This window comes from Desmonostoc vinosum (assembly GCF_059505385.1).
This window is the reverse complement of record NZ_JCACKM010000039.1, coordinates 1-51,967: the sequence shown is the minus strand read 5'-3', so window position 1 is coordinate 51,967 and position 51,967 is coordinate 1. Positions and strand designations below refer to the sequence as shown.

Below are 51,967 nucleotides of genomic sequence, written 5' to 3'. Positions count from 1 at the left end.
GCGTAGCGGGGCGTAGCGGGGCGTAGCGGGGCGTAGCGGGGCGTAGCGGGGCGTAGCCCGATAAATCATCCCGCAATTATGCAACGCCCCCTGTGGGCTGAGCGAAGTCGTACCCCTACGCTTTAAGCAAGCTACGCGCATCGTCTCCGACAGGAAAAGCCCAATTCCCCCCATTTACACAGGTTAATAAAGGATAAAAATTGGATTAAAAGTTTACGAGTTATTAATAATATCTTAAATAAAATATTAGATGTTACGTTATTTTAATGATTTTTTGGAAGTTATAAGAGTTATTATTTATTACGAAGGATGAAATTAAACAACTTGCAAAAACCGAACAAATGTAGTGAACTACTCCAGAGTTTACACTTCGGGACAAGGCTGTCTCATTAACTTAGTTGGTAAAACGGGACAAGCGGCTCAAATTTCAATTCATGCCCCCAGCCAATATATCTGTACCAACCGCGAACGGATATTACCAGATTGGAAACAGCAACCATTTTTTTGGGTGGTGATTGTTTTACAGCAATCACGATATCAGTTAGTGGAAAGTACTTTAGAAATAGAGACAGAAAAAGAGCGCTTACGAGAGATTTTTATGCGATTTGGGTGCGATTTGGCGTTTAGTCTACGCGATCGCGGTTATTTAACAGACCTAATTGATCCTCGTACTGGCTATCCTTTACTTTCCCACCCTGGAGTAATTCCTCACGATGATACAGCTGTTGTTAAAGCTTTACTCAATTATCCAGTAATTAAAAATAAATGCTGTGTATTGGTGCATCCCAAATGGGGTACAGCAGTTTACCCCAGTGTTATCATCTCAACAGCTCCGTCAATCATGATTGAAAGCTCTGCTAAAGATATAGCGTTAGCATATGGATGGCAACAAATGAGCCAACAATCGGAATTTAATCAGCGAATAGCACTAGGTTAGCTTAAACAGCCATGTTGCTTCACACCTACTTGATAGGGAGTGTCGAGACGGCAGTCGCTACAAGTCGGGAAACCCGCCCAAATGTCAAGAGTTTTCTTGTGCTGATGTCCGCATTTAGGACAAGTTTGACTAGGCTTTACTTTTTTGGTTGGGACTTCTACAAACACACCACCAATCTGATCTATTTTGTATTTGATGGTGTTGCGAAGCATACCAAAACCAACATCAAGTATTGACTTATTTAGTCCAGCCTTCTGTTTCTTACAAACTTTGGCGAAGAGAAGTTGCCGGGGAGATGTTCTTTCCGGCAAACTTCGGGGACGGAAACCGACACCGCCAAGTTTGCGCTTTCTGCGCTTACCAATCTTCGCTTTAGCGGTCATGTTCTTGACTTCTAGTTTTTCAGTTGCAACGAAGCTATTACTGCTTACAATATCTGCTGCAATTTGATGTAGCCAATTTTGTCTTTGGTTAGCAACTCGTGCGATTAGCTTACTAACCTTTGCTTGGGCTTTTGGCAACTCCTCGGACATCCTCCGCTCTGTTAAACCGTAGGTTTGATTTGATTGAGGATGCCCTCGTCATTGCCCGCTATCCTTACCTACCATTAGAGTACTTTGAAGGTGGGGACTGCCGCGTTTTGTTCAACTCACAGACGATAATTGATAACTTGCTTGCTCTTTGTGTTGTGTCTGCTGTTGCTGTAAAACTACCAATTGTTTTTCTAATAACGCCTTCACCTCATGACGGAAAGTGAAAAAGTGTTCGCCAAAACTCAAAGCCACAAAGTAATCATAAAATAAATGGGGCTTTTGGAGAGCGATCGCCACCAATTGCCACCAAAAACGCCAACGAGTCGAACGCACTACACCCTGTCGCCAACAAATTGCCGGAAATAAGCGCACCTCATGCCAAGTCAGCTGCCGCTTGATTGCAGGACGCCGACCTGCCATCAAGGTAAAATGGCGATAAGTCCGCTTGAGATAAGATAGCGGTTCATACAAATTCCAAAAACAATTAATAAATTCCGTGACAATTTCTTCTAAAGGCCGAGTTGGCTGAAAGTTCATCAGCGTACCTTGATAGCCTGTTGCTAAACCATCTAATAATCGACCCTCTTGTTGCAGACGAGTCCACATCGATGTATTATGGAACGCCTGAAGCAAACTTAAATGGGCTTGCGGAATACCTGTATCTTCGATAAACTGTTGAATGCGATCGCCTGCACCAGTCCGTTCATTATCAAAGCCTAAAATAAAGCCAGCCATAATTTGTAACCCGGCGCGTGTAATCTTATGGCACGACTCCACAAGCGACAAGCGGGTATTTTGTTCTTTGTGAACTCCCATTAAACTATCTACATCAGGTGTTTCAATACCCATAAACACCATAGAAAAGCCAGCTTTCACCATCAGCTCTATCAATTCATCATCTTCTGCTAGATTTAGTGAAGCTTCCGTGAGTAGAGGGAAAGGATAGTTGCGTTCTTCCATCCAAGGAATCAATTCCCTTAGCAAAAGTTTAGCGTTGCGTTTGTTGCCAATAAAGTTATCATCAACGATAAACACATAGCGATACCAGCCCATTTGATAGAGTGCTTCTAATTCAGCTAGCATCTGTTCTGGTGTTTTCGTGCGCGGCTTGCGACCAAACAAAGTGATGATATCGCAAAATTCACACTGGAATGGACAGCCTCGTGAAAATTGCACAGTTACAGCCATGTAGGCGTCTAAGTTTAATAAATCGAAGCGGGGTATGGGAGTTTGAGTCACATCAGGTTTTTCTGTAGCGCGAAAAATACCGCGTTCTTCCCCCCGCGCCAAAGCCTCTAAAAACATGGGAATAGTGCATTCACCCTCATCTAAAATGAGATAATTGGCTCCTGCCTCCAAAGCGAACTCTGGTACTGAAGTGGCGAAAGGCCCACCCACAGCCACCTTTTTACCTAACGTCACCCCCTTTTGAATTAATTCACGGAAATCCTCTTTTTGGATAATCATTGCAGAGATGATTGCCAAATCACACCAATTCCAATCTTCATCTGTCTCTAGGCAGATATTACGATCAATTAATTTGATTTCCCAATCACTTGGCAGCATAGCTGCGACTGTAATTAAACCTAACGGCGGATTAGTGGAGCGTAAACCTGCCAAATCGAGTGTTTCCTGGTAAGACCAGAAAGAATTAGGCATTATCGGCCAGAGTAGTAAAGCTTTCATCAGCACACACCCCGGAGTACAAAAAATTATTAATTTTAACGTTACTGCTAATTTATCTAATCAAAACTTAAAATTTTGTCGCGTTTTGTAAACTATGAGGTATATGTATTCTTGTTGAGAAGAGATGCACTTCGACTTCGCTCAGTGATCGGGGGATGAGGGAGATGAGGGGGATGAGGGAGATGAGGGAGAAGTAACCAACACCAATTCCCAATTCCCAATTCCCCATTCCCCAATCCCCAATCCCCAATCCCCAATCCCCAGTCCCCAGTCCCCAGTCCCCAGTCCCCAATACCCATTCCCAATTCCCAAGAAAATGTCAAAATTAAATGAGTTTTTGACCGCTACTTTACATAGCGCAGATTTGAGATCACTGAGTTAAAATTTATGGGCAAACAGCGCGTTCTTTCTGGAGTTCAACCAACAGGCAATTACCATCTGGGCAATTATTTAGGAGCTATTCGTAACTGGGTAGAGGGTCAAAGCGAGTATGACAATTACCTCTTTGTGGCTGATTTGCACGCGATCACACTACCACATGATCCAAAACAATTAGCAAATAATACCTATACCCTCGTTGGTCTTTATCTAGCTTGTGGTCTTGATTTGAATCACTCCACTATTTTTGTGCAATCTCACGTTTCGGCGCATAGTGAACTAACTTGGTTGTTCAACTGCATTACACCCTTAAACTGGTTAGAAGATATGATCCAGTTTAAAGAGAAAGCTGTTAAGCAGGGAGAAAATGTAAATGTAGGTTTATTAGACTACCCCGTGCTGATGGCGGCTGATATCTTACTGTATCAAGCCGATAAAGTACCTGTGGGTGAAGACCAAAAGCAACACTTGGAATTGACACGGGATATTGCCGCCAGGTTAAATCATCAATTTGGCAAACCAGATCAGCCTGTGTTGAAGTTACCAGACCCCTTAATTCGCAAGGAAGGCGCGAGGGTAATGAGTTTGGCTGATGGCACACGCAAAATGTCGAAGTCTGATCCGTCGGAACTCAGCCGGATCAATTTACTAGATTCACCAGACCAAATTCAGTATAAAATAAAACGTTGTAAAACCGATCCCATTCGTGGTTTAACTTTCGATGATCCAGAACGTCCAGAATGTAACAACTTGTTAGCACTGTACATGCTGCTTTCTGGCAAACCAAAACAAGCAGTTGCCGCAGAGTGCCAAGACATGGGCTGGGGACAATTTAAGCCGTTATTGACAGAAACAACAATTCATGCACTAAAACCAATCCAAGAAAAATATCAAGAAGTCATGGAGGACAAAGGATATCTAGAGTCTGTGTTGCGTGATGGCAGAGAAAAAGCACAAGCGATCGCCAACCAAACCCTTACACAAGTCAAAGCCGCTTTAGGCTTCTCTATACTCTAAATTAGGGAGTAGGGGCAGGTTATACATAGATTTCCTCTTGTTCTCTGCCTCTAATCAAGGCAAAAGGCACTAATTTCCTCACACTGATAACTGATAAATCTTGAGGTGCCTTATGCTAAAGCTATACTCAGAGTGAAAAAGACTCAATGTTATGCTTGATACGCAAAGCCAGACTTGTTTGACTTCATTCCGAACATGTGCTAGAGAAGGAAAATTCTTGATTACCGCTGAAGTGGCACCGCCTAAAGGTGGTAATCCAGCACACATGCTTGCAATGGCGGCGACTCTTAAGGGAAGGGTTCATGCCGTCAATATTACTGATGGTAGCCGCGCAGTATTACGGATGTCTTCGCTAGTAGCGTCGATTATTTTATTACAACATGGTATCGAACCGATTTGTCAAGTTGCTTGTCGCGATCGCAACCGCATTGGTTTACAAGCCGACCTCATGGGCGCTCATGCCTTGGGTGTGCGTAATATCTTAGCCCTGACTGGCGACCCAGTAAAAGCAGGCGATCATCCTGATGCTAAAGGTGTATTTGACTTAGAAGCTGTGCGATTGCTGCAACTAATTAGAAAAATGAATCAAGGCGTTGATTGCAACGATAAACCCTTGACAGACGGGGCGACAGATTTATTTGTTGGCGCAGCAGTAGATCCGCAATGCGCCAGTTGGTCGGGTTTGCAGAGTCGATTTGAACGCAAAATCGAAGCCGGAGCGCAATTTTTTCAAAGTCAATTAATCACTGATTTTGAGCGCCTAGAAAAATTTATGGACACAATTGCTGCTGGTTATAAAAAACCAATTTTGGCAGGAATTTTTCTGTTGAAATCGGCAAAAAATGCCCAGTTTATTAATAGGTGCGTTCCGGGTGTCAATATTCCCCAGCACATTATTGATAGATTAGCGAAAACTAAAGACCCGCTGGAAGAAGGCATGAAAATTGCCGCCGAACAAGTACAGATTGCCAAACAATTATGTCAAGGCGTCCATATGATGGCGGTAAAACGAGAAGATTTGATTGCCCCAATTTTAGATTTAGCTGGAGTTGCGCCAGTGAATCAGATGGTAACAATCTAGACCAAAAGGGCGATCGCATTTTTGATTAAAGCAGCTGGCACAAATCAGCTGCTTTGTTTATTGAGAATTTCTGATTAATTGCAGCAATATTGCTTCAAGGCTTTGCAAAGCTGCATTAGTTGTTCGCTGATGTTCTTCAAAGTTGCGCTGATGTTGTTCATGGCTATCGCGTAACTCTAGCAGTACATCATTTAGAATCGCATCTCTAGCAAATATGCTGTTGGCGGTTGATGCAAGGTCATCAAGTTGCTGCTGGGTATTTGCTTGTCTGGCACTTAAATCATCAAGCCTCACAGTAACGCGCTCTAGCAATGCTTCTATTGTGTCTAGTCTGTTTGGTTGGTGGGAAGTCATAAGTGAGGAACAGGGACTGGGAATTCGTAACTATTTATATGGTAAATAATGGGGTATTTTTGCATAAAATGGCACAAGTTGACACATGTCACCATTGCCCCAAAAATACCCCAGCTAGGGCTTTTTGCTTGCATTCCTTTAAAGGCGGCACCCGGATTTGAACCGGGGGATGATGGTTTTGCAGACCAGTGCCTTACCACTTGGCTATGCCGCCACACCCACAATTATCTATTATATCAGTATTTTTCATAAATTCGCATCCTCGTAGATGAGAAATTTTCTTGCGTTTCCTGAAGCTAAAACGCTTTCAAATTGCACATGAGCTTGGAATTACAACTGATTACCCTTCTGAATCAGAATGTCGTAAAATACTGCAAATCATAATTTATATCTTAAGATAGATGAAAAAATAACTTTATCTAAAAAAATGATTTTAGTGTAATTCTTAGCTTTATAATTGCGTAAAAACTAGGTTAACATTAGTCATTCAAAGCCTCAAACAAACGCAAATTGTCTAATCAATACCGTAAACATCAATTTACGAACAAGCTAATTTTGCTACTTGAGGTGCAATAGGCTACTTTACTGAGAGACAAATGAGAGATTAAGACGCATACACCCCGATTAGCAAAGATGAATCAAGTGTCACCCGTATCAATTGCTCAGGTAACAGATATACATCTGTTTGCTTCAGAAAATGACAAACTACTGGGAATGCCTACCGCAGAATCTTTTCAAGCAGTGATAGAACACTTAAAAACTCTGCAAACTGAAATTGATTTACTACTGCTGACGGGAGATTTATCTGGCGATAGTACGCCTGCATCCTATGAAAATTTACAAAACCTGCTGAGTTCACTCAAAATATCTACTTACTGGCTACCAGGAAATCATGACTGTGCGATCGCCATGGATAAAATTTTAAATCTAGGCATGGTTTCCCGACGTAAATCTTTTCAGCGTGGCAGTTGGAATTTTATTTTACTCAACTCTTCTGTACCTGGATATGTGCATGGTCATCTTTCAGAACCAACTCTAGATTGGCTAGATTGGGAATTAAAAATGATGGGTGAGAATCCCACTCTCGTGGCGCTACATCATCCGCCTTTTCTAGTCAATTCTGAGTGGTTGGATGCTAGCAGTCTCAAAAATTCTGAGGAACTGTTTGCTGTTCTAGATCGCCACCCACAAGTCAAGATAGTTTTATTTGGTCACATTCATCAAGAATGGGAGCATCAACGTCATCATGTACACTACTTTGGTAGTCCCTCAACTTCTATTCAGTTCTTGTCAGAGAGTCAATCTTTTGCCATTGACCGACAACCTCCCGGTTTTCGGATGCTAGAACTCTATCCCGATGGCACTTGGAAAACTTGGGTTGAGCGAGTTCGTTATTTTCATTCTCTAGAGTTAGCAGCGACAGGATATTAATACCAATTCGTAATTCGTAATGACGCGACGCTCCTGTGTCGCTCTAAGCGAAGCTATGCCGTAGGCTTTACGCTGACCCTATCGATGACTCGCTACCGCTACGCTAACGTAATTCGTAATACTTCGACTTCGCTCAGTACAAGTTCGTAATGACGCTCGAGGACTCGCTAACGCTGCGCTAACGTAATTAAGAAACTCTTATTTAGTAGGAGTTTCGGAGTTTGAATGTGTAGCCGAATTTTGGAGAATTGGTATTATATCATGTCCGGCTAATCACTTATCATAAAAATTTCTCCGCGTCCCCGCGTCTCCCTATCTCCGTGTCAGCCAAATCATAAGTCTTTAAACGGACATGGTATTACTCAGTGACTGGAAGCAGGGGGGAGAAATTTCGGTGTTTTTTAGAGCAAAATGGGGTGCGCTAGCTTTTGGCTAACACACCCCGTAAAAATATTTCACCTCAAGAGCATTTGCAGCTAAAGATAGACTCAGCTAGCTACTGCCTCAACTGGTGTTGCTTCAACTGCGGTAGCAGCTGCGTAAACGCTAACTTTTTTACGGGTTTTGCCTTTTCTTTCAAATGTGACAACGCCGTCAATTAAGGCAAACAAAGTATCATCGCTGCCAATACCGACATTATTACCTGGGTGAAATTTAGTGCCGCGCTGACGCACGAGAATGTTTCCTGCACGTACAGTTTGACCACCGTAACGTTTGACACCCAAACGTTGAGCATTAGAATCGCGACCGTTACGTGTACTACCTGTTCCTTTCTTATGAGCCATAATTTCCTCTTATATGTTTATTTCTCTTTATTCTTCGGTGGCGGGTTCAGTTTCTTGGGCAGCGAGATCATCAGCGACAGGTGTTGCACTTGTCTCAGTTTCAGCTGCTAAGACTGCACCATTGAGGATAATCGAATCAATCATCAATCTGGTAACTTCCTGACGATGCCCCCGCTTTTTACGGGTTTTCTTTTTCGGCTTCATCTTATATACCAGGACTTTTCGATCTCTAAAGTGTCGTAATACAGTCCCTTCTACAGTCGCACCTGCCACAAGGGGCTGCCCAATAGAGAGTTCGCCATCGTGATGCACAAGTAATACTGCTTCTATTGTAACTTTTTCGTCTGGTTCGGCAGTTAACAGTTCAATGTCGTAGAATCGGCCTGGCTCTACTCTTAATTGTTTGCCACCAGTTTCAATAATCGCGTAGGTCATGGAATTGTCCTTAAGTTTGCCGTACAGGTAGCTGGCTTTGATTCTGTCAGCTTTTGCAATATGTCTACCTGATCCGAGCGAGAATTAGACAGACAATCTCAAATCGTATCCTATTAAAAAGCGCTAAGTCAACCTATAATACTAAATTCCTAATTTCAGACAAAGAAGCGGAATGTTACTTGCTGGTTGTGTAGTTAACCAAGACACAGAACAGCAATAATCTGAGTAATGGTATTCGTTACTCAGATTTTCCCTGCTTTAATTATCTTGTCGTTTCCAATCCCTTTAACTTGTGAGTTAGGATGGCAATATTTTAAGCAGGTGTTATGAAAAGAATAGAAGTTGAACAAAGAGCGATTTTGATTGGGTTGGCAGGTAGCCACGGCTATGGTTTAAATCGTCCCGAATCTGACTTTGATTATCGGGGAGTGTTTATTGCACCTAAAAGGTATTACTTAGGATTTGACCATATAGAACAAAAAGATGCTGGTTGGGATGAACCAGGAAAATTTTCATTTTTAGATGGTAATAAAGACACAGTTATATATGAGTTAAAGAAAATTCTCCAGTTATTGGCGGGGGCAAATCCTAATATTTTAGAATTACTGTGGTTGAATAATTATCCTGTCTTAACTTCTGTGGGACAGCACTTGATTAGCCACAAAAAGATATTTCTAACTAAAAAAGTTAAGCATACTTATTCTGGTTATGCTTTTGCTCAAATTAAAAAGATGGAAACTCATCGTAAGTGGTTGTTAAATCCTCCGCAAAAGAAACCATTGCCTTTTGATTTTGCGATAGAAGACGAAACACCACTGACCAAAGATGAGCTTAACGCTTTTCTAGAATATCTTTATAACTTAATTAGAGGACGGATTGAGTTTTTAGAAGAAGCCGAACAATTGTACAAATTACTGACGGCAGATATTGACTTTAAAGGAGTGTTAAAACAATATACTTTATCTGATGAGACTTTAGATTATACTCAAAAGTTAACAAATAGTCGTAAAGACTTTATTCGCTTGCTGCAAAAAAGCCAAAATTATCAAATAGCTTTAAGAGAATGGCAGGCTTATTTAGCTTGGCAAAAAAATAGAAATCCAGCAAGAGCGGAGATGGAAAGAAAGTCAGGTTATGACCTCAAGCATGGAATGCATTGTATTCGATTATTACGCAGTGGTTTGGAAATATTGCGGCAAGGAGCAGTAATTGTTGATAGGAGAATAGCTGGAGACGTTGAAGATTTAAAAGCTATTTTAAAGGGTGAGTATTCATATGAACAATTGATGAAAATGGCAGAGGATTTAGTTGCAGAAATGGAAATTGTTTATGGGCAATCTACCTTACCTGCTAGACCAGATTTGGAACAAATTAATGAATTGTGTATGGAATTAGTAGAAATGCAAGGATGGTAATTAGGGAATGGGCGATTAGTAAACTGTATTCTTGCTGCCAATTTTTTACTTATATCGAGTTTAGTTAAAGAGTGTACATTAAGTCTGCGAAGCCGTATAGACTGATCAAAAGTAAAAGTAATGCTGTGAATTGGGTGATGCGTGTTTGGGGTGATGGGGCGATCGCTTCTCGTACTAAGATAGAGATAGATGCCCCAACTACTAAGCTCAAGCCCAGGATTAAATATGGTCTGTCTGGTAAAAAACTCGCTATTGCTAGCATAGCGATCGCTAGCACAAGCATCAATAATTCTATAAACCGGGGCGGGTTGTATTGGCTAGATAAAATACAAGTGTTAAACCAAAATTGCCAAAATCTCATAATTGGTAATGAGTTGAATTTTTTTGTTAGTTGTCATTTGTCCTCTCTTACAAAGTTCTGTTCGCCGGAAGCCGACGCTCAGACTTTGCGCTTCGTCATTTGTGAATAACCAATGACCAATGACAAACTTTAAATTAACGAACACTGGTTTTAACTTGACCTATGCCGTTTTTTTGGGCATTACCTTCTTCTGGTAGTTCTATACCGAAGACGCGACTAAAAGCTTTTGCAACTTTATAGCCAGAGTCAATCGATTCTAGAGGGTCTTTTCGCAGTCTGTGACGTAGGCATAGAGTCATGACACGACGGATATCATCAACTGTAACTTCGGTGCGTCCTTCAAATGCTGTTAATGCTTTAGCGGCACGGTTGGTAACGATGTCACCACGCAAGCCGTCTACGTCTAGTTCTGAACAAACTTCAGAAATTTTAACCCGTAGGTCATAATCAATTTTAACTGCTGGTAAAAGCTGCTGAGCATTAACGATTTGCTGTTGCAATGCTTCTTGCTGCGATTTGTGCTTTTCGAGGAATTCTAGGGGATTTTGGTCAAATTCGGCGCGCTGCTCTACGATTTCCACCCTTAAAGTAGGTTCTTTAACTGTGTGAATTTCGGCGTGCATTCCAAAGCGGTCGAGTAATTGGGGGCGAAGTTCGCCTTCTTCTGGGTTGCCAGAACCGACAAGTACGAAACGCGCCGGGTGACGGATAGAAATACCTTCCCGTTCTACGGTGTTCCAGCCGCTAGCGGCAGAGTCGAGTAGCACGTCTACGAGGTGATCATCTAGAAGGTTGACTTCATCTACGTAGAGGATACCTCGGTTAGCTTTGGCAAGTAGTCCTGGTTCAAAGGCTTTGACACCCTCAGACAAAGCTTTCTCAATGTCGATAGTGCCACAAACTCGGTCTTCTGTAGCTCCTAAAGGCAAGTCTACCATTTGGACTTTTTTGTAGACTACAGGAATTTCTGCTCCTTGTTCTAATTGTTTGCGGACTTCATCACTCATCAAATCTGAGTCTGTGGAGTCGCTGTTGAAAGGATCGTTGGCAACCACAGAAATTTCTGGTAGGAGATCTGCTAAAGCCCGGATAGTTGTAGTTTTGCCGGTGCCGCGATCGCCCATAATCATTACACCACCTATTTTGGGATCAATCACGTTTAACAGTAATGCCAGTTTCATCTCTTCCTGACCTACAATTGCTGTGAAAGGAAACACTACACGGCGCGTACTGGCTGGAGATTGAGCAGTTGGACTCACTATATTACCTTAACTATATTTTTCTTATTACAGTTTTTTATTGTGACACAGCAGGGGGACTGGAGGGTTTTTGCAGCTATTACTCATCTATAAACTGTTGAGAAACTTTCTGAGCAAGCAGTAAGTAAAGCTATTTAGTGTTGTACCCTGACATTAATATAAAGAAGTCAGTCTTAAGGGTAATGAAATTGCAAACCCCCAAAAATTTCGAGCAATCCTGGACTGTACGCTGTTTTGCCGCAGTGTTGCTTTTCGGTCAAGTTTGGCTGCATTTACTTCAAGGGAAAACGTACTACCGTAAAATTTTACAACATATGGTAACTGCTGGGCCAGCTTCTATTTCTCCAGTGCTGCTGGTGAGTGGTTTTGCAGGTATGATTTTTACTATTCAAACAGCTAGAGAATTAATACGATTTAATGCTGTGAATACTGTAGGAGGTGCTTTTGCCCTAGCTTTTTGTAGAGAATTAGCTCCAATTTTGACCGCCAGTATTTTAGCAGGTCAAGTTGGTTCGGCTTTTGCAGCCGAATTAGGTGCAATGCGCGTCACAGAGCAAATAGATGCTCTTTATATGCTTAAAACTGATCCAATTGATTATTTAGTACTTCCTAGAGTAATTGCTTGCTGTTTAATGTTGCCCTTCATGACTGTTTTTGCTTTAGTTACGGGCATTAGTGGTGGAGTTTTTGCCGCAGCCCAGTTTTATCAAATTGAGCCAGAAACATTTTTAGAGTCTGTCAGAGATTTTTTAGAGCCGGCAGATATGTATATTATTTTGCTCAAAGGATTTCTTTTTGGGCTACTAGTTGCTGTCATTGGTTGTAGTTGGGGATTAACTACTAAAGGAGGAGCAAAAGAAGTAGGAGAATCAGCAACAAAAGCAGTTGTGACCACTTGGGTATCAATTTTTATGATGGATTTTTTTCTATCTTTACTGCTGTTTCAAAAACCAACATTTTGAATCAGTTTTCAAAATTTAAAATTCAAAATAATGCTCGCGGACTCGCTACCGCTAAGCTAACAAAAAGAAATATTTTTTCCCTACTCCCCATTAAATAATTCGTAATGACGCTCGAGGACTCGCTAACGCTGCGCTAACGTAATTTGTAATGACGCGACGCTCCTGTGTCGCTCTAAGCGAAGCTATGCCGTAGGCTTTACGCTGACGCTATCGAGGACTCGCTACCGCTTCGCTAACGCTAACGTAATTAAGTTTTGTAATGGGGATTGAACCCCAATACAAAACTTGCCGATTATAGAACCGGGGGACTTAAACCCACGGAACTAGTTAAGAATTAGAAATATGTGCGTGTACTTCGCAAACTCGCTCATCACGCCACAATTGATATAGTCTAGTAGCGGGCATAGTCATATATAAGATATCACCGGCACTGAGTCTATTTTCTAGCAGTTCCCAGCCGTGAAGGGTTTGATAATCTGTTTCTAAGTATAAGGGTACAAAATCAGCAGACATTGCTACATCTTTTACCCACTGACCGCAAAAGGGATGTGTAGCTGTGATGACGGTTGCAAAAGCTACCCAAAGACTGTCTGCTGTAATGCCATTGCCCAGAATGCGTCCTCCAAGGGCGGCAGCAGCGAAAGCTGGGGCTGCTAGTTCAGCGGGACTGAGTACAGCCTCGAAGTCAAATACCTGTTGTGCCATGCCAGCAAAATCGGGATCGGCATAATTGACAATCACAGGGATTCTGGGTGATAGTCCTTTGGCTTTGAGGGCAATCTCTAAGTTGATGGCGTCGTTGTTAGTGACAGCCAGAACTGCGGCAGCGGTGTCTACATTACTAGCTTTGAGTGTAGCGCGGAAACTGGCATCACCTTGAATTACGGGAATACCAAGACCTCTGGCGGTGTTGACATATTTATTGTTAGAGTCAGTTTCAATGACTACTACTTCTTGACCGTTGGCATGGAGTTGCTGAATAATTCTCAGACCGATGCCACTCAAGCCACAAACAATATAATGATTGCGTTGGGGAATACGCGCCGCATCCCAAAATTGCTTGAAGCGGCTTCCTAAGACAAAATCGGTGAGCATTGCATACCAAATACCAATCACCACTGCTCCAACTAGCATCATGACGACGGTAAATATTTTAATGCTGTCAGGGGCATTTTCTACAACTTTGTCATTACCGCCTGCTCCAGTAATCATGCCTACGGAAAAGTATAGAGCATCGACAACAGACAAACTCAGCTTGGCTGACATGTAGGTAAGCGTGGCAATGACAATTATTGCTAGTAAGACGATCGCACCAACCAATACAGATCGCCCATGTTGCTGAAACTGCCGGAGATTTGTCACAACTTTCAGCAGTTTTCTAATCAACGATCGCCGCTGGGGACGAATTTGGGGTTGAGTACCAATAATTAAGCGATCGCCTACTTTAATCTCTTGTCCCGATATTACCGCCGATACTAAGTCTATTTCACCTTTCTCAGGTAAGTAATAAATTAGCATCCGCGATCGGTCTTCCCACAACTCACTCAGCTTGCGACCTCTCCACGGGTGGTGTTCATGAATGTATTCTTCATGAATTGGCCAAGTTTGCTGAAATAACTTGATTTGCCCAATGGCTTGGTTTCCTAAAGCTGCAAATGTAAAGACTGGTGCTGCCAAACCGACAACACTCATACTTAGATGATCTACCAAAGTTTGATCCAAGCGATCGCCCAGATTTGTATTATAGAAACGGTTAATAATCCGAATCTGGGGATTTAATACCCGCGCTTGCATCATAATCGACAAATTCAGCGCATCATCAGAGGTAGCAATTACTATAGTCTGCGCCTGTTCAATTCCGGCTGCTGTCAGGGTAGCAGCGACATGTAACTCACCAACAATTACATCTCCTGCGGTTTCACCAGGGATGATTTGCTGATGAATGCCAATCACAAATGCCCCCTGCTGTCTCAGCAAACGAAAGATTTTGTATCCGGTACGTCCTAAGCCACAAACGATAATTCGAGGTTTCATGAAACAGCAGCGTATTTTGAAGAGCTGCATTTCTAGTTATTTTTCTTATTGTTGCTCACTTTACTCAGGCATAACTGTAGCTGAAAACACGATTATTTTAAATTAAATGACATTTTTCAGTTGAGAATGAAAATTTGTCTTTTGTGCAAAATCATATACATAATGCTTTAGTTTACACTCAATAACTTGACTGTCTTTACAACAAAATTGCCCTATTTGATTACACTTTCAGTTTTTTTTAATTAATGAGTGACTTATCATGGCGAAATGTAAAGAACAACTTAAGAAACCTCAATTTGTTACAAAAAAAATTAAAAATTAACATTAATTCAAATTAAGCGTTATACAGAGCAATGCTGCATCAGAGGAGGACAGCACTACTAGTTTGATTTCTTTCTAATTAGACAGAAGTCGAATTTAATTATGATGAATTATGGAAAAAGAACAGTTTCAGACATTACTGAGATTTTTTAAAGCTTTGGCGGATGAAAGCCGATTAAAAATTGTAGGTATTCTAGCGAATCAGGAATGCAGCGTCGAAGAATTGGCGGTGTTACTGCAACTTAAGGAACCAACAGTATCTCATCATCTAGCGAAACTCAAGGAACTGAACTTAGTAACTATGCGCCCAGAGGGTAATAGCCGTCTGTACCAGTTAGATAGCGAAGCTTTACAAAGCATTAGCAAAGAAATTTTCACACCTGAGCAAATTGCATCTTTGATTGAGGATGTAGATACTGAAGCATGGGAGAGCAAAATATTGAAAAACTATTTTGAGGGTGATGTCTTTGACAGAGAATCTATTCAACGCCTTAAGGAAATTCCTGCTAGCCGCAAAAAACGCTTGGTAGTTCTCAAGTGGTTAGCAAGTCAATTTGAAGCAGGAATTCAGTATCCAGAACGCACAGTGAACGAAATTCTCAAGCGCTACCATCCTGACTGCGCTACTCTGCGGCGTGAATTGGTTGGTTATCAGTTAATGCAGCGAGAAAATGGGGTTTATTGGCGTGTAGGACAGATTTGAGTGGGGAATGGGGAGTGGGGAATGGGGAATGGGGAATGGGGACTTGTTAACCACCTCATATCATGTCTGGCTAATCACTTATCATAAAAATTTCTCCCTTGTCCCTGCGTCTCCCTATCTCCGCGTCAGCCAAATCATAAGTCTTTAAACGGACATGATATCACTCATAAGGGGATGGGTTTTTGCGTGCTATTCGTAAATAAATTTAGATATACTTCTAATTAGATGGATATCTAATTAGGATTAGTTATGCAAAAAGAGCAATTTAATGTCTTGCTGAGCTTTTTCAAGGCGTTAGCGGATGAGAGTCGATTAAAGATTGTGGGTATCTTGGCTAACCAAGAGTGCAGCGTTGAGGAATTGGCGATGCTACTGCGACTCAAAGAACCGACTGTTTCCCACCATTTGGCGAGATTGAAAAACATGAATTTGGTGAGTATGCGTCCTGAAGGTAATAGCCACCTCTACAGGCTAGATAGCGAGACGTTGCAAAGCATGAGCAAGGAAATTTTCACACCTGAGCAAATGGCATCTTTGATTGAGGATTTGGAAACTGAAGTGTGGTCTAGCAAAGTTCTGAAAAACTATATAGAAGGTAATGCTTTTGACAAGAATTCTGTGCAACGTCTCAAGGAAATTCCTGCTAGTCGCAAAAAGCGCTTAGTGATTTTAGAGTGGCTGGCAAGTCAGTTTGAGATGGGAGTCAACTATCCAGAACCCATGGTAAATGAAATTCTCAAGCGCTATCATCCTGATTGCGCTACACTACGACGAGAGTTGATTGGCTGCAAGTTAATGCAGCGAGAGAATGGGGTTTATTGGCGTTTATGACCAAGTTTTAACTAATCATTATCCCTTGCTTGGCAAAAAGCAAATCGTAGATTAACCCTGTTTTGTCAGTTTGGGAGAAGCCTATCGCTGAAAGCCTTTTGGAGCTTTAGTTTTAAGCTTTTGGTTATAAATTTTAGTTACTGTTAGAAAATAAAGGCTCAAAGCTAGATTGGATGAAAGTTTCAGAATCTTGCTTTGATTATTACTTTCCGAGAGTGACATAAAAGGGTTAAGCTAAAAAACATCTAAATTACATAATCAAATTAAATAAAACTCTTGTGGGGTGGGCATCTTGCCCGCCCTAATTATGTAAGTTATATATGGAACAGCTTAGCAAGCAGATAATAACCAAAATTAAAGCAATAAACCCAGCTAAGCCACTAATACCAACTGTCAAGTCATTTCCGCCTTTGACTAATATAATTGGTAGAGTTGCGATCGCATTCAATATTTTAGTATTAATGGTCTTACTTTCCAGTCTCAACCAATTTAATTCACATTAGGCATAACTCATAAAACTAATAGTCTGGGGCTTAAATTTGGCTCGACTATCCCAGTAATCAGCTTTACTGATATTTACTTTGAGTAAAGTAATATCGGGTTCATCTAATCCCTTCGGAAACCAAGTTTGCAGTTCTGGTTTCCATAATTCCCGCATTTTGTCGCGGTCTTTTATCTGTTGTGCTGTGCCTGATATAGAAATGTATCGTTCGCAATCAGGTGACGAGAAACTGACGTTTACCTGTTGATAGTGTTCAACCTCTTTCACTTTATGGGAACTGGCATAGATAAAAAACCAAAGTGTACCATCAGAATTAATCTCACTACTAATCGACATAGGACAACTATGTAAGCTTCCATCTTCATCGACTGTCGTAAACATACCATAATCAATACCTTGAAGTAGCTCACGCAGCTTGTGAATTTGTTGGTCGTAGTTTTTAGCAGTAGTCATTTCTATCACTCTTGGCCCTATTTCGTGTTCTTGACTGGAAATTGTTAATTACACCCAGTTTTATGAGTTAAAAAAGCTTATCTTTAGTGTTAACGTTTTTTTGCTGGCAATGACGTGAGCCTAGAGATGTAATTATCATTAAATTATTTTTCTTATTTATGCCTATAGAGATATTGATAAGAGGCCGGGAGTAGCTGACAGGTGTAGGTTTTTAATATTTTGCGTTTTAATCGACGCAAAGACGCGAGGACGCACAGAAAGATTTCGCAACGGAAAAATAGGCTTTTTCGGATTGAATGTGAAAAACCTACACTTGTGAGGGGGCAGGGGGTAGGGAAAAAGCACAAACTTTTAAGGCCCCATCTGTAAGTGGCAATGATAAGTTTTTAGCCGAACACCATATTATTTGTCTTTGTCTTTTGTAAATACAAATGACAAATAGACTTCTTGCAAAAATACTTGAACCGTCAGAGACTCAAGTCTCTGCCTAATAGCAAAAGTCCGTTGAAACGGACTAAAAATACTGTTATTAGTCGGTTGAAACCGACTTGAGTTATCAGCCAGAAAATTTATTTTCTGGCGAGTATCCGACTTTTGCAAGAGGTCTAATGACTAATGACAGTCTCAACCACAAAATATGTTACTTGAACACACGTTAGCTGAACAACTGAAAAGTATTAATTTTTATCACTCAATTGATTTAGAATGCTGATATTATGTTTTGGATTCCAGATCAAGTTTTAATCATCTCCCCAATATTCGTGATCGAGCAAATCAATAATTCTATCTCTGAGCAGAAACTCATTTTTTTCTAATTCAAGTTCAAAATAAACCCAGTCGCGGTCTGGGATATATTTACAGAGGACGTAAATTGGTTGCTGACGGTTAACAAGTCCCCTTTTTACAAGTTGACATGCTTCTGCTTTAATCAGCTCAATATCATATGTAACAGCAGCATCCATAGCTCGTTCCTTTGTTCGTATTTAAGGAATTAAGAGTCAATACAATAGCTGCTTTGGCTCTAATTTAAACTTATCAGAAAAATTGGAGTAAATTGTGAAGAATAAAAACATGGGTCTTTACAGTCGAACACATCATTTATATACTCTTTTGGTTTCTAAATATACTTGTTTTACAAGTAATTTTGCTGAGTAAATTATTAATTTATAATTTAGATGCATTCAAAAATACTTGCTCTTAGTATTTGCCGATACATTTTTTTAAAGAATGCATTATTAACCAATCTGTTATGATCAATGTTTACTGCTTTAACTTTTATAGGAAACTTTTACTATGCTCTTAAATATTGATAAAGTACGCCAATCTTTCCCGGCATTAGCAGGTCAATGGACTTTTTTTGATAATGCTGGCGGTTCTCAAACTCTCAAGAAAGTAGTAGACAGAATTAGTGAATTTCTTCTAACTTCTGATGTTCAGTTAGGAGCCTCTTATGCAGTTTCTCAACTTGCAGGAGAACGCTTAGCATTGGCAACAAAAGGAATGACTACTTTGATTAATGCCAAGTTTCCCCAAGAGGTAGTCATGGGCCCATCTACAACAATGATGTTAAAAGTTCTCTCAATTTGCTTAAGTCAAACTTTCGCCTCTGGTGATGAAATTATTGTGACTAATTGCGACCATGAAGCCAATATTGGTGCTTGGGTTGCTTTAGAAAAGCAAGGCATGAAGATTAAAGTTTGGAAAATTCGTTCAGATACTTTAGAACTGCATTTAGAAGATTTAGAGCCATTGATGAGTCAGCGTACAAAATTAGTAGCCTTGACTCATGCTTCTAATATACTGGGCACTATCAACCCTATCAAAGAAATTTCTGCATTTGTACATGCACGTGGAGCGATGATTTGTGTAGATGGCGTAGCTTATGCACCGCATAGATTAGTTGATGTTCAAGATTTAGATGTAGATTTCTATGCATTGAGCTTTTATAAAGTTTATGGGCCACACCATGCTTTACTTTATGGAAAAAAAGAGCATTTATTAAGATTACCTGGACTTAATCATTATTTTATTGAGCAAACAGATATTCCTTATAAATTCCAACTAGGAAATGTCAATTTTGAATTAAGTTATGGAATGCTAGGTTTGTGTGATTATCTGAGCGAACTAGCACAACTACATTATGGTAATCAAACTATATCTGATTTGCGAAGTCAAATGGTGCAGGCATTTGACCTAATTAGCATGTATGAAGAAAAAATTAGCGATCGCTTACTAAATTACCTTAACAGCAAGCCGCGTGTGCGAGTAATTGGGCACACAAAAGCTAATTGTGAACTCCGTGTGCCAACAATATCTTTTGTCGTAAATGGAATTGATAGCTCAACTATTCCCATCAAAATTGACCAACATCACATTGGGATTCGTTATGGAGATTTTTACGCCAAACGACTAATTGAATACTTAGGATTAGCTTCGCAAGCTGGGGTAGTGCGAGTAAGTATGGTACACTACAACACGTTTGCAGAAGTTGACAGACTCATTCAGGCTTTTGAGCAGGTATTTTAAGTGAGCTACTCCGCAATTGGGACATAGAAAAATACAGAAATCTGAGCGTAGGTTTCCTACGCTCAGAACTTCAAAGCAAAATCCCATAACAACAGCTTAGGGGAAGAAACTAGCTGTTGGGTTGGTTGCATACGTGTCTATCAGAGTCACCTTCGGCTTACCATTCACAATGGTTACTACATACACAGAACCGGCTTTTCTTGCACGTAAAGTCAGAGGGCCGAGTTTATAATCAATCGTGACTTTAATATCACGGTCTTCGCCCACATTTGCCCAAGCAGTAACTAGCCATCGGTCTTCACCACGAATTTTGCGCGCCAAAACCCGTGCCGTCGGGATAGTGATGGGGCCAAATGCGCCAGGTTGTTGTGCTGTTTCCCCCTCTACAGGAAACTCCATCGCCGGCAATGCTTTAGTACCATCTTTGCCTGAATAGGGATGTTGGTTAGGCCCAGGAAGCAGATCACCATTACGCAGATATTCTTCAAGGTGTGAGAAGAGGGCATGTATTCTGCCAGCGACCGCTAGGTGATTGATTAGTATGGGTGTTGTAGTACCTACTTGTTTGTTGATTTTCAGTGCTTCCCATAGAGGGCCACTACATACGAAATATCCAGTTGTAGAACCAATAGCCCCAGCAGTGTAGTACATCTTCAACATCCCGAAATATCTGTGAATGTCGGTGATAGGCTGACCATCCCATCCTTCCCAACCGCCACTAATCCAAGGATAAACAAGCGGTTGTCCCAGACTAATAGTTCCAGAGATATTGTTGAGTGCTTGAGTTAACGCATCCCACGGTACCATACTTCCCCAATGCACTCCAGACCAGCCGGAGTTGTGGAAGTTGTAGTACATTTCTGGTGCAGGGTAATCAGAGACTATTGGTTTACCAGAAGAGTTGAGAAAGTACTCATACAAAAACATCCATCCCTTCCAGTTGAACCATCGACCACGTTCAGTACCATATTGCTCTTGATACCAAGAATACGCCGGACGAGTGTTTAAGTACTTATACATGGTCTCTTTTAGTACTCCCTCCTGCCGGGCTTTGTTGCGCGAGACATAGGCGTACCAGTCTGTCAGACCAGATTTATTGAAATCGGCTACCACCGTGGGGTCTTTCTGCAAGTAAGCAGGGCCCCCATCACCAATGAGCCACAGCCCATATTCCCCACCGTTGAGAAATATTTTGATTGGCTGTCCAGCGAGTTTTTCTAGAGGGCCTAACGACTGACCAATAAAATTACCGATAATCTCGAATGTTTCATTGGGAGCCGCAGGACTGACTGTTGGCCGCCCATCGCTGAGAATAATTTTCCCTGATGAATCACGTAGCCAGGTCGTTGCGGGTAGTTTTGGCAGGTCGGGATGGCGTCCATCGTAGTTATCGAAGTAGGAATACATAGAACCCAATCCGACTGCAAGGCTGTATTTTCCCGGATTAGCCTTGATGAGTTTGACAAAGTTGTTTTGGTCAAAGCCGTAGTTAGGCCCATAGTCCAAATACCTTGCATCTGCGGCCCCTACCTGTAGTGCAAAACCCCAATTTTTAGCAAGTTCTACAGAGATATTCTCAGATAACCCACAACTGGAATGGGTCAAAGGTAGGAGAGTACTTCCTTGCTTATATACAGGTAGAATTTTAACTTTGAGATGATCAAGCGGTGTGGATGTTCCACTAATCACCACAGGGTTTGGATTCACCGTGATAGTGACTTCGTCAGTTTTTTTTGCCCCACCACTGGAAAGAGCCGTGAGCCGCATTACATACGTACCTGCCCTATCGAATTTGAACACGGTTGTTGCAGAAGCGGAGTTTTTAATTAATGCTTTTTTGGGGCCGCTGACTTGCGCCCATTGAGCTGTTCCACCTTGTACAACACCACTTACAGTAACAAACGTGTAGGGAAGTGTGACACTCTTATCTGGGCCTGCCTGTGCTGATAGTGTGGTACTCGTTTGAGCTAACAACGTACCTGAGGACATAGTGTAGGTGCTATGACCTAAATTTCCTTGCGCTTGCAGTGGGATGGCGAGAGAGGAAAAAGGCACGATACTCAAAACAGTTGTGAGCAACGGTCGATAGTACTTACCAAAAGACATAACGTGATCTGCACCTTTTCCTAATGAAAATTCCACTCTGCGTTTCTAGAAAGATTTTGATTTTTCTCAGAGATTCAGGTGGGTGGTTTTATCCATGGAAGACTCGCATCACCATCCAAATTATGCCTGAGTAGATATACTTAAATTCTTAACTGTTTACAGATGGTTCTGTTCCAATCAGAATTGTTGTATGGTTCCTCAAACTTTCTCATAGTCAACGTTTCACGCCTTCTACAATCTACGGATAGTGTTCTAGACTTCTTAAGAACGATTTTCAGATGGACATAACAAACTCAATTTCAAGGAGTCAGAGGTCAGAACATTGAAAACTCTTGTACAGAGAGGTTTAGCGAGACATAGCGTGTACGCTCACAAAATAGATTGGCTCAATCAGCTCTAACTCAAACCAATTGGAGTATGAATAGTATTATCTGTCAGGTTTAAATCAGCAAAATACGCTGGTTAAACAATTCAAACTCTAAAATTTCTACTCCAAAAGAGGCATGACTCCTCAAGCCAAGAGCGTATCATAGAAGGTAGAAAAGTGCCAGATTGTTGCGTTTATTGATGCCGTTGCCGTTTTTGGGAGATTTGCTGACCAAAAAACAACCCATTGACTCGCTTTATGTCTGCCATAGTTTGGGCAGAGTTTTCTCTGTTCAGCGCTAATTCAGAGCATAGTTCCCAGATCAGATTTTCCTTACCAGTCAAGGCATTGGGGAGATGCGATCGCAACTTCAAAAGCGATCTTCATATTGGCTAGCCCAACTGTTACCATGCTGATCAGAGATCTTAAAAAAGACAGCAAAGTTCATTGAAACGTTATAAAGTTATATGCGAATATACGAAAACGGAGTATACTTTGCAACGCCCACTCTGCAAGCTTCAAGAGAAAAATGTTAAGAATTGTAAAGTAAATATTAAGAATTATTAAGTTCGTCTTCCTGCTCTAGGATATATTTCGCCTGTAAAAGTTGCTGCCTATGCTCTTCACGAACTATGGGGTACTGCAAGTTAAGTTCTTGTAATTTTGTGCAGATAATGTCAGCAACTACTAAGCGTGTAAACCATTTGCGATCGGCAGGGATAATGTACCACGGTGCCCATTCAGTACTAGTGTGGTTAAAAACTGCTTCATAAGCATTTATGTAATCATCCCAAAAAGCTCGTTCGCGGACATCACTGACTGAAAACTTCCAATGCTTTTCGGATGATTCAATCCGCTCTAAAAAGCGTTTTTTTTGCTCTGATTTAGATACATTCAAAAAAAATTTGAGAACAATAATACCATTGTTAACTAAATATTTTTCTAAATTATTAATTTCTTCAAAGCGTTGTTTCCAGATTTGATTTCCTGGAGGAATTTGGGGTAATTGTTGGTTTTGCAGAATTTCTGGATGAACACGAGTCACTAAAACTTCTTCATAATATGAGCGGTTAAATATGCCAATTCGACCCCGTTCTGGCAAAGCCTTCATTGTACGCCATAGGTAGTCATGGTCTAATTCTTCCGTACTTGGGGCTTTGAAACTAAATACCTGGCATCCTTGCGGGTTTACACCAGACATCACATGTTTGATTGTGCTGTCTTTGCCAGCAGCATCCATTGCTTGAAAGATAATCAGTAAAGCATAGGTATTTTGAGCATAAAGAATATTTTGATAAATTGCTAATCGCTTAATATCTGTTTGCAATTTGACAGGTGCGTCAGTTTTTTCATGAAAGTTAGCTTTATAGGCTGAATCATAGTTTTTTCGCAAAGAAATTTTGGAACCAGGTGGAACAATAAAAGTATCATGATTCATCTTAAATACCTCGACAGTCAGGTTGCATAAAGACACGGGGATGCAGTTTAAATGATTGTTAGCTTACTGATACGCCTGCGTAAATCTACACAAAACGTCAAAGTTGAAGCCGAACTTCGTTCCGCTACGTACCGTTCGGGATCTTGCTTTGATAGGAGAAGATTGCCCCTTGTGGGCAGCATAGTATTCCCTGTTCCCTGTTTCCTGTTCTTTTTCATCGTCTCAATGACTTTTGCTGTTTTGGTATGGGGCGCATTGCTTCACGACCCAAGATAAACATCCCCGTGACACCTAAACTCACAAACCAGACATACAGATACCAGTATTGCCGAGTCTGTTGAACAGTACTGAGGTCAGGATGCAAAGTACTTAAGTAGAGTACCAGTACTAGTATCATTAGTGCCCCAAAACCGACACAGCTTAGACCAACACGAATTCGCACTGGTCGCAGTTCCAAATCACTGATATTGTCTAAATCAATTTCTGCCAGTTCTTTTAAAGAGTCATCTGCTAAAGATGAAGCCACCTGAAATCCATAACTCAGTTTTGGCGGCAAAACTGGTAGTAATGCCGCCACAGTCGGCCGCCTTAACAAAGCCTCAGTATCTCGTAGTAATTCTAGTGGCTTACGGGTAGTAATTGGTTGAGCAAATTCTATCTTGTCTGTCGCAGTTGGGGTGGTGGCTTCACCTTCAAAATCCATGGCACACCTTTAAGTAACCAAAGTATTAATAGCCTAGCGAATCAGTTAGCGGCTATGCAATGAGGAAGCATGGGGGCAGCGTTTTGATTGACGCGGGGACGGGGGGACGCGGTGAGACAGCGAGTAAAGGAGGGTTTCCCTCCGCAGGCGACTGCGTTAGCGCAGCGTTAGCGAGCTTGCGAGCGTCACCCGAAGGGGGACGCGGGGAAAGATTTCGGAACAGAAAAATAGGCTTTTTCAGACTGAATGTAAAATACCTACACTTGTCAGCAGGGGAGCAGGGGGAGAAATAACAAACACCAATTCCCCATTCCCCATTCCCCATTCCCCATCAATCATTCATTTCCTTCATTGTCGCCAATGCTGATGGAGATAAACGACTGAGATAGCGGAATATCCAGTATTTAAAGATAGTATCTAGAATTACAGGAAACGTAGCGATGAATAGAAATATTGCGTTTCTATTGGCTGGTAAACCTAAATGTTCTGTCAACCCCTCAAGAATTACCTCCCATCCATGTGGTGAATGAAATCCTACAAAAATGTCTGTGAATAAAATAATCAAAAAAGCCTTGGCGCTGTCACTAAGTCCATAAACAACATTGTCTATAAACGATTTGATTATGACAATTTCTTTTTTACTTAGAGCAACTACTATACTGAAAGCAATTAAAGATATGAAATCAGCAAAAACGTTACTAATAGCTGTAGAACTTTTAATGCGAAAATTTTCAGCTATTTCTATAGCTTTTTGTTTAATCTTGTCTCGCTCTAATTCTGAGGAAATTGATGGGGCTGGATTAAGTAAATATTCTAATCTTAATTTTCTTTCAAAAGTTTTTAGCTCATTAAGTGCTGCTTTCTCCATATCCGAATTGATAAATATTTCAATTGCGTTCTCACTTCTAATTCGCTCTACTATGGGGAATAACAAAATTTGTTTAGATAAATTTTGCACTAAAAGCGGTATAATAATTAAAATAATTAAAAACCTAATAGCAGTTATTGTTCGCTTGCGAGAAATACGATAGTTTTTGACGAACTCTTCTTCGGCTTGTGGCGAAAAATCTGCTTTGATTTTTTTTAATGTTATACCAATAGATCTGGGGAATACTCCTGTTTTTTGAAATATAGATGTAATTTTATTACCATTATTATGAGATATTTCTGGCTGTTTTTTAGGTTGATTAGGGTTGACTTGTAGCGGCTGAGAAGTTTGCAATAATTCAGCGTTATTATTTAGTTCAATTTTGATATTATATTTTTCAACAACTTCATCAATGAATTTTAATTTTTCTAACAAAATTGGATGAGAAATGTTGATAATTTCACGACTAAGTAGAAATTCTGCAAGCCTCACTTTGATAATAGTCAAGTTTTTATTAAGGCAAACTTGCCAATAAGACATGACACTTTCAGTATAAATTATTGATTGTGAAGATATTTTTTTGCTACCAAAATATTCAATTTCAATATCTCTAATTTTTTGAGCTGCGTGATAGGCTTCTAATAGCGCTCTTTCTGGCGTATCTGAGAACCACTGATTGAGCGATCGCAAGTATTTTTTCAGCTTATGCCGGAATAATCTAGTGTTTTTTTGGAAAAATGAAGCCTTCATCGCAGACATAACTGTTTTTGATGATTAACTAGACATTAAAAATGGGTAATAATTAATCAACATAATTAAATTACCCACTACTTATAATATAAATCTACTTCTATTTGACTGGAATTGTCTAACTTTGTGGTTGTACATTAGATCTGGCATGAGTTTTAAAGTTTACATTTGTCGCATTCTTTTTTCAAATTGGTAATAGTTATTAGTCATCGAAGAAGGAGAAGGGATGACTAATGACAACTCATTCTCGCCAAAAATCAGTGACATCGTATCCTAGTTCAGCTAGCATCTGTCGCAGTAAGGGTAAGCTGAGTCCAATGACGTTGCTGTGACATCCGGCAATTTTTTCTACGAAGAGACTACCAAAACCCTCAAGGGCAAAGGCTCCAGCACACTTGAGGGGTTCACCTGTAGCGACATAGGCACTGATGGCGCTATCGCTCATTTGTGCAAAGTAAACTCTCGTTACCTGGCACCTTACCAAAGTACGGTTTTGACAGAGGTCTATTAAGGCATGACCTGTGTACAGGTCGCCAAAATTACCTTGCATTATTTGCCAACGAGCGATCGCTTCAAAAGCGTCTGCTGGTTTGCCATAAATCTCACCATTCAATGCTAACACCGAATCACAACCCATAACCAAAGCCGATTCAAACTGTGGAGATACAGTCTCTGCCTTGCATCGAGCAAGAGTTTGCACTAGTTGTGCAGGCTCACTTAATTGGATTTGCGACTCATCAAAATCACTGACTCTAACTATCGGTTCAATCCCAACAGTTTGCAGCAAGCGACGCCGCGCCGGGGAAGCTGAAGCAAGTACAAAAGGTGGAATGCCCATAAATAGGGAGATGAGGGGGATGAGGGGGATGAGGGAGATGAGGAAGTAAAAAAGCTGGGGAAGCTCAGGGAGAAAGATAATTCCCAATTCTCAATTCCCTAGTCCCCATTCCAAATGACAAATGACTAGTACACAGAAAAAGAATTTATAACTTCATCGATAGTTCTTTTGAGTTTTGGCCAACGCTTTTCAGGTACTGATGCATTGAAGGTAAAAAGCTTACCACGGCTAACTGCGACACTGGCTATATTGTGACGTTGTTGTTGATTGGGAAGCTTAACTGCATACTCTAGTAGGTAATATGTTTTACCGTCAACTTCTTGCTGTGCAGCGTTAACTAATTCGGCTGAACGACCGGAATCAGGAGGAGCCAGTGCAGCTTTACCTAACTTATATCCTACTTCTGTCGGTGTTCCTAGTTCAGCTAAAGTTTTACCATCTGGAACAGGGCTAATCACTACAGAGACGTTTTCAGATACCTCTATCAAATCATGAAATACCACATCTGGGCCGTTAGCAACTTTAACCTGCAACCAGCCGTTAGGATATAAAAACTGATAGCCATCAGCAGTGTCCACAAAGCTTTTGAGTCCAGACGCAGCCGCTAAACCAGGATTACTCACGCTAAAGCTCAACACCAATAGCAAAATTAATACAATACGTTTCCACATTTCTAAATATTCCTTTGGGCTGGAGGCAACACAATGTAAGTGTTATTTCTCGTTTTTTATTCTCCCATTATCAGGGCCGCTTCGGCTAAATGAGGAGAACGCAGTGAGGCAGTCGCAGACAAGCGCAGTTTCTGTTGGTTGCGTTAGCGCTAGCGACGTACTCCTACAAAGAAGGAGCGTCAGCGTCACCCGTTCGCGCAGCGTCTCCGACAGAAGAAGGGGGACGCGGAGATACAAAGAAATGACCAATAACCAATGACAAATGACTACTAACGAATTACGCTGGTTTTACCCTGGTGCGATACCGGAAAATGTTCAAGTCTGGTTTGAACAAAATTGTTTGATTGACAAAAAGCAAGCTCCACAGGAACGGGAAGATTGGTATCTCTACAGCCCAGAGTGTGATTATTTGGGGATCAAATTGCGGCAAGGACGGCTGGAAGTTAAATGGCGTAAGGCAGAATTTGGTACGGTGCGTTTTGGGGAATTAGTAGAGGGTAAGGTTGAAAAATGGCACAAATGGCTATGCGAAGACTCCACAGGAGAAAGTTTTCAGCCTGCAATGGTTTTGGAAAATTCGGTTTGGGTAAATGTTCAAAAAGTTCGCCACTCGCAACTTTATCAAGTTTTACCTGATTTTTCTGCACAACCTGTTATAAGCAATGAGCAAATTGATAACGGTTGTAGTGTGGAAATTACTGAGCTAAGAGTTGAGAATCAAGCTTGGTGGAGTCTTGCTTTTGAAGCGTTTGGCGAAGATGCCCGTCTGCTGGAAAATCTACGCTTAACAACTAGCCGAGTATTTAATACTTATCGCTGGTCAAAATTACTAGCTGCGGATTCTTATGCTTATCCACATTGGCTGAAGGTAATTCGTAATTCGTAATGACGCGACGCTCCTGCGTCGCTAACGCTTCGCTATCGAGGACTCGCTAACGCTGCGCTAACGTAATTCGTAATTAATAGAACAAGAACGCCGTTTTTCCTCGCTCCACGCGTCTGGTAAAAACATCCTTTTGTTAGTTCGGTGGGCTTTTCGTCCTGCACCACAAGAAAATTTATTAGTGAGAACGAGTAAATTCTAAGTGATAGCGATAAAGAGCAACTGGGCGATCGCCAGCCTGAAAATAATCTGGATCTTGTGGTGAAAGATAGACAGCAGTAACTTGATCTGCCTCAATCGTAGGCTTTGATGTAGAAAGTTTTTGGTAAGCAGTAGTAGATTCAACAGAGTTTAAATAAGGGCGTGAACCACCTTTAAATAATTGTTGAAATACTTCTGAAGTAATAAATCTCCCATCAGGTGTAGTTTCTGTAGCGCGTGCAGTAACGATAGAAACTAGTTGGCGTTCTCCTCTTAAAAATGTAATTTGACGATTAGGTGAATCTGGGTCTAATTTCACTCCTAAAACAGCTTCATCTCCTAAATAAGCTCGTGCCAAATTCAAACTATTAAATGCTCTATCAGCTACTAATATTGATGATTTATCATCTCTAGTCGGGAAAAATTTTAACAGAGAAACAGGCGGTTTACCTTGAACAAATCTTACTAAAAAACTTACAGGCTGATTGAGTTGTCGGCGATTACCTTCAAACCCTGGTGTAACTATATATGGTGCTAAAGGTGCAGCCAAATCCACCAATTTACTTGTTATTTGCCAATAACCAGCCATCCACTCAGGGTAAACCAAATCCCCTGAAGCTGGTTGCACGGAAGTTAATTTTTCCCACTGCGGGAAATTTGCTAAGCGTTCAGATAATTCATTGGCAACAGCTTCTCCATGCCATAGTAGACACAGAACCATTAAACAAAAACTCCAAATCACCTTCATTACAGGCATCTGTTTGTTCATTGAAAAAATTAAATAGCAGCAGAATATACACCATCAACCTTAATAGTCGTGCCAGTAATAAACTTAGCATCATCAGAAATCAGAAAAGCAACTATCAGCAGCCTATTATTTAAACCTCTGTTGGTAAAGGTTGCCAAACATCCCCATACTGTTCTTTGAGAGTTTGCCAAGCTTCCACTTGCCCTGGTTCATATTCTCCCGGCTTACCCCATTGCAAAAATATACTCAAAGCCGCTTCCTGTTTTTCATCCAAAAACCGGATAGCATAAGTTGTAAAATTACCCCTTTTCGCTTCACCAGTCTCAAACTTCACCTGAGTAATCTTATCCATATTCAAGTGAAACTCAAACCCTTCAGTATGCATATTCGCATACTTTCCTTTCGGCAACTCTGCATAAAAAAGCTTTTCAATTTTGCCCCGTGCTTCTAAAACAGCAGCGCTACTAGTAACAATTAAACGCAAAGTTCCTAAAGTTTCACAAGCTTCCAAAAACTCTTTTAATGTTGTGGTCATTTGTCATTTGTCCTTTGTGAATTATTAATTATGTTTTTTACCATTAACCACTAAACTCATTGCAAAAATTCCACTCTTCAACTCTTTCTCTGTGTCTCTGCGCCTCTGCGTGAGAAAAATAAATACTTTATACAAGTCTACCGACTAACAATTAATCATTACTTCTCATATCTTTCGTAAGCAGCAACAATACGCTGCACTAGAGGATGGCGGACGACATCTTTTTGAGAAAACTCGCAAAAAGTAATCCCTTCAACATGTCTTAGAACTTGTATCGCCACTCCTAAACCTGATTGTTGATTGAGTGGTAAATCGGTTTGTGTCATATCACCCGTTATCACCATCCGCGAACGGAAACCCAAACGAGTTAAAACCATTTTCATTTGAGCAGGTGTAGTATTTTGCGCTTCATCCACAATCACAAAAGCATTGTTAAGGGTGCGTCCTCGCATATAAGCAAGGGGTGCAACTTCAATTACACCACGTTCCATTAAATTAGGAACTTTTTCCGGGTCGATGAATTCGTTGATAGCATCGTAAAGCGGACGGAGATAAGGATTAATTTTCTGCTGCAAATCTCCAGGTAAAAAGCCCAGTTTTTCACCAGCTTCGACGGCTGGACGAGTGAGAATTAATTTTTCAAATTGGTTAGCCAGGAGTGCTTGCACAGCCACAACAACGGCAAGGTAAGTTTTGCCAGTACCAGCCGGGCCTACACAAAATGTCAGGTCGCGTTTACGTATAGCGTCTACGTATTGACGCTGGCGAAAAGTTTTAGCACGGACTTCATCACCCCGGCGAGTTCTGGCGAGGACATCTCGCTGTAACTCTTGTAATTCTTCTTGCCGATCGCTATCTAAGGCTTGACGAGCTGTTAAAATGTCTGCACTGGAGATGTTGTTGCCTTTGATCCAGAGATATTCAAGCGATCGCACTATTTTAGCAGCCTGGTCAATTTGTTTCTCTGTGCCAGTAATGTATAATTCCTGTCCACGTAACACCAAACTGGCCCCTGTTTGCCGAGATAGAATTTTGAGATTTTCTTCTCCATCCCCCGCTAAAGCGATCGCACTAGCAACGTTAGGCAGCTGAATTGTTAAGGCATCTGCCATCATATTTTACAATTTGTGAAGGGCAAGTTTCGACAAAGGTCTTAGTGTTGGCTTTGCAGGGTAATTTTTCTTTAAATTTAATCTTAAATTTTTCAAAGACCACTAGTAGTTTGTTTCATTAATTTTCAGAGGCTGCAAGATTCCCGACTTTTTCCGAAAGTCGGGAATCTAACCATCGCTAACCACTCAAAATTCAGTGGGACAGACCACTTGTTGTTATCACTGAGATTTACCCCTTGATTAAATCTAGTGATAGCGGGGTTTGGCGACAGGTCGTGAGGGGCCGTTTCCACGTTTTTCTTTCGATTTAGGCAGCGGTAATCGTTGTTCTTGGTCTTCATCAAAAGACATACCTTCTCGATTAGAGGAGGTACTACCATAGATATCCAAGTATACCGATTGTCCAGCAGCTGAGGCTGCTGCTGCAATTACCGTCCGCATCGCTTGAATATTGCGTCCTCCCCGACCAAATACTTTGCCTTTATCTGCGCTTTCAAAGGCGATACGAATCCAGACCCGGTTTAGGGTATGAGAAATTTCACAATCAATGCTCAAAGACTCTGGAGATTCTAAAAATGGCTGCATCAAAAAGTTTACCAACCCAACATAGTTGGGTCTGGCTAGTGGGGACTGTGTTCCGACTTTAGGATACGGTTGTTGCACTGACCTGTTCAAAAACATTAGCTTTTACCAGGATGCGACGGACGGTGTCAGTGGGTTGAGCGCCTTGTTGTAGTCGCTTGACGATGCCGGGAATATTGAGCCGCACTTCATCGGTTCTAGGGTTGTAAAATCCCAATTCTTCTAGAGGGCGACCATCACGGCGAGCCAGGTTGTTTATAGCGACAATGCGGTAACTTGCTTCCCGCTTTTTTCCATATCGCTTCAAGCGCAGTTTGATCATAATTGAGGAACCATTCTCCTAAATTTGCATATACATATACCAGTTTGCAGCCAATTGATAGTGCTGAGATGATAATTTTAGCACTTGCTCGGCATTAACGGCTATTGGTCATTTGTTATTTGTCTAGTTGTCCTGATGTTAACCCTCTTTTGTCACTCTAGGCAGAGGAAAAGTGGAAATACGGGAGATTGCAGTTTTGAAAAATTGAAGAAGTGAGATTATTGACAAGCATTTTAAGTTTCAAAAAAACCTCAGAGAATTTAGTAACTGTAAAGACTTGTAGCCAAGATTTAATTAGGTTAAATAGTACAAATGGTTGAAGTATCAAACGTGCGATCGCCCTTAATTATACTTTACCCAGAGTAATAAAAGAGGGTTAAGAAACGGCTTCAAAATCAAGGCTGTCAATCGTTTGTAGTCAAGGTTTTCAGCCGCCACAGCTTAGCAACTTCCTTGTGCGGTCGAAGTAGGGGTGATCGGCTCAAAAAGCTCAAGAGTCTAAAAACCAATTATTAAGTATTTATTAAATATTTGCTTAACTGTCTTAACTGTCTTAACTGTCCTTGCATTTTCATTCAAATTTTGAAACATTGAAAACGCTCAAGTTTGCTGAGCTAAACTTTATCCATTTTTTGGCAACGCTCAAGCTGATGCTAAAAGCTTTTAAAATAACCTCTCACATGCATTTAAAGCTGATTTCAATCGCCAAGCGTTACTTTTTAAAAAATAACTAAAACAAGGATGAATTTGATGACATTTAAAGTTACTGGACGAATTTACGAAGCTGAAAGCGGTTTAGGAATTCCTAACTTAATAGTTGAAGCATTTGATAAAGATATTGCCAATAAAGATAAGTTAGGACAAGTTAAAACCAATAGTAATGGCGCTTTTGAAATTAATTATACTGAAGCTGATTTTAAAGGTAAATTGGAGAAATTTGAAGGTAATCCCGATTTATTTATTGTTGTCAAAACAGCAAACAGTTCAAAAATCTTGTTTTCCACAGAGAATAATATTCGTCCTGATGCCACTACAAATGAGCATTTTGAAGTACCAATTCCTCAAGCTGAAATAGTACATAAACCATCAAAAAATGCTAAAGATTTGTTAAAAATTCTCGTTGGTATTGCTTGGATTGATGGAGTACTAGAACCTGAAGAAAAAGAATTTTTACAGCGAGTTGCACAACAAAAAGGATTGACTGAAGATCCAGAAATTAAAACTCTATTGTCAAACAATCAACCTATCAAGCCAGAAGAGTGTCATAGCTGGCTTCAAGCCTATTTAGGAAATTATCCTGACGAAAAAGATTTTCAGGAGTTATACGAAGCTCTCAACTCGCTGATGTATATCGAGGGTGTGTTAAATGCAAAAGAAAAGGAACTCATACAAACCCTCGCGACTGCCACAGCAGCCCCAGCTGGTACTCGCCCTAGTACTTTGCAGCGGCGATTTATGACCACTTTGATGGATAGCAAATTCTTAGCTAATGTCTTACAGATGGAGCGGTCATCAGTAGTCAATAAAGGGCCTTCGGTCACTGGCTACTATGCACGTGTACCTTACCAAATTTTGAGCCGCCTCAGCACTACTGCCAGAGTTAATATCCTGGCAGAAGATATGGCAGATTTTTATTTGACTGATAATTTTGCCCCAGTCAAACAAGAAGTAACTGCTGATAACCTCACCGTCATCGGTGAACTACCCGAAGGACTCAATGGCATATTTCTCCGCAACGGCCCTAACCCCCAATTCGGCCCTATCGGACTCCATCACTGGTTAGATGGGGATGGAATGCTCCATGCAGTAAATATTAGCAATCGCAAAGCCAGCTATCGCAACCGCTACATTCGCACAGAGGGGTTTGAGATTGAGCGAAAACAAGGTAAGGCAATTTGGCCAGGTTTGCTGAACCTGCCTCGGTTTGATGCTCCTTATGGCTTGATGATGAAGAATACTGGTAACACCTCAACTATATGGCACGCGGGTAAACTGCTGGCACTATGGGAAGCTGGCGCACCTTATGAAATTCGTCTTCCCGACTTAGAAACTGTTGGCGTACATACCTTTAACAGTAAGCTTGCTTCTACCTTTACAGCTCACCCAAAAGTCGATGCCGAAACAGGTGAAATGATTGTGATTGGCTTTGCACCTATCGCTCCCCCTTATCTCGAATACAGCGTGGTATCCGCAGAGGGCGAAATGTTGCGAACCGTTCCTATCGATATACCTTCGCCAGTGATGATGCATGATTTTGCCATCACTCAACACTACACCCTGATTCTGGATATGCCGCTAGTCTTCAGTCCTATGCGGATTATGCAGGATCAATTACCTATTAAGTTTGAGAAGCAAAACCCCAGCCGTATCGGGGTTCTACCTCGCCACGGGGATAACCGAACTATCCGCTGGTTCAATATCTCGACCTGTATGCTCTACCATGTTGCTAACGCTTGGGAGGAAGGCAACGAAGTAGTACTTATCGCCACCAGGGCACCTGATACCTATCTGTTTATTCCTCAAAAAGACAATGGTGAGGGCGGAGATACTGAATTTGAACACTTCCGGCTGTATCTCTATCGGATCAACTTAGCAACGGGTGTTGTGAAAGAAGAATTGCTCAATAACTATGATACCGCCACGGAATTTCCTCGGATTAACGATAACCTAACTGGGCGAAAGACACGTTACGTCTACGCATCCCGACAGGCTACTTACATGAGACCTAGACTTTTGTTGGATGGTCTGCTCAAGTATGACTTGCAGACTGGTAGCACTCAAGTACATGAATTTGGTCGGGGACGCTTTGGTGGTGATAGTGTCTTTGCACCTCGTCCTGGTGCTACTTCTGAAGATGATGGCTGGTTGCTGACTATGGTTTGGGATGCACTAACGAAAAAGTCTGAGCTATTAGTCGTTGATGCTCGAAATATCACAGCTTTGCCTGTAGCGCGGATAATCATCCCACAGCGCGTTCCTTACGGCTTCCACGCTAATTGGGTTTCTGAGGCACAGATGGCAACTCGATAAGGTTAATAGTAGGTTTATTTAAGTAGTGTAGAGGGCATGGCATTATTTGTGCGATCGCCCTCTACACTTCTGTCGGCTCAAAATGACTAATAACTAAAGATTCCCAAAGCCTTTCTTCTTTTTATCTTTGTTCTTTTTCTTTTTCGTACCTGCGCCGCTATTGTAACCGCGCCAGCCGGGAGCGGGACGATTGCCGCCTGCGCCTGCGAAGGCGTTACCCATACCGCCACCAAACATCCCCGGCATTCCACCAGGTAAACGACCTTGACCCATTTGCTGCATGAGCGATCGCATTTTTTGGAAGTCTGCTACTAGCTTACTCACATCTGCTTCTTTATAACCAGAACCAGACGCAATCCGTCGCCGTCGGTTGGGAGAACTGGCCAATAAATCGGGGTCATGGCGTTCTTGACGGGTCATGGAATTGATCATTGCTTCACAGCGCTTGAGCTGGGTTTCACCTTGCTTGAGTTGGTCATCTGAGAGTTTGTTCATCCCTGGAATCATCTTTATGATGCCTCCAAGTGATCCCATGTTTTTCAGTAAGCGCAATTGTTTGAGAAAGTCGGTGAAGTCAAACTTGGCTGAGAGAATTTTCTCTTGCATTTTCTCAGCATCTGCAAGGTCAATCTCTTCTTGGGCTTTTTCTACCAGGGTGAGAACATCACCCATACCCAAAATTCGTGATGCCATGCGATCGGGATAAAATGGCTGGAGTGCCTCGACTTTCTCGCCCACACCCACAAATTTAATTGGCGCTCCCGAAATCTGTCTTACCGACAGTGCCGCGCCACCACGGCTATCACCATCTAATTTAGTGAGAATGGCTCCGGTGATCCCAATTTGATCGTGGAAAGTACGGGTAAGATTTGCTGCCTCTTGACCAGTCATGGCATCCACCACTAGCAGAGTTTCTTGTGGTTGGACGGTTTGTTTGATGCGGGATAACTCCGCCATCATCTCCTCGTCGATTTGCAAGCGACCAGCAGTATCAATAATTACCGTATTTACACCTTCTGCCTTGGCACGCTCAACGCCTTGACGGGCAATTTCTACTGGGTCGGCATCACTTCCCAGTTCAAAAACTGGGACATCAATTTGCTTACCCAATGTGATCAGCTGGTCAATGGCTGCTGGACGATATATATCTGTTGCCACTAATAAGCAACTGCGCTCTAATTTCCGCAGATGCAAGGCTAACTTAGCAGTCGCGGTAGTTTTACCAGTACCCTGCAATCCAGCCATTAGCACGATAGTGGGCTGTTCTTGTGCTTCTGCTAGGGGAACATTCTCTTCTCCCATCACCTGCACTAGTTCATCGTAAACAACTTTGATGAACTGTTGATCAGGTCGCACGCCCGCGATTACCTCGGCTCCCTGTGCTTTGGTTTCAACTTCGTTAATAAAATCTTTGACTACCTGGAGGTTAACATCTGCTTCCAACAAGGCACGGCGCACCTCCCGCAGAGCCTCTTGAATGTTGGACTGAGAAATTTTGTCCTGTCCTCGCAGTTTTTTCCAGGCAGCTTCTAAACGGTCAGATAGAGCATCAAACATATTTTAGTTACAGGTAGTTAGCCAATGGGAAACCGATAAAGTTTAAACGTGCTATATTACCAGCTTAGTAGTTTTCACCCCGACTGTAGCAATCAGCAAGAGGATTTTGGGATTGTGGCGATCGCTTGTCGGCGGAAAACCTGATTAACCTTTAACTACAGTTAATTGCTGAAGCCGAGTTCATCTTTGTTAAATCGCTAGTAAAGACGGCTGTGTATTTATAAGGTGAAGAACCAGAGCAAGTCATGGAATTTGTATTTGTACGGCGGGGAGTCCACCATGAATCTGCTTGCACAGTCAAATGTATTCCATTCCATGAGAGATTTTTGACCAATAAAGAGTTAGTTTTACCGTCATTCGCCTTTTTCGCAGAAATGAATGTAGCATAGTATACATTACCATTGGTTGAGTTCATCCGGGCTATGATTGCAACTTTGGGGCCGCCACCACTGCCATAGCTAGATAGCCAGCGTCCAGTGGCAAAGCGCCGAAAATCATTACCAGGTTGACTACCAGTAGCAGAAAAAACACCATATAAAATATTTCCTCCATCCCATAGCAAGCCATAGCCTGTACCATCGTCATTTGTTGTTTCGTAATCACTACGACACCATCTTTTGACACCATTATCAAAACGGATCATTACAGGGTTTTTGTTATTAGATGAAACTTGCTGATAACCAATGTAAATGGTTGATATTCTGTTACCTACTTTCGGGCCATTTTTAGCTTTAATTTTTGCTTCACTATCATTGCAACTAAACGTCACAGCATTACTAACAGATGAGTTGATGATGGTCTGGGCAAAAACAGAAGGAGCTTTTTCTGTAACTACTAAATCAGCTGCCAATACTACCGATAGGGAGAAACACGCTAGATACTTTTGCAATTTATGACCAGAAATCATGGTATTGGTTGCCAAAAAACTGTAAACTACACTACCATAAACTCTCACTGAGTATTTAGACAATTGCAAAGAACACGGGGAAACCTAAGCAATTATCAGGGTTATTGCAGGCTCAATAAACCTGAAATTATTGATGAACTGGAGCCATCTAAAAAAGTGATTGTAGAAGATTTTCGTCAAGCTTGGCATGAAGCTATGATCGGAGAAACGATTCCTGTAGCTCAAATTTGGCAAGGACTTGAAGGTGTCTGAGCAATCGTTATAGGGATTACACCCCTAGTTTCTGAGGAACTTTCAGCAAATAGTTTGTCAATGTCAACGCGTCTACGCCTAATTCAGTGCGATCGCCAGCTGCTAAAATACCTGCTTGTGAATGCCACCAAGCGGCGGTGGCAACAATATCTTCTACAGCAATTTGTTTAGCAATTGCCGGTGCTAATAATCCACCCAGCAAGCCAGTTAACACATCGCCACTACCGCCACGGGCCAAGGCTGGAGTACTTTCTGGGTTAATCCACAAAAAACCTTGGGGGTTGGCGATCGCAGTTCTGGCTCCTTTTAACAATACCACTGCCCCACTTTGGGCAGCAGCTTCTCGCACTGCTTGCAATCTGTTTTGTTTGGCATCATCAAGAAGATGGGGAAACAGCCGCTGGAATTCCCCAGTGTGGGGTGTGAGTACCGTTAGTGCTTGGCGTTTTTGTAATGTGGGGATAGTTCCCATCTGGGCTAAGATATTTAGACCGTCAGCATCAAGAATTAATGGGCGATCGCTTTTGATGACTGCTTGGACAACGGGAGTACTATCTTGAGTTAAACCGGGGCCACAGGCGATCGCATTAAAGGAACTAAGATCGGTTTTTTCTGGTAGTTGTAATTGAGCAATTGCCCCTGCTTGTGTCTCTGGACAGCCAACAATCAGCGCTTCTGGTAAATGTGAGACTAAAATCGGTTTTAAAGATTCAGGTACGGCGATTGAAAGCATCCCCACACCACTAGCCCGCGCCCCCAAACCAGTTAAAATTGCTCCACCAGCATAGCGCCGCGAACCACAAATCAACAGTAAATGACCTTCTTTATATTTGTGGGTAACTGGGGGACGGGGTAGCGGTAAAGTAGCAAGTGCCGTTACTGGGGTGATGCGTTTCATCTTTGGTGTATCTCCCAAAATAGCTTTGACATCAGCTAAGGGGATATCAAAATCGATTAACTCAGCTTTGCCGATATAATCTAAGGCTTGGTCTTGCAGAAAAGCCAACTTCCACAAACCAAGACAAAACGTGTGAGTAGAACGAATAGCGGTTCCTAATACCTCACCTGTATCAGTGTGCAAACCCGAAGGTAAATCAATACTAATAATCGGCTGATGCCATGTATTTAACTGATTAATTGCTGAGGCGATCGCGTCTTTTAGGGTTCTTTCTAAACCAAATCCAAACAACCCATCAATTAATAACTCACAATTTGCTAGTTGCTCAATTGCCTGATAACAAGGAATACCTAAACTCTGAGCGTACTGCAAATGCTGTGAAGTCAATTCCTTGAGCTTAGCAAAAGGAGAATATATCCAAACCTCATATCCACGAAAGTGTAATTCACGGGCTACTACCAAAGCATCCCCCCCATTATGACCAGGGCCGACAAGAATTCCAATTGCTTGTCTTTGGTTCGGGTAAATTTCTTGAATTCGATGGGTAATTAATCCTGCTACTTTTTCCATCAAAGCGATTACTGGCATTCCTGCTGTAAAAATACGCTCTTCAATTTGGCGCATTTGCTCAGCAGTCACTATCACTTGTGAAATTTGCTCTTGCCTATCTTGCATCAGTCCTTAAGTCCTATTTTTTTCCAAAATCAAATAGGATAGCTATATGAGGAGTATGGCATCGAAATTAAATAATTCGTAATGACGCGACGCTCCTGTGTCGCTCTAAGCGAAGCTATGCCGCAGGCTTTACGCTGACGCTCGTACCGACGCTCGAGGACTCGCTCTAAGCGAAGCTATGCCGTAGGCTTTACGCTACGCTACCGCTACGCTACCGCTTCGCTAACGCTAACGCTATCGAGGACTCGCTCTAAGCGAAGCTATGCCGTAGGCTTTACGCTACGAAGCGCGTAATTCGTAATTAAGTTTTGTAATGGGGATTTACTTATATTCCCACACCCCCACACCCTCATACTCCTATTTCTTGACAGTCAAAGGTCAATAAGCAGCAACTACATGCAAAATTTTTTAAATAGTCCACTATGTTTAGCATCCGAACTATACTAGCTTAAGTTCCATCTCAAAATCTAGATTTTCACTGGTAAAGACATTCCCGAATTGGCAATCTTAACTTTGGAAGACTAAATATTTTCCATTTTCTCAAGAAATCAACATTCTGTATTCCCTAGTAAGCTTGCAAATATCCAGCCTATCTATCAATGAATAAGATCGGTGTACCTAAAGTTCCCAGTTTTGTTACTACTAATAAAACATGGCCAGTCAAGCAAATAGCGGTAAACCTAACAGTAGATGAAGCTCAAAAATTAGAAAAGTACTGTGAGCAAACAGGAAGAAAATTGACTGACGTAATTAAAGAGCTAATTCAAGGATTGCCCAAGACCTGAGTTTGCAAGGGGGATTAGGGGCTTTTGGCCTAGGGAATCGCTATGCTTCAAAGCAAGATATTTATTTCATGACAAGATTCTCGGCTAATCACCTGATTAATGACTTGTTACAAGACAAAACACCAATGTTTGTCTTTTGGCATCTGATGATTAGTTGCTGATGTAAATTGATATGAAATTGAGGTGTTGATGTAACATTTCATCAACACCAGAGAATGAAGCAAGTTTTTATGCTACTCACTCTTTGTTGCTATCGGTAAACTTCGGATAAGTTCCCGAATCACGTCTGTGGCAGCTCTGCCTGTGTTTTCACAATAGTTTTCGAGCTTCATAACCTCGTTTGATGTCAGATTTACAGTAATCCGCTTGACTGCCCACTTTTTGTTCATGCTGAAACAGGTAATAGTTTAATAACATCTTCAAACCTTGATTCTACCTTCAGGACGGGAAATAAATTAACTTATGTTATGTAGGTATGCGATCGCATCTTATATTTTTTGGGTTGAATAATAGCAGGACAAAACGGTGATTGGCTAAGATATACAGCGCTCGGATGAGCTAGATTGAGCATACGCTATTTATTGATCTAGATGTTATTTAACTCACAGTCCAAAGAACTTACATAAAATATTTTGAAGACGCGGTGCGCTTTTGTTGATCTAGATGTTATTTAACTCGCAGCTGCGTGTATAGCAGTTGCGATCGCATTGTTCACCGCAATATCTTTTTTGGGCATAATGACGTTTTCAGTAACGGTACGCACAGCAACGACACCACAAACAGCAGCAGCGGCAAACCCGTATACGCCAGCCATTTTAAACAACGTGCCACATTCCATTTCGTAGTTCAAGATATTCAAGCGTCGATATTCTTCCGTGATCCCTTGTAGCGATCGCATTAAATTTGGATTTGCGGAATGACTGCGTTCTTGTCCTTCATAAAAAGTATCCACTGAAGCTGTAATACCTATGTAATGTTCAATCTCTAGTTCTCGTGCTGCTTTCACCAAAGCGACTGTGAGGAACGGATCGGCTGCGGCGGGATACTCTATAGGTGCAATGTCATTAGCTGCACCTTGTCGACACAATGCAGCATTGCTAATTACAATACTACCGACGGGTACATGGGGTTGAATAGAGCCGCAAGTTCCAATACGAATAATTTGTCGAATTCCTACCTGTACCAACTCATTGACTACAATACTCAATGAAGGCGCACCCATACCGCTAGTAGCAGATAAAATTGGGCGATGATTGGGCAAGTATCCTACATAGCTATTGAGTCCGCGATTTTCTGATAACAGGCGCACATCCTGCAAATAAGTTTGAGCAATTAGACGCGATCGCTCCGGATCGCCTGATAATAGAGCAATGCTGGGAGGTAATGAACCTAAATCATCATGTCCAAATCCGATGTGATAGAAGCGTTGAGCAGCCATAATACTAATTCATAATTGGAGTTAAGACTATTAGGAAAAATGCGATCGCATATATGATTTACAAAGGGTGCATTTTTACTAGAGACTATAAGCAATAAACAAAAAAAGCTTTTCCTACAAGGGTGATCGCAATATCAAAATCATCAAATTGGTAGATGAATCTACCACTAACTTGACCAATCATTTTATTCCTGGAATCATCTAACCTGGACATGTAGTATATTTGTAGTACATAAAACTATTACCATGTCAATGGTAATAGTTTGTCACTGAAACAAAAGGAAATATTATGATTCCCCGAAAACGCATCCGCAATATCGGTATCTCTGCTCACATCGACTCTGGTAAAACTACGTTATCCGAGCGAATTCTCTTCTACACGGGCAGAATCCACGCTATTGAAGAGGTGCGGGGAGGCGGTAAGGGTGCAACGATGGATTATATGCCAGAGGAAAAACTACATGGCATTACCATTACTGCTGCTGCTACTACCTGTCAATGGCATGATACCCAAATCAATCTTATTGATACACCTGGACATGTGGATTTTACAATTGAGGTAGAGCGTTCTCTAAGGGTACTGGATGGGGCAGTTATGGTACTGTGTGCCGTCGCGGGTGTGCAGTCGCAATCGATCACCGTGGATCGGCAAATGAAGCGCTACCGCGTGCCGCGTTTGGCATTCATCAACAAGATGGATCGCTTGGGGGCAAATCCGTTTCAGGTGATACAAGCAATGCGCGATCGCCTGCAACTCAATGCGGTGTTACTTCAGCATCCTATTGGTAGCGAAGAGCAATTCCAAGGGGTGATTGACCTAGTAGAGATGATGGCTCACTTTTTTGAGGGTGAGAACGGTGAAAACTGGGTCAAGCAGCCAATTCCTGACGCTCTGATGGAGGAGGCACAGCAGGCACGGGAGAAGTTGCTTGATGCTTTGTCGCTATTCTCAGAACCGATGACTGAGATGCTATTGGCAGGTGAGGAAATTCCCCAAGAATTGATTTGGGCAACCATCCGACAAGCGACTTTGAGCTTAGAACTGACACCTGTACTGCTGGGTTCGGCATTCAAAAACAAAGGAGTACAAAACTTATTGGATGCGATCGCTCTTTATTTACCATCACCGCTGGATAGGAAAGTTGAGGGACTGGGGAACTCGGGGCCCTCGCTCCTGGGGGGAGTGGGGATTAGGGGTAATGGGGACTGGAGAACAACTAATATCCAATCCCTAATCTCTGACCCTAATGCGAACTTGGTGGCTTTGGCGTTTAAACTCACCGTCGAGTCCTTTGGGCAATTGACTTACACTCGTATTTACTCTGGGACGTTAAAGCCGGGTGATACCGTCTACAACTCCCGTACTGAACAACGGGTGCAAATTGGGCGAATTGTGAGAATGCACGCCAACAAGCGCGAAGAGGTGAAGATGGCTGTGGCTGGGGATATCGTTGCCCTGTTGGGTGTTGATTGTGCCTCCGGCGATACTTTGTGTACTGGGGAACCACTAGTTTCCCTAGAGGGTATGTTTATACCGGAACCAGTGATTACTCTGGCGGTGACACCCAAGAAACAGGAAGATAGTGATCGCCTCTCGAAGGCACTCAATCGCTTCCAACGCGAAGATCCCACTTTCCGGTTAAGCATTGACCCCGAATCAGGAGCAACTTTGATTTCTGGTATGGGTGAACTGCACCTAGAAATTTACCTTGAGCGGATTCAGCGGGAGTATAATGCCGAGGTCTACGTCGGCAAACCAGCTGTAGCATACCGGGAAACGATTGGGCAACGAGCGACCTTTAACTACCGACTCAAAAAACAGTCGGGTGGCCCTGGTCAGTACGCCCATATTACTGGGTGGATTGAACCCGCCGATGAGCCGTTTGTGTTTGAGAATCGGGTTGTGGGGGGTGCGATTCCCAAAGAATACATCCCTGCATGTGAGAAGGGTTTGCGCGAGGCGATGCAGTCAGGAATGCTAGAAGGCTATCCCGTGACTGGGATAAAAGTTGTTTTGGAGGGGGGTTCCTATCACCCAATCGATTCTTCAGAATTAGCCTTCCGGTCGGCAGCGCATCAAGCACTCTCAAATGCGATCGCCAAAGCCAAACCTTACATCCTCGAACCAATTATGCTAGTAGAGGTGGAAACACCCAACGAGTTTATGGGACGAGTTCAAGGCGACCTGTCATCCCGTCGGGGTTTGTTATTGGGTTCACAGACTATGCAAGGATACTCAGTGATTCGGGCACAAGTGCCACTGGCGCGGATGTTTGGCTATTCTTGTGACTTGCGATCGCTAACTTCTGGCATGGCAACCTTTACAATGGAGTTTGCTTGCTACAGACAGTCTCAAAGTTAGTTTTACCATACTCAGTATTAAGTACTGAGTATGGTACAAAATACTCAGTGTTTACTGGTTAAACTCCCATTAAAATTCGTTCCAGCGACGGGGGTAAAAAAGCAGCTATCGCTGGCATACAATGAAATTGGTTCAATGGGTTGATAGACGATGCCAACACGAGGGCTAAAGGCATCATCCGTTTGGCTAGTTTCGGTGTTAGCAAGCTCATCTGGATTCGTCTGCTTGGAGTAGTTCTATGTTGGTTGCCAATCCGCTTGTTTTAGATGCCAGCGCTACTTATACATTCCGCAGCTACTTTGAAATGCGCTTTTCTCCAATAGATATTTTAGGAGATTTAGGATGCAGCTTGAAGCGATCGCTACTCTCTCTACCTCGTTCCTTTTGGGATACGAGCGCATTACGACAGCGAATAGAAGCCTATTTACCCTACATTAGTTTGACTAGCGAAGCTGCTCGTCGTGAATCTTTAGTAGCTCCTATTTTATTAGAACTTGCACAAACCGTTAAAACCCCAGTACAAATTGAATATCCCCTTGAGGTCAATCAATACCTTAAAGGTGAACTCGATTACTACTTAAATAACCAATACAACCTAATTGTGATTGAAGCCAAGAACGCTGACCTTACCCGTGGAGCTGTTCAGCTTGCAGTCGAACTGATTGCTTTGAATCTATGGTTGGCGAAACGACAAGGTATCGCATCGTTAATTACTCCCCTAACTGGAGCTGTTACCACTGGCGATATTTGGCAGTTCAGTCAATACGATCCAAACCAACATCAAATTACTCAAGATTTATCACTCTATCGCATCCCTGAAGATTTAGAAGCCTTGACTCAAATTCTTAAAGGCATTCTTGATCAGACCCATTCCACTGAAACCTTAGCTACCTCTGAATTTTAGCGAAGACAAAGGATTGGGTTTTCAGCGGGAAAAATTATAAAAAATATGCCGAAAACCCTCTTTGAACAGCAACGTAGTTGCATCCAAGCGTACTTGAGGCAGGGGATGAAGGCTAATTAAGTCTTTGATTGTCTCAGCCATGTTAAAATATTCTAATCAGTACAAGATTTAAAAACCTACCCCCGGACTGGGGGAAAGTCTACGCCCGAAAAACCTTGAGGAGATATCACTACGCCCTATGGGGCAAACGTGGTGAGCCGCGCGTACCTGTATAAACAGGATATTAAGTCCGTGAGGTCTTAAGAATCTCCGCACCTTTAGGTCGGAGAGTGTCAAGGTTGAAGCTTCATTAGACTTCTTGCAAAAGTCTTAATTACAGTCGATAGTATTGTGCTGATGTAATTGTCTCCATAACAAGATGCGATCCTAATATCTTGCACCAGTCCCAAAAACAGCCATAGGTTAGAAACGAATGGCACTAAGAAAAGCTATAAGCTATGCAGAATAAGCACCAGAGCTTTTAACGTTCTTAAACGATGGATGTATGGCTCAGGAGATTGTGCTTGATGCAAAGTGCAAGAGTTGCGTTCACAAAGTGTGCCGCAGTATCGATTTGTTGAGAGAGCTTTTTGGGATCTTGTACCGACCCATAGTGCGATCGCTATGTCGGTAAAATGGAAGTCCCCAAGTATGTAGGGGGTGTGCAAAAATTTTTTTAGGTAGAAAAAGCTTACTCGTTCATGAAATACTTTCTTTGATACAAGTAAGCCAATACCATAACTAATACTGTGACACTAAGAGTACAAATCCTCAAGGATAAATTGAGTCAACGTCCTGCACGCAGCGAACCACGAGTCACCAAACGCCGCCCCAAAGCCTACCCCAGATTGACCAAACCCCGGCAAGAATTACGTAAACAATTGCAGACTGCTTAATCGATAAGCGTTTCCGCTTTTCTTAGTGCCATTCAATAGTAACACAAATTGTCAAGTGGGTCGTTGATGATGCCCACTTGATGAAAGAAGAAGCTGAGTTAGTACTGCAACACATAGACCGTACAAAAGCGATCGCCGCCTTGGTGCAACTGCTACGATCAAATCATTTAAAGGATCACACTTGTATCCAGATAGTATCTGGCTTAGGGAAAATCGGCACAAACAATGAAATTGCAATTGCAGCTTTGGTGCAACTACTCCAATCAACTAATTTAGATGACTACACTCGTATCCAGGTAGCATCTGGCTTAGGAAAAATTGACTCTGGCAATGAAATTGCAATTGCAACCTTGGTGGAACTGCTGTTATCACCTAAATTGGTTACTGTTGGTAATAATTATGAAATTCCTAGACGAGCAGCAGAAAGCTTAGGGTAAATTGGTACAGGCAATGAAATTGCGATCGCTGCCTTGGTGCAACTGCTGCTATCACCTGATTTAGAGTGGTACAACTTCACCTTTAGGCAGGCAGGAGAAAGCTTAAAGAAAATCGTCACAGGCAATGAAATTTTGAGCGAAAACTTGGTGCATTGCCTGCGATTTGATCATATTTATTTCGAGATTCGCAGGTTAGCAGGAGAAATCTTAAAGAAAATTGCTACAAGCAATGAAATGGCGATCTCCGCCTTGGTTCAATGCCTGCATTCAAATGAGGAGTCTTGGTACACTCGTAAGTTCGCAGCAGAAAGCTTATGGCAAATTGGTACAGATAATGAAATGGCGATCTCCGCCTTGGTTCAATTCCTGCAATCAACTAATACTACTTTCTGGGAAATAGAAGAAACCCGTCTAAAGGCAGCATATAGCTTAGGGAAAATCGACCCTGGCAACGAAATTGCAATCTCTACCTTGGTACAATTGCTGCAATCAACTTTGAATAATCAAGCAGCATATATCTTAGGGCAAATTGGTACAGATAATGAAATGGCGATGGCAGCTTTGACTTGATTCTTTAATTTCAAGAATCAAGTCAATAAAAAATTGATTATAAGTTGTTTTTTGAGATTGAAGTAAATTAATAATTGTTTCATAGTCAGTCATCAAACTATTTAAAGTCTTAATGCTTTCATCAAGACTAAGAGGCTTGCGGCTTAAACCTAGAAATGTTGGCTTACCCTCTTTTACTAATTGGCATCGCTGGCGGATATCTCGGTGTTGTTGCTCAAAACTATCATTTAACAACACTGGTAGCCGATATTCTCGACGATAGATTCGGACAATACGGGTTTGTGCCATGAGTCCTAAATTACTATATTGTTACAATTTTAATTTACCAGCTAGTTTCCGAGTTAGGAGAATGTATTGGAGTGGTGTTTAGTTCCTAAAGAAGAAATTAAACGCCGATTCCGTCAAAATGAAATCAAAATTCTCCTGTGTACTGAGTCTGCTTCTGAAGGGTTGAATTTACAAAATTGTGGGGTGTTGATTAATTATGATATGCCCTGGAATCCTATGCGAGTCGAACAGCGCATTGGCAGAATTGACCGCATTGGACAAAGGTATTCTACTGTGTGAATCCACAATTTTTACTATGATGGCACTGTAGAAGCGAAGGTTTATAAAAAATTGCGCGATCGCATCAATGCTATGCAGCAAGCTATTGCTAACAGTCAAAGCCAACAGGCAGTTCCTCAAATAATAGAGCTAAGGGAGCGATGCCTACGGCAACTCGAAGCGAGAATGCAAACAATTATCGCCACCGCCAACACCGCCCAACTACAGGCAGAAAGACGAGATTATATAGCTGAGAGTATTTCCCAAAGCTTACAGTCAATGGGTTTTAGTATCACTTTTCATCAACCAGAACACCCACAACATCCTGCCACAGCTGTTATTTTAGGAGCCACCAACAACACAGGTAAAGGTATTAGTGTTAGCGTTCCCATCACTGGACAGGTGTTTTATGACGTAAATGGCTATGTCAAGCACAGTATGGCTACTGTAGATGGAAATACGACTTCTGTTTGCGATGAAGCCGAACAGATACTCAATGAAATGCACGATGTTTTAGAAGGTAAATTTGGTGTGAAAATGGGGGAAGTATTGTGGCAAGGTAAAGACTCATAGTTACAAACAGCACATTTTGGTATTGTTAGTCGCGGTGATGCAAGGATTTTGGGCTATTCTACCGTCTTATCTTGCACCTGAATATACTTCTAGGGTCAGATAATCTATAGACTGCAAGCTTTTCTTTCTTCTTCAGCAAGTCCTAAGTAGAAAGTAGTAATAATCGAGACTTAGTAATAAGTCAATAAGCTATGCTTAATGCGATTATTTAAGAGTTTATTGATAATAGACTACTCTTATATGCAGTCCAGTGTAGGCATTAGTCGCACCGTTAATTGCTGTTTGTAAAACTTGTGGGTCTGTCATCTTGCAGTCGAATGTAGAAACCTTGTTTAAGTGGCTACATTCAATCTAAAGCTCTAGATTATCTTGTGCCGAGTGCCAAAATCTAGCAATGCTGATCCGCTTTTTCTCTTCTTCAACCCTGTAAACAACACGATAGGGTTTAAAAATAAGCTGACGAATATTCGGATCGTCAAATTCAAGTACTTTCTGACCCTTGAATGGAAACTGACTTAACTCCTTAGTCTTTTCTAGGAGTCGTTGACCCAACTTTCTTGCAGCTTCAGGGTTACTTGAAGCAATATACCTGACAATTGCCTCTAAATCACCCACAGCTTTAGGAGAGAGGATTACTTGGTAGTTGTCCATGCTTCAATCATCTGTTCAACAGATTCAATTGACACTCCTTGTCCTTGGTTAATCTCTTCTAAACCCTCTTTTACAGCCGCAATAAACTCAATTTCTCGAACAATCTCACGTAAAGACACATTTGGCGGTAATCGCTTCACAAGTTCAAGAACGGTTTCTCTATCGCTCATGGTAGTTTTCGCTTCTATGCAAATGACTACTGTAATCTTAACCCCGCTCCACACCCTCATCCAGCTATTTTTGTTTGGTCGAGAACTAAGGCTGTTACTAGGGGATATCTGCAATTGAAAGGAACCTTTACTAAGGCTGCTACTCATTTACCCTAATTTTATTTTCTCAACAGATGCGATCGCTGGCATTGCTACTTGTATAACTTAACTGAGAGCAAATTCCTCTAACGAAAGGCGATTGTTGTCTTGAGTTGTTGCATAGTAATACAAAGTTGATGACATGAACGGTCATGCCACCTCCCTGTAGGGTACTTTATTACTGCTTACAACAATAAACCTAAAATGTTATGCTGGCAAGTAGCAACGGCAAAAAAATTACTACGATGATAGATATTGAACATATTGCAACATTTAAGTGGAGTAATAAACAAGCTAAAAAATTAACAGAATTACGCGGAAATATGCCTCGACGCCAGCTTGAGCAAAAAACCAATGAGCTTGGCTTAAAGGTTGCACATCAATATATACAGCAGCTAGAACAGCCTGATTATTATGCCACTCGCCTCAAAAGTGGAACAATTACTGTCTCAACAGAAGTTGTTAATGTATTGTGCGAAGCACTAAATGCTGATATAACTGACTTCTTTGATACTGCTAAAATAATTACCGTTGTTGCTTGACGTTTGTCCGTTACCAACGGTAATATAGGGATATTAAAACAAAAGGCGACCGCACAAGTTACCAGGCTCAGCGATCACCCTTTGACCCTATTACAGGAGATTCTATTATGGCGCATCCAACTTACACTGCACAACAGCTGCAACGAGAAACAAGAGAGCGGCTTAAAGTCATTTATACGCAAATTGGCTCTACCGTCAAAGTTACAGACAAACGCTACAAGCACTCCTGGATACAAGCCATTCTCCTTCACCAGTCCGCCCAGCTTCAAAAGGTTAACGAACAAGCCACTGTCCAGGCAGAACTAGAACAGCACATTGCAACCCAAGCCAACGCGATCGCTCCCGAACCACTGACAACAGTAGAGATATCCTTTTACGATCACGAAATATATTCAGGCAATCATCTCATTGCCAGCATCACCCACGATGATGATCTAACCCAGCCTTGGGTAGTCATGGTAGACGGCAAAGAGAAATTCCGCGCTAACACTTGGGCTAGATGCCACCACTTCATTCAATGGCATCTAAACAATTCGCAATTACCAAGTCGCAATTCGCAATTAAATTCCATACCTAAGAGTAGAGAGTTCGCGTCTTTGATGAATCAATCACCTGATCGCATAGATAATTGCGAATTGAGAACTGCGTTAGCGCAGCGTTAGCGAGTCTTCGAGCGTCATTGCGAATTGCTTCATGAACCCACTCAAACAGAAGCGCCATGCACCAGCGAAAACCGAATCATGGCGCATATCTTCAACGAGTGCCAGAAGTACGGGTTTGAAATTCTCGATGATGGGATTTACAACAGCAACGGCGTAAAGCTGGGACAAGTCGGATGCACTGACGGCAATTGGTGGGTAACTCTAAGTTCACAAGGTCAGCAGCAGTATTCTGACTCGGTGTTTGATGCAGTGCGTTTGCTGTCTATGGACGAAGTGTTGCCCACTCCTGACCCTGCCTCTTTTGAAGAATTGTTAGACCTCCCATTTGACGAGTTGACTGCCAGTGAATGGGAACGGTTACAGGAGTATGCGGCCTTCAGCGAAGAACCGGAGTTAGTCGCAGCTTAAAGCTTGGGCTTTGCCTGAAATGCATGTTAAAGGGAATTTTCTTCATTCCCTTATCCCCTTTCCCTAGTAATTCACACAAAGGCGATCGCACTGACATTTGCAATCAGAGGGCGATCGCCCTAACCCATCCAAAACCATCACTTATCACATCTATGCAACCCACAATATCCATTCCCAAGAACTGGGAGTATCCGCACTTTGTTCTAGGTCAGCGCACACAACAAGGCATAATTATAGGCTTTGAGTACTACGCCGAAGACAGTTTCCTCGCTGAAAGATATGGTAGCGGCTGGCGTTACTCTGTAATTCCTGACAAGAACTCTAATGAGTTGTTGCAGGCGATCGCAAATCATTTCCAGCGAAATACGACTACAGAAACATCATTACTAAATACTTCATCAAACATGAGTACTGAAATTAAATTAGGACTTTGTAATCCTCCCGAACCTATTTATCTCTACGTTAATCAGGGAGAAATAAATGGGGAATCTTTTGTTTGGTATCAGTTTAATATTGAACAGGATAAGAAAATACCAGTTTCTCAAAGGGCATTAACAGGTTATTTGTCAGAGCTACGATTGACAGCTAAAGAATTCAAAGGAAAGGACAACAGGAAACTTGATATTGTTGTCAGCGCCGATGAACTTTACGTTATCAGACCTGGGTTAGAAACCAACTTCGCTAAAAGCTTTCTTTTGGCTGCATCATTAGTCCAAGACTTTGATAAACCCCTGATTATTGCTGCTACTGCTGGTGAAGAAAACACGGTCTTCTGCAATCTTTACGATGCTGCAACCAAAACTAAGATTAAAAGGGAATGGAATAAAGATGTAGACTGGGCAAGCATCATCCATGACATCCAATCTCTTTTAGGTGGTACATCCTCAACTATTCCACCAACGCCGAAACTTAGTGGAGTAAATCAATCAATCCACCCACAAGATTTACGAATAAGAAATATTCGTACTTTACTTGATTATCCATTGGATTTAGTTAAAGAGTGGTTGCAGTTTCAAGATGTTGAACGTCCAAGCTTACTACCTGAAAGTAAGATTAATGAACTTATCAAGTCGATGTGTTTAGCTTGGGCATCTGATAAGTGTGACCATCCCAACTATGCCCAATCTTCCTATCAAAAGCAAGTAGTCGATGCTGTCGTGCAGGGGGCTGATGAATTAACCGCAATCAAGACATGGATGCAGCAGTTACAAGCAGTAAAAGCTGGGACAACGTAAAGTTTTTAGAAATCAAGAGTCAGAATAACTTTGTATCCTAGCTCTTGATTTATCTTCTCTAAATCAAATCTTTGGAAGTGATAAATGAATAAAAAATCAACCGATATAGCTGACGGGGCGACAAAAAAGCTAGGATACTGATAAAATAAGCTCCATAGCCCTGA

The 51,967-nt window shown here is 41.8% G+C and carries 56 protein-coding genes, 1 tRNA gene and 2 pseudogenes; 24 read left to right on the top strand and 35 right to left on the bottom strand.

Features of this window, described 5'->3' with window-relative positions; translation table 11 throughout:
• Window positions 1–346 precede the first annotated feature (346 nt).
• Window positions 347–937 carry a methylmalonic aciduria and homocystinuria type D protein gene (locus AC5JMF_RS06545; protein WP_495794892.1) on the top strand — a complete coding sequence of 197 codons (591 nt, stop codon included), beginning with the start codon at window positions 347–349 and terminating at the stop codon, window positions 935–937.
• Window positions 938–987: 50 nt separating this feature from the next.
• On the opposite strand, the pseudogene AC5JMF_RS06540 reads toward AC5JMF_RS06545, so the two are convergent.
• Both AC5JMF_RS06540 and AC5JMF_RS06535 read right to left on the bottom strand, forming a co-directional pair.
• A pseudogene (locus AC5JMF_RS06540) lies at window positions 988–1,473 on the bottom strand (zinc ribbon domain-containing protein); the annotation flags it as partial.
• A 108-nt stretch (window positions 1,474–1,581) separates the two neighbouring features.
• A complete protein-coding gene (locus AC5JMF_RS06535) occupies window positions 1,582–3,156 on the bottom strand; it encodes a B12-binding domain-containing radical SAM protein (protein ID WP_495794891.1) in 1,575 nt (524 codons plus the stop codon).
• 387 nt (window positions 3,157–3,543) lie between these two features.
• Here AC5JMF_RS06535 and trpS point away from each other — a divergent pair, with 387 nt between their 5' ends.
• Both trpS and AC5JMF_RS06525 read left to right on the top strand, forming a co-directional pair.
• Window positions 3,544–4,551 carry a tryptophan--tRNA ligase gene (trpS, locus tag AC5JMF_RS06530; protein ID WP_495794890.1) on the top strand — a complete coding sequence of 336 codons (1,008 nt, stop codon included), beginning with the start codon at window positions 3,544–3,546 and terminating at the stop codon, window positions 4,549–4,551.
• A gap of 151 nt (window positions 4,552–4,702) precedes the next feature.
• Window positions 4,703–5,632 (top strand): methylenetetrahydrofolate reductase, encoded by a 930-nt coding sequence (locus AC5JMF_RS06525; protein ID WP_495794889.1) that lies wholly within the window; start codon window positions 4,703–4,705, stop codon window positions 5,630–5,632.
• 57 nt (window positions 5,633–5,689) lie between these two features.
• Here AC5JMF_RS06525 and AC5JMF_RS06520 read toward each other — a convergent pair whose 3' ends face one another.
• Window positions 5,690–5,986: a hypothetical protein gene (locus tag AC5JMF_RS06520; protein WP_495794888.1), complete on the bottom strand. Its 297-nt coding sequence runs from the start codon at window positions 5,984–5,986 to the stop codon at window positions 5,690–5,692.
• Window positions 5,987–6,128: 142 nt separating this feature from the next.
• Window positions 6,129–6,200: transfer RNA gene (locus tag AC5JMF_RS06515), tRNA-Cys, on the bottom strand.
• Window positions 6,201–6,619: 419 nt separating this feature from the next.
• Between AC5JMF_RS06515 and cpdA the strand changes: the two genes are divergently transcribed.
• Window positions 6,620–7,417: a 3',5'-cyclic-AMP phosphodiesterase gene (gene cpdA, locus AC5JMF_RS06510; protein WP_495794887.1), complete on the top strand. Its 798-nt coding sequence runs from the start codon at window positions 6,620–6,622 to the stop codon at window positions 7,415–7,417.
• A 488-nt stretch (window positions 7,418–7,905) separates the two neighbouring features.
• On the opposite strand, the gene rpmA is transcribed toward cpdA, so the two are convergent.
• Window positions 7,906–8,202, bottom strand: a complete 297-nt coding sequence (gene rpmA / locus AC5JMF_RS06505; protein WP_495794886.1) for a 50S ribosomal protein L27 — start codon at window positions 8,200–8,202, stop codon at window positions 7,906–7,908.
• A gap of 27 nt (window positions 8,203–8,229) precedes the next feature.
• The gene (gene rplU, locus AC5JMF_RS06500) at window positions 8,230–8,637 is read right to left on the bottom strand and encodes a 50S ribosomal protein L21 (protein WP_495794885.1); all 408 of its coding nucleotides are present in this window, start codon (window positions 8,635–8,637) and stop codon (window positions 8,230–8,232) included.
• 326 nt (window positions 8,638–8,963) lie between these two features.
• Here rplU and AC5JMF_RS06495 point away from each other — a divergent pair, with 326 nt between their 5' ends.
• Complete coding sequence (locus tag AC5JMF_RS06495) at window positions 8,964–10,052, top strand: nucleotidyltransferase domain-containing protein (protein WP_495794884.1); 1,089 nt, start codon at window positions 8,964–8,966, stop codon at window positions 10,050–10,052.
• A gap of 64 nt (window positions 10,053–10,116) precedes the next feature.
• Here the strand turns inward: AC5JMF_RS06495 and AC5JMF_RS06490 are convergent, their stop codons facing one another.
• The 3 genes from AC5JMF_RS06490 to bchI are packed head-to-tail and all read right to left on the bottom strand — an operon-like array spanning window position 10,117 to window position 11,672.
• The gene (locus tag AC5JMF_RS06490; protein WP_495794883.1) at window positions 10,117–10,413 is read right to left on the bottom strand and encodes a hypothetical protein; all 297 of its coding nucleotides are present in this window, start codon (window positions 10,411–10,413) and stop codon (window positions 10,117–10,119) included.
• Complete coding sequence (locus AC5JMF_RS06485) at window positions 10,388–10,558, bottom strand: hypothetical protein (protein WP_495794882.1); 171 nt, start codon at window positions 10,556–10,558, stop codon at window positions 10,388–10,390. Before AC5JMF_RS06485 ends, AC5JMF_RS06490 begins: the two co-directional genes overlap by 26 nt.
• Complete coding sequence (bchI, locus tag AC5JMF_RS06480) at window positions 10,548–11,672, bottom strand: magnesium chelatase ATPase subunit I (protein WP_495794881.1); 1,125 nt, start codon at window positions 11,670–11,672, stop codon at window positions 10,548–10,550. The genes AC5JMF_RS06485 and bchI overlap by 11 nt, the downstream gene beginning before the upstream one ends.
• Before the next feature lie 182 nt (window positions 11,673–11,854).
• Between bchI and AC5JMF_RS06475 the strand changes: the two genes are divergently transcribed.
• Window positions 11,855–12,634, top strand: a complete 780-nt coding sequence (locus AC5JMF_RS06475; RefSeq protein ID WP_495794880.1) for an MlaE family lipid ABC transporter permease subunit — start codon at window positions 11,855–11,857, stop codon at window positions 12,632–12,634.
• Window positions 12,635–12,961: 327 nt separating this feature from the next.
• On the opposite strand, the gene AC5JMF_RS06470 is transcribed toward AC5JMF_RS06475, so the two are convergent.
• A complete protein-coding gene (locus AC5JMF_RS06470; protein WP_495794879.1) occupies window positions 12,962–14,668 on the bottom strand; it encodes a potassium channel family protein in 1,707 nt (568 codons plus the stop codon).
• Between the two features lie 433 nt (window positions 14,669–15,101).
• On the opposite strand from AC5JMF_RS06470, the gene AC5JMF_RS06465 reads away from it, so the two are divergent.
• Window positions 15,102–15,692: a DUF2087 domain-containing protein gene (locus AC5JMF_RS06465; RefSeq protein ID WP_495794878.1), complete on the top strand. Its 591-nt coding sequence runs from the start codon at window positions 15,102–15,104 to the stop codon at window positions 15,690–15,692.
• 249 nt (window positions 15,693–15,941) lie between these two features.
• On the top strand, window positions 15,942–16,523 hold the full coding sequence (locus tag AC5JMF_RS06460; RefSeq protein ID WP_495794877.1) for a DUF2087 domain-containing protein: 582 nt from the start codon (window positions 15,942–15,944) through the stop codon (window positions 16,521–16,523).
• 301 nt (window positions 16,524–16,824) lie between these two features.
• On the opposite strand, the gene AC5JMF_RS06455 is transcribed toward AC5JMF_RS06460, so the two are convergent.
• The 4 genes from AC5JMF_RS06455 to AC5JMF_RS06440 form a co-directional block, all read right to left on the bottom strand.
• On the bottom strand, window positions 16,825–17,007 hold the full coding sequence (locus tag AC5JMF_RS06455) for a hypothetical protein (RefSeq protein ID WP_495794876.1): 183 nt from the start codon (window positions 17,005–17,007) through the stop codon (window positions 16,825–16,827).
• Window positions 17,008–17,022: 15 nt separating this feature from the next.
• Window positions 17,023–17,478 carry a pyridoxamine 5'-phosphate oxidase family protein gene (locus AC5JMF_RS06450; protein WP_495794875.1) on the bottom strand — a complete coding sequence of 152 codons (456 nt, stop codon included), beginning with the start codon at window positions 17,476–17,478 and terminating at the stop codon, window positions 17,023–17,025.
• A 402-nt stretch (window positions 17,479–17,880) separates the two neighbouring features.
• Entirely contained in the window at window positions 17,881–18,078 is a 198-nt protein-coding gene (locus AC5JMF_RS06445; RefSeq protein WP_495794874.1) for a hypothetical protein, read from the bottom strand.
• Window positions 18,079–18,218: 140 nt separating this feature from the next.
• Entirely contained in the window at window positions 18,219–18,440 is a 222-nt protein-coding gene (locus tag AC5JMF_RS06440; RefSeq protein WP_495794873.1) for a DUF4327 family protein, read from the bottom strand.
• 331 nt (window positions 18,441–18,771) lie between these two features.
• On the opposite strand from AC5JMF_RS06440, the gene AC5JMF_RS06435 reads away from it, so the two are divergent.
• Window positions 18,772–20,004 (top strand): cysteine desulfurase-like protein, encoded by a 1,233-nt coding sequence (locus AC5JMF_RS06435; RefSeq protein ID WP_495794872.1) that lies wholly within the window; start codon window positions 18,772–18,774, stop codon window positions 20,002–20,004.
• 96 nt (window positions 20,005–20,100) lie between these two features.
• Here AC5JMF_RS06435 and AC5JMF_RS06430 read toward each other — a convergent pair whose 3' ends face one another.
• The 6 genes from AC5JMF_RS06430 to psbP all read right to left on the bottom strand — a co-directional run bounded on the left by AC5JMF_RS06430 (window position 20,101) and on the right by psbP (window position 27,745).
• Window positions 20,101–22,110: a PKD domain-containing protein gene (locus AC5JMF_RS06430; protein WP_495794871.1), complete on the bottom strand. Its 2,010-nt coding sequence runs from the start codon at window positions 22,108–22,110 to the stop codon at window positions 20,101–20,103.
• Window positions 22,111–23,030: 920 nt separating this feature from the next.
• Window positions 23,031–23,915, bottom strand: a complete 885-nt coding sequence (locus AC5JMF_RS06425) for a polyphosphate kinase 2 family protein (protein ID WP_495794870.1) — start codon at window positions 23,913–23,915, stop codon at window positions 23,031–23,033.
• Between the two features lie 214 nt (window positions 23,916–24,129).
• Window positions 24,130–24,618 carry a hypothetical protein gene (locus AC5JMF_RS06420; RefSeq protein ID WP_495794869.1) on the bottom strand — a complete coding sequence of 163 codons (489 nt, stop codon included), beginning with the start codon at window positions 24,616–24,618 and terminating at the stop codon, window positions 24,130–24,132.
• A 331-nt stretch (window positions 24,619–24,949) separates the two neighbouring features.
• Window positions 24,950–26,245, bottom strand: a complete 1,296-nt coding sequence (locus AC5JMF_RS06415) for a proton extrusion protein PcxA (protein ID WP_495794868.1) — start codon at window positions 26,243–26,245, stop codon at window positions 24,950–24,952.
• 232 nt (window positions 26,246–26,477) lie between these two features.
• Complete coding sequence (locus AC5JMF_RS06410; RefSeq protein ID WP_495794867.1) at window positions 26,478–27,074, bottom strand: Maf family protein; 597 nt, start codon at window positions 27,072–27,074, stop codon at window positions 26,478–26,480.
• Between the two features lie 125 nt (window positions 27,075–27,199).
• A complete protein-coding gene (gene psbP / locus AC5JMF_RS06405; protein ID WP_495794866.1) occupies window positions 27,200–27,745 on the bottom strand; it encodes a photosystem II reaction center PsbP in 546 nt (181 codons plus the stop codon).
• A 262-nt stretch (window positions 27,746–28,007) separates the two neighbouring features.
• Here psbP and AC5JMF_RS06400 point away from each other — a divergent pair, with 262 nt between their 5' ends.
• Entirely contained in the window at window positions 28,008–28,631 is a 624-nt protein-coding gene (locus tag AC5JMF_RS06400) for a hypothetical protein (protein ID WP_495794865.1), read from the top strand.
• Between the two features lie 175 nt (window positions 28,632–28,806).
• On the opposite strand, the gene AC5JMF_RS06395 is transcribed toward AC5JMF_RS06400, so the two are convergent.
• The 6 genes from AC5JMF_RS06395 to rpsP form a co-directional block, all read right to left on the bottom strand.
• Window positions 28,807–29,598 (bottom strand): DUF6816 family protein, encoded by a 792-nt coding sequence (locus tag AC5JMF_RS06395; protein WP_495794864.1) that lies wholly within the window; start codon window positions 29,596–29,598, stop codon window positions 28,807–28,809.
• A gap of 8 nt (window positions 29,599–29,606) precedes the next feature.
• Window positions 29,607–29,735 (bottom strand): hypothetical protein, encoded by a 129-nt coding sequence (locus tag AC5JMF_RS06390; protein WP_495794863.1) that lies wholly within the window; start codon window positions 29,733–29,735, stop codon window positions 29,607–29,609.
• Complete coding sequence (locus AC5JMF_RS06385) at window positions 29,708–30,112, bottom strand: ChuX/HutX family heme-like substrate-binding protein (RefSeq protein WP_495794862.1); 405 nt, start codon at window positions 30,110–30,112, stop codon at window positions 29,708–29,710. Before AC5JMF_RS06385 ends, AC5JMF_RS06390 begins: the two co-directional genes overlap by 28 nt.
• 158 nt (window positions 30,113–30,270) lie before the next feature.
• Entirely contained in the window at window positions 30,271–31,224 is a 954-nt protein-coding gene (locus AC5JMF_RS06380; protein WP_495794895.1) for a PhoH family protein, read from the bottom strand.
• Between the two features lie 246 nt (window positions 31,225–31,470).
• The gene (locus AC5JMF_RS06375) at window positions 31,471–31,905 is read right to left on the bottom strand and encodes a KH domain-containing protein (RefSeq protein ID WP_495794861.1); all 435 of its coding nucleotides are present in this window, start codon (window positions 31,903–31,905) and stop codon (window positions 31,471–31,473) included.
• Complete coding sequence (rpsP, locus tag AC5JMF_RS06370) at window positions 31,868–32,128, bottom strand: 30S ribosomal protein S16 (protein ID WP_495794860.1); 261 nt, start codon at window positions 32,126–32,128, stop codon at window positions 31,868–31,870. Before rpsP ends, AC5JMF_RS06375 begins: the two co-directional genes overlap by 38 nt.
• Before the next feature lie 750 nt (window positions 32,129–32,878).
• Between rpsP and AC5JMF_RS06365 the strand changes: the two genes are divergently transcribed.
• Window positions 32,879–35,158, top strand: coding sequence for a carotenoid oxygenase family protein (locus AC5JMF_RS06365; RefSeq protein ID WP_495794859.1), 2,280 nt, complete (start codon window positions 32,879–32,881; stop codon window positions 35,156–35,158).
• 93 nt (window positions 35,159–35,251) lie between these two features.
• Here the strand turns inward: AC5JMF_RS06365 and ffh are convergent, their stop codons facing one another.
• Window positions 35,252–36,715 (bottom strand): signal recognition particle protein, encoded by a 1,464-nt coding sequence (gene ffh / locus AC5JMF_RS06360; RefSeq protein WP_495794858.1) that lies wholly within the window; start codon window positions 36,713–36,715, stop codon window positions 35,252–35,254.
• Between the two features lie 151 nt (window positions 36,716–36,866).
• Window positions 36,867–37,622 (bottom strand): hypothetical protein, encoded by a 756-nt coding sequence (locus tag AC5JMF_RS06355; RefSeq protein WP_495794894.1) that lies wholly within the window; start codon window positions 37,620–37,622, stop codon window positions 36,867–36,869.
• Window positions 37,623–37,685: 63 nt separating this feature from the next.
• Here AC5JMF_RS06355 and AC5JMF_RS06350 point away from each other — a divergent pair, with 63 nt between their 5' ends.
• A complete protein-coding gene (locus tag AC5JMF_RS06350) occupies window positions 37,686–37,874 on the top strand; it encodes a hypothetical protein (RefSeq protein WP_495794857.1) in 189 nt (62 codons plus the stop codon).
• 16 nt (window positions 37,875–37,890) lie between these two features.
• Here AC5JMF_RS06350 and AC5JMF_RS06345 read toward each other — a convergent pair whose 3' ends face one another.
• A complete protein-coding gene (locus AC5JMF_RS06345; protein ID WP_495794856.1) occupies window positions 37,891–39,447 on the bottom strand; it encodes an NAD(P)H-hydrate dehydratase in 1,557 nt (518 codons plus the stop codon).
• A 599-nt stretch (window positions 39,448–40,046) separates the two neighbouring features.
• Here AC5JMF_RS06345 and AC5JMF_RS06340 point away from each other — a divergent pair.
• A complete protein-coding gene (locus AC5JMF_RS06340) occupies window positions 40,047–40,232 on the top strand; it encodes a CopG family transcriptional regulator (RefSeq protein WP_495794855.1) in 186 nt (61 codons plus the stop codon).
• A gap of 233 nt (window positions 40,233–40,465) precedes the next feature.
• Here AC5JMF_RS06340 and AC5JMF_RS06335 read toward each other — a convergent pair whose 3' ends face one another.
• Both AC5JMF_RS06335 and AC5JMF_RS06330 read right to left on the bottom strand, forming a co-directional pair.
• Complete coding sequence (locus tag AC5JMF_RS06335) at window positions 40,466–40,621, bottom strand: CopG family transcriptional regulator (RefSeq protein WP_495794854.1); 156 nt, start codon at window positions 40,619–40,621, stop codon at window positions 40,466–40,468.
• 281 nt (window positions 40,622–40,902) lie between these two features.
• Complete coding sequence (locus AC5JMF_RS06330; protein WP_495794853.1) at window positions 40,903–41,670, bottom strand: nucleoside phosphorylase; 768 nt, start codon at window positions 41,668–41,670, stop codon at window positions 40,903–40,905.
• Window positions 41,671–41,959: 289 nt separating this feature from the next.
• Here AC5JMF_RS06330 and fusA point away from each other — a divergent pair, with 289 nt between their 5' ends.
• Window positions 41,960–44,032 (top strand): elongation factor G, encoded by a 2,073-nt coding sequence (gene fusA, locus AC5JMF_RS06325; RefSeq protein WP_495794852.1) that lies wholly within the window; start codon window positions 41,960–41,962, stop codon window positions 44,030–44,032.
• 62 nt (window positions 44,033–44,094) lie between these two features.
• Here fusA and AC5JMF_RS06320 read toward each other — a convergent pair.
• A pseudogene (locus AC5JMF_RS06320) lies at window positions 44,095–44,256 on the bottom strand (TonB-dependent receptor domain-containing protein); the annotation flags it as partial.
• Window positions 44,257–44,270: 14 nt separating this feature from the next.
• On the opposite strand from AC5JMF_RS06320, the gene AC5JMF_RS06315 reads away from it, so the two are divergent.
• The 4 genes from AC5JMF_RS06315 to AC5JMF_RS06300 all read left to right on the top strand — a co-directional run bounded on the left by AC5JMF_RS06315 (window position 44,271) and on the right by AC5JMF_RS06300 (window position 46,878).
• Entirely contained in the window at window positions 44,271–44,936 is a 666-nt protein-coding gene (locus AC5JMF_RS06315) for a hypothetical protein (protein ID WP_495794851.1), read from the top strand.
• Between the two features lie 788 nt (window positions 44,937–45,724).
• Window positions 45,725–45,871: a hypothetical protein gene (locus tag AC5JMF_RS06310; RefSeq protein ID WP_495794182.1), complete on the top strand. Its 147-nt coding sequence runs from the start codon at window positions 45,725–45,727 to the stop codon at window positions 45,869–45,871.
• An 80-nt stretch (window positions 45,872–45,951) separates the two neighbouring features.
• Complete coding sequence (locus tag AC5JMF_RS06305; protein WP_495794850.1) at window positions 45,952–46,308, top strand: HEAT repeat domain-containing protein; 357 nt, start codon at window positions 45,952–45,954, stop codon at window positions 46,306–46,308.
• A gap of 36 nt (window positions 46,309–46,344) precedes the next feature.
• Complete coding sequence (locus AC5JMF_RS06300) at window positions 46,345–46,878, top strand: HEAT repeat domain-containing protein (protein WP_495794893.1); 534 nt, start codon at window positions 46,345–46,347, stop codon at window positions 46,876–46,878.
• On the opposite strand, the gene AC5JMF_RS06295 is transcribed toward AC5JMF_RS06300, so the two are convergent.
• On the bottom strand, window positions 46,828–47,166 hold the full coding sequence (locus tag AC5JMF_RS06295; protein WP_495794849.1) for a hypothetical protein: 339 nt from the start codon (window positions 47,164–47,166) through the stop codon (window positions 46,828–46,830). The genes AC5JMF_RS06300 and AC5JMF_RS06295 overlap by 51 nt on opposite strands.
• Before the next feature lie 66 nt (window positions 47,167–47,232).
• Here AC5JMF_RS06295 and AC5JMF_RS06290 point away from each other — a divergent pair, with 66 nt between their 5' ends.
• Window positions 47,233–47,445: a helicase-related protein gene (locus AC5JMF_RS06290; protein ID WP_495794848.1), complete on the top strand. Its 213-nt coding sequence runs from the start codon at window positions 47,233–47,235 to the stop codon at window positions 47,443–47,445.
• Window positions 47,446–47,517: 72 nt separating this feature from the next.
• Window positions 47,518–47,997, top strand: a complete 480-nt coding sequence (locus AC5JMF_RS06285) for a hypothetical protein (protein ID WP_495794847.1) — start codon at window positions 47,518–47,520, stop codon at window positions 47,995–47,997.
• A gap of 351 nt (window positions 47,998–48,348) precedes the next feature.
• Here the strand turns inward: AC5JMF_RS06285 and AC5JMF_RS06280 are convergent, their stop codons facing one another.
• Both AC5JMF_RS06280 and AC5JMF_RS06275 read right to left on the bottom strand, forming a co-directional pair.
• Window positions 48,349–48,648, bottom strand: a complete 300-nt coding sequence (locus AC5JMF_RS06280; RefSeq protein WP_495794846.1) for a type II toxin-antitoxin system RelE/ParE family toxin — start codon at window positions 48,646–48,648, stop codon at window positions 48,349–48,351.
• Window positions 48,630–48,818 (bottom strand): hypothetical protein, encoded by a 189-nt coding sequence (locus AC5JMF_RS06275; protein WP_495794845.1) that lies wholly within the window; start codon window positions 48,816–48,818, stop codon window positions 48,630–48,632. Before AC5JMF_RS06275 ends, AC5JMF_RS06280 begins: the two co-directional genes overlap by 19 nt.
• 347 nt (window positions 48,819–49,165) lie before the next feature.
• Here AC5JMF_RS06275 and AC5JMF_RS06270 point away from each other — a divergent pair, with 347 nt between their 5' ends.
• The 4 genes from AC5JMF_RS06270 (at window position 49,166) to AC5JMF_RS06255 (ending at window position 51,803) form a co-directional block, all read left to right on the top strand.
• Entirely contained in the window at window positions 49,166–49,498 is a 333-nt protein-coding gene (locus AC5JMF_RS06270) for a helix-turn-helix domain-containing protein (RefSeq protein WP_495794844.1), read from the top strand.
• A gap of 107 nt (window positions 49,499–49,605) precedes the next feature.
• On the top strand, window positions 49,606–50,160 hold the full coding sequence (locus AC5JMF_RS06265) for a hypothetical protein (protein ID WP_495794843.1): 555 nt from the start codon (window positions 49,606–49,608) through the stop codon (window positions 50,158–50,160).
• 78 nt (window positions 50,161–50,238) lie between these two features.
• On the top strand, window positions 50,239–50,568 hold the full coding sequence (locus AC5JMF_RS06260; RefSeq protein WP_495794842.1) for a hypothetical protein: 330 nt from the start codon (window positions 50,239–50,241) through the stop codon (window positions 50,566–50,568).
• A 23-nt stretch (window positions 50,569–50,591) separates the two neighbouring features.
• Window positions 50,592–51,803, top strand: coding sequence for a hypothetical protein (locus tag AC5JMF_RS06255; RefSeq protein WP_495794841.1), 1,212 nt, complete (start codon window positions 50,592–50,594; stop codon window positions 51,801–51,803).
• The last annotated feature ends 164 nt before the right edge of the window (window positions 51,804–51,967 follow it).

Bases quoted from the DNA above. Each gene is read 5' to 3' on its own strand.
- AC5JMF_RS06535 (WP_495794891.1), bottom strand. From the start codon at position 3,156: ATGAAAGCTTTACTACTCTGGCCGATAATGCCTAATTCTTTCTGGTCT.
- trpS (WP_495794890.1), top strand. From the start codon at position 3,544: ATGGGCAAACAGCGCGTTCTTTCTGGAGTTCAACCAACAGGCAATTAC.
- AC5JMF_RS06525 (WP_495794889.1), top strand. From the start codon at position 4,703: ATGCTTGATACGCAAAGCCAGACTTGTTTGACTTCATTCCGAACATGT.
- AC5JMF_RS06520 (WP_495794888.1), bottom strand. From the start codon at position 5,986: ATGACTTCCCACCAACCAAACAGACTAGACACAATAGAAGCATTGCTA.
- cpdA (WP_495794887.1), top strand. From the start codon at position 6,620: ATGAATCAAGTGTCACCCGTATCAATTGCTCAGGTAACAGATATACAT.
- rpmA (WP_495794886.1), bottom strand. From the start codon at position 8,202: ATGGCTCATAAGAAAGGAACAGGTAGTACACGTAACGGTCGCGATTCT.
- rplU (WP_495794885.1), bottom strand. From the start codon at position 8,637: ATGACCTACGCGATTATTGAAACTGGTGGCAAACAATTAAGAGTAGAG.
- AC5JMF_RS06495 (WP_495794884.1), top strand. From the start codon at position 8,964: ATGAAAAGAATAGAAGTTGAACAAAGAGCGATTTTGATTGGGTTGGCA.
- AC5JMF_RS06490 (WP_495794883.1), bottom strand. From the start codon at position 10,413: ATGAGATTTTGGCAATTTTGGTTTAACACTTGTATTTTATCTAGCCAA.
- AC5JMF_RS06475 (WP_495794880.1), top strand. From the start codon at position 11,855: ATGAAATTGCAAACCCCCAAAAATTTCGAGCAATCCTGGACTGTACGC.
- AC5JMF_RS06470 (WP_495794879.1), bottom strand. From the start codon at position 14,668: ATGAAACCTCGAATTATCGTTTGTGGCTTAGGACGTACCGGATACAAA.
- AC5JMF_RS06465 (WP_495794878.1), top strand. From the start codon at position 15,102: ATGGAAAAAGAACAGTTTCAGACATTACTGAGATTTTTTAAAGCTTTG.
- AC5JMF_RS06460 (WP_495794877.1), top strand. From the start codon at position 15,942: ATGCAAAAAGAGCAATTTAATGTCTTGCTGAGCTTTTTCAAGGCGTTA.
- AC5JMF_RS06450 (WP_495794875.1), bottom strand. From the start codon at position 17,478: ATGACTACTGCTAAAAACTACGACCAACAAATTCACAAGCTGCGTGAG.
- AC5JMF_RS06440 (WP_495794873.1), bottom strand. From the start codon at position 18,440: ATGGATGCTGCTGTTACATATGATATTGAGCTGATTAAAGCAGAAGCA.
- AC5JMF_RS06435 (WP_495794872.1), top strand. From the start codon at position 18,772: ATGCTCTTAAATATTGATAAAGTACGCCAATCTTTCCCGGCATTAGCA.
- AC5JMF_RS06430 (WP_495794871.1), bottom strand. From the start codon at position 22,110: ATGTCTTTTGGTAAGTACTATCGACCGTTGCTCACAACTGTTTTGAGT.
- AC5JMF_RS06425 (WP_495794870.1), bottom strand. From the start codon at position 23,915: ATGAATCATGATACTTTTATTGTTCCACCTGGTTCCAAAATTTCTTTG.
- AC5JMF_RS06420 (WP_495794869.1), bottom strand. From the start codon at position 24,618: ATGGATTTTGAAGGTGAAGCCACCACCCCAACTGCGACAGACAAGATA.
- AC5JMF_RS06415 (WP_495794868.1), bottom strand. From the start codon at position 26,245: ATGTCTGCGATGAAGGCTTCATTTTTCCAAAAAAACACTAGATTATTC.
- AC5JMF_RS06410 (WP_495794867.1), bottom strand. From the start codon at position 27,074: ATGGGCATTCCACCTTTTGTACTTGCTTCAGCTTCCCCGGCGCGGCGT.
- psbP (WP_495794866.1), bottom strand. From the start codon at position 27,745: ATGTGGAAACGTATTGTATTAATTTTGCTATTGGTGTTGAGCTTTAGC.
- AC5JMF_RS06400 (WP_495794865.1), top strand. From the start codon at position 28,008: ATGACTACTAACGAATTACGCTGGTTTTACCCTGGTGCGATACCGGAA.
- AC5JMF_RS06395 (WP_495794864.1), bottom strand. From the start codon at position 29,598: ATGAACAAACAGATGCCTGTAATGAAGGTGATTTGGAGTTTTTGTTTA.
- AC5JMF_RS06385 (WP_495794862.1), bottom strand. From the start codon at position 30,112: ATGACCACAACATTAAAAGAGTTTTTGGAAGCTTGTGAAACTTTAGGA.
- AC5JMF_RS06380 (WP_495794895.1), bottom strand. From the start codon at position 31,224: ATGGCAGATGCCTTAACAATTCAGCTGCCTAACGTTGCTAGTGCGATC.
- AC5JMF_RS06375 (WP_495794861.1), bottom strand. From the start codon at position 31,905: ATGTTTTTGAACAGGTCAGTGCAACAACCGTATCCTAAAGTCGGAACA.
- rpsP (WP_495794860.1), bottom strand. From the start codon at position 32,128: ATGATCAAACTGCGCTTGAAGCGATATGGAAAAAAGCGGGAAGCAAGT.
- AC5JMF_RS06365 (WP_495794859.1), top strand. From the start codon at position 32,879: ATGACATTTAAAGTTACTGGACGAATTTACGAAGCTGAAAGCGGTTTA.
- ffh (WP_495794858.1), bottom strand. From the start codon at position 36,715: ATGTTTGATGCTCTATCTGACCGTTTAGAAGCTGCCTGGAAAAAACTG.
- AC5JMF_RS06355 (WP_495794894.1), bottom strand. From the start codon at position 37,622: ATGATTTCTGGTCATAAATTGCAAAAGTATCTAGCGTGTTTCTCCCTA.
- AC5JMF_RS06345 (WP_495794856.1), bottom strand. From the start codon at position 39,447: ATGCAAGATAGGCAAGAGCAAATTTCACAAGTGATAGTGACTGCTGAG.
- AC5JMF_RS06340 (WP_495794855.1), top strand. From the start codon at position 40,047: ATGAATAAGATCGGTGTACCTAAAGTTCCCAGTTTTGTTACTACTAAT.
- AC5JMF_RS06335 (WP_495794854.1), bottom strand. From the start codon at position 40,621: ATGAACAAAAAGTGGGCAGTCAAGCGGATTACTGTAAATCTGACATCA.
- AC5JMF_RS06330 (WP_495794853.1), bottom strand. From the start codon at position 41,670: ATGGCTGCTCAACGCTTCTATCACATCGGATTTGGACATGATGATTTA.
- fusA (WP_495794852.1), top strand. From the start codon at position 41,960: ATGATTCCCCGAAAACGCATCCGCAATATCGGTATCTCTGCTCACATC.
- AC5JMF_RS06315 (WP_495794851.1), top strand. From the start codon at position 44,271: ATGTTGGTTGCCAATCCGCTTGTTTTAGATGCCAGCGCTACTTATACA.
- AC5JMF_RS06305 (WP_495794850.1), top strand. From the start codon at position 45,952: ATGAAAGAAGAAGCTGAGTTAGTACTGCAACACATAGACCGTACAAAA.
- AC5JMF_RS06295 (WP_495794849.1), bottom strand. From the start codon at position 47,166: ATGGCACAAACCCGTATTGTCCGAATCTATCGTCGAGAATATCGGCTA.
- AC5JMF_RS06285 (WP_495794847.1), top strand. From the start codon at position 47,518: ATGCAGCAAGCTATTGCTAACAGTCAAAGCCAACAGGCAGTTCCTCAA.
- AC5JMF_RS06280 (WP_495794846.1), bottom strand. From the start codon at position 48,648: ATGGACAACTACCAAGTAATCCTCTCTCCTAAAGCTGTGGGTGATTTA.
- AC5JMF_RS06275 (WP_495794845.1), bottom strand. From the start codon at position 48,818: ATGAGCGATAGAGAAACCGTTCTTGAACTTGTGAAGCGATTACCGCCA.
- AC5JMF_RS06270 (WP_495794844.1), top strand. From the start codon at position 49,166: ATGCTGGCAAGTAGCAACGGCAAAAAAATTACTACGATGATAGATATT.
- AC5JMF_RS06265 (WP_495794843.1), top strand. From the start codon at position 49,606: ATGGCGCATCCAACTTACACTGCACAACAGCTGCAACGAGAAACAAGA.
- AC5JMF_RS06260 (WP_495794842.1), top strand. From the start codon at position 50,239: ATGGCGCATATCTTCAACGAGTGCCAGAAGTACGGGTTTGAAATTCTC.
- AC5JMF_RS06255 (WP_495794841.1), top strand. From the start codon at position 50,592: ATGTTAAAGGGAATTTTCTTCATTCCCTTATCCCCTTTCCCTAGTAAT.